Genomic DNA, 57,671 nt, shown 5'->3' with positions numbered 1-57,671 from the left:
TGACCGAATTACAAGAAAAAGAATTACCCGCAGGCGTCAAAATTCGTCCTTTATATGACCGTAGTTTTTTGATTGATAGCTCATTGCATACAGTAGGTAAAACACTTTTTGAAGGAATTAGCATTGTAATTGTAATTTTGATTTTCTTCCTTGGTAATTTCAGAAGTGCCTTGGTGGTAGCCGTTACGATTCCATTTTCTTTGCTGTTTGCCTTTATCATTATGCGATTGACTGGCATTCCTGCCAACCTCTTATCGTTAGGAGCGATTGACTTTGGGATTATTGTAGATGGGGCCGTTGTAATGGTAGAACACCTCATACGGAATTACCAAAAGGCAAGTCATGAAGAAAAGAAAAAAGGTATTATCGCCTTGACCATTCAGTCTGCTAATGAGGTTTCAAAAGAGATTTTCTTCTCAGTAAGTATCATCATTTTTGCTTATATGCCAATTTTGATGATGACACGTGTTGAAGGCAAACTGTTTAGCCCAATGGCTTTGACCTTGTCGTTTGCTGTAATTGGTTCGATGGTATTTGCCTTGACAGTGATTCCTGTGTTGACTTCCTTTATTTTCCAGAAAGTCATTAATGAAAATCATGAAATCAAAGAACATCACAATTTTGTATTGACCTTCTTTGATAAAGTATATGCAAAACTCCTTCATGGCATCGCTCGTTTTTATAAACAAACTGTGGTGGCTGGTTTTGTAGTTGTTATTGCTTTGATTGGTTTGGGTGGTTTTCTAGGCTCTGAGTTTTTGCCAGAATTAGATGAAGGTTCGATTTTCCTAAGAGGCAATTTCCCTGCGGGAATTACCATTCAAGAGAATGCTAAATATGCACCAACGATTCGTTCAATTATTTCCAAATACCCACAAATCTCATTTGTGATTACCCAAACAGGTCGCAATGACGATGGTACAGACCCATTCCCAGCCAACCGTAATGAGATTTTGGTAGGCTTAAAAGATTACAAACTTTGGACGGATACAGTTTCTAAAAAGGAATTAGTTCAGTTGGTGACAGCCGATTTGGAAAGAGCCTTGCCAAGTGTAAAATTCACTTCTGGTCAGCCAATCATTGACCAAGTAATGGAAATCGTGACAGGTTCGGCAGCCGATTTGGCAGTATCTGTTGTTGGTGACGATTTATCGTTAATGCGAGGAAAGTCAGAGCAAATTGCTGAGATTGTCAAAAATATGAAAGGTAGCAAAGGCGTAAATATTGAACAAGAAGGCTCACAGGAGCAACTAGCCATCAATATCAATCGAGAGCAAACTGCCCGTTATGGCATCAATGTATCTGACGTCCAAAATATGATTGAGGCCGCAATCGGTGGAAAATATGTTTCGGTACTTTATGATGGAACTAAGCGATATGACATTTTGGTACGCTATCTGCCACAATACCGCAATAACATCGACGAAATCAAGAAGTTGTTAGTGAGTTCATCGTCAGGAGCTTTGATTCCTATGAGTGAGTTGGCAGATATTCGTTTTGTCGCTGGTCAGACCAATATTTACCGCTATAACAACAAACGAATGATTACAGTTAGAACCAACATCCGTGGACGTGACCAAGGTGGTTTTGTAAAAGAATTAAAAGATAAAATCGAAAAAGGAGTAAACGTACCAAAAGGATATGAGGTAATATATGGTGGTCAGTACGAAAACCTTGAGCGAGCAGGTAAACAATTAGCTTTTACGATTCCACTGACGATAGTCTTGGTATTTGGATTGTTGTTTATGCTGTATCACAATTTACAAGATACCTTATTGACGATGTCATGTATTTTGTTTGCCTTAGCAGGTGGTATTTCAGCGCTGTTATTACGAGGCTATTACTTCAATGTATCGGGTGGTGTGGGTTTTGTGTCTATTTTCGGTATCTCGGTAATGGCAGGGGTCATATTAGTCTCAGCGCTCAACCGAGCCATACACGCCCTAGAGGTAAGTCAAGATACGATTAATAATGTTGCTAAAGAGCAATTGAGAGCCATACTTTCCATCCTTGTTTTAGCCATCTTGGGTCTAATTCCTGCGGCAGTATCCACGGGAATTGGCTCGGATGTACAACGCCCATTGGCAACAGTAATTATTGGAGGGCTAATCAGTACGCTTATTTTTACCCCAATTCTGATTCCTCCGTTGTTTTATTGGGTAAAACAAAAAAAGGCTGATTCTTCTAACTAATTATTAATGTGATTTCTCAATAAAGCCATTGAAAACTTAAAATAAATCTCTTTCAACTATATTTTAATTTCCATTTAAAACCTCAGATGGCGTTTTTTATCGTCATTTGAGGTTTTTTTGTCTACATCTTAGATTTAATTGAACCATTGCAATATTATTTAGATTTATTCTAAATAATATTGCAATTCGTTTTTATTTTAGTCAAATTTGAGCTGTTATTTATAATTAGACTTAATAAAAATGAAAAATCGCTACTCTTTACTACTCATCTTATTCCTGTTTTCACAACATGTATTTTCACAAAAAATAACAGGTCTGGTTCACAACTCCCATAACGAACCTATTGCAGACGTATCTGTTTCTATTCTCAAAACCACTAAAGGGGTATCAACTGACCCAGAAGGAAGGTTTCAAATAGAGGGAGTCTCAACGGGACGTTATACCCTCAAATTCACTTTCGTGGGTTTTGAGCCTCTTTTCAAGGATATCACTGTAGACAATCAAAATTCCCCTAGTTTGGATATTGAGCTTACAGAGACCTCAGAGCAATTACAAACGATTGAAGTAGTGGGTCGTAAGGAAACAGAATATAAAAACTCGGTTTCCTTTGTCGGTACCAAAACAGCAACGGCCTTGAAGGATGTTCCGCAAAGTATCAGCTATGTCACGAAGGAACTGATTCTAGATCAAGGAGCTTTTCGATTGAATGATGTCGTAAAAAATATGAGCGGAGTAACGCAATTTTCGTTTTATAATGACCTCACCGTAAGGGGTCACAGAATTCAAGGGGGGCAAAACTCGTCGATTTTGGTCAATGGGCAACGTGCTTTTACCAGTTTTTGGAAACAACAATTAATACCACATATAGAAAGGGTAGAGGTAATCAAAGGGCCTGCCTCGGCCTTGTTTGGAAACGCCTCCGCTGGTGGTACGATCAATAGAGTTACCAAAAAACCATTAGACGAAAAAGCTCAATCTATTTCCACAACCTTTGGAAGTTTTAATACGATGAGAGCCCTAGCTGATTTTACAGGACCTTTGACACAAGATAAAACGGTATTGTATAGAATCAATTTAGGCTACGAGAATTCAGGTTCTTTTAGAAATATGCAGTATGACAAAAACCTAATTATTGCGCCAAGTCTATCGTTTTTACCAAGTAAAAATACCCGAATCAATGCTGATTTAGTCATCCAAACCTCAGAAGGTAGACTCGACCGAGGACAATCAGCTTTAGGCAATGGGGATTTGTATTCGACCTCAATAAAGACTTCCCTAAATAGTGTAAACGATTATTTGAAAGAAGAGACGTATAATTTCACTTTAGGTTTTTCTCAAAAGATTACCCATAAATTAGTGTTCAATGCTTCTTATATGCACAGTAATTACAATGAAGATTTGCTTGAACACCGTTCTGCCAATACCTATGCAAAAGACGGCAAAGGTGCTGTAATTCCTTCCCAAGTTGAAATGCAGGTATTTATCCGTAAAAGAACCTACAATGCGGATAACTTCACAGGCTACTTTAATTATGATTTAGAAACAGGGCGTTTGAAACATAAGCTGTTATTAGGATATGATTATGCACAGCAAGAGCTAATGCCTGGAGGTTCTCAATTACAAGCAAGAGGTTACAGAAATGCTACCAACACTGGCGCAATTAATACTTATAACCCTGCACAGTCAAGCAGGTATCTATTGGATGCTAGTGGTAATCCTGTGCCGAATGTACCTCATTTTGATTTGACGGCGAGCAACCCGTATGTCTTTAGAGATATGTCAAAGTATTTTTATACGGTTGTAAATTACGATCCTGAATTTTTAAGAACGCAAGGGGTTTATTTGCAAGACCAGATTCAAATGGGGAAATTTCAGGCCTTATTAGGTTTACGTCAGGATTATTTTACCGATATAGTAGGTTATAATACTTCAAATGCGACAGAGGTAACACAACACGCTTTTTTACCAAGACTAGGTTTAGTGTACAGCGCCAATCAGCATATTAATGTGTATGGAACTTATGTAAATGGTTATCAACCACAAACGGCATCGGTAATTAGTAATCCACTCGCTGGTGGGCCATTTGACCCATTGATTAGTCGACTTTATGAAGTTGGTGCCAAATCCGAATGGCTTGATAAGCGCTTGGTCGTTTCAACTGCCATCTATCACCTATTGGTGAAAGGGCAATTATACAATGCTGGAGAAGCAGGAAACCCAGATAAAATGATTCAAATGGGAGAGGAAATTTCGAAGGGTGTTGAACTCGACGTGGTGGGCTACATCGCTCCTTACTGGACCATCACTGCAAATTATGCATTCAATGATGCTAAAATCACCAGTAGTACTACCGAATCAGATATTGGTCGACAAAAGCCAAATGCACCAAGACATCAAGGAAATGTGTGGACAAAATATACCATTCACAAAGGAAGTTTATCTGGTTTGGGCTTAGGTTTGGGTACAAACTACGTGGCAGATCGCTATGGGTCAATTTTTGATGCAGGAACTCAGCCACAGGTATTTCCAGCTTATCAGTTGTGGAATGCTGGTATTTATTACAACCTTAAAAAAGTAAGACTTCAATTGAATTTGAATAACCTCACGAATAAAACCCATTGGGTTGGAGGATATGATTATTTGAGAGCTTTTCCGGGCGCACCAAGAAACTTTTTGATGACAGTAACTTACAACCTTTAATAAATTGCAAGTCGTCCATAATTTAGTGAATTGAGATTGAGTGAGTGATTATTTTTAAATCTACATTCCATAAGTAAAGCATGCAATGCTTTGCCTCTGCGGATATATGATTATAGAATATAGTATCAAAAAAGGTGTTCGAAAAACTCATTTCGAACACCTTTTTGATTAATAGTAAAGAAATGCCTAATGTTTGAGTGCCTTTTTCCCAATAAGGACAAATGAGAGGTCTCTATTTTCAATCATGCATTCCAAAATTATGGATGACTCATGTTTTTGTTAAATATTTGTTAAAGGCCAAAATAAAACTTGTGCCTAAAACTTTATATTTAATATTTACGCAACCAAAATACTCTACCTATGAAACGTACCTATTTTCTACTAATTCTCCTCATGTTGTCTGTTTGCTTTACTCATAAAGCACAAAGTCAAGAACTAGATTATGCTAAATCTCGTGAGTATTGGGTTGTTGACGAAAATCAAAACCCTGTAGTTTCAAAGGTATTTGCATTGCCTTCAAGTACGACAAGATCAGACGTTTACGAAGTAGTCATGACGTTTGTTGCACTAAATTATGCGGCGACAAACTTTAAACTCTTGTATGCTGATAGTACCAAGGGAAAATTTATTATAAATGCGAATTATCCGCTTGTATACTCAACAATGAGTGTTTGGCATTCATTAATTGTTGAAACCCGTGGGAATAAAATAAAGGTTTCATTTACCTTAAATTCTTTGGAGAAACCCTACTTTTTTAGACCAGATAACTTTCCAATGACTGAATTTCTTTCGATAGCAAATGAGTACCCAATAAATCAAGATAAGCCTAAAAGAAAACCACAGGAACAAACTTTTCTTGCCGCAGTTCAGAAGTCATTAGATTTGTTGGGTAATTTTGAACGAACACTAGCGAAAGTAGTGACCGCTAAAAATGCCGATTGGTAGTAGTTCGACAAAACTAATTAAAATTTAATTTTATTTATTCTGTTACTGAAGAATACAGTGTTTATTTGCAGGAAAATGAAGGTTATCATCTATTTAAAACACAAAATCAACTATCAAAACCTATGAAAAAAGCGATTATTATCTCTGCACTTTTGCTATGTTCCACATTAGCAGCAATGAGTCAAAATGTCGATGAGAAGCTCTCAAGTATCCAAGGGAAATGGGTGCTAGACGACAAAAAAAATGTAACCATCCAACGGATAATCGAAGCTCCTTCTCTCAGTAAAGAAGAAATCTATAATCGTGCGCTGAACTTCTTTGCCTACCATTACATTGAGGAAAATATCAAAATAATCAACGTGGACAAATCTCAAGGACTAGTCGTTGCCAGAGGTGTATTTGATAACTTGCATAACAATTCCAAAGGCTGGCATGCCATCAGAATTGATGTGAAAGATGGGAAAGCTAGGATTTTAGTAACACTGACAGAATATCAATACCCAAAAAATATCTCTACAGATGGAGTCTTTAATACTTGGGCTCATTCCAGAGTAAGTGACGAAGTTCCTATCAATGCAAAGGGCGGTAAGTATGTTTATTGGGGTAATACTTTTTACAGTTTCTTTACAAAAGCCACTAGCTTAGTAGATAGTTTTGAGATAGCCATAAAAGAAGGAAATACCTCTAAAGAGATTGAAAGTAGTGCTTGGTAATGTTTTTTAACTAATATATCTCATCTTGGTTTATAACTAGTAGTTTAAATAAGTTAAAATACTAAAGTAAGTGAGCAAAATTAAATTATTTTGCCTGCTTTAGGCAGCCGTAGACTAAAGGTTAAAACGTATTTCTCATAAAAAGGGAAGATTTTACTTTATGCCTATAACTAATAACCTAAAGCCTATTAATTCAATTTTATTTTGCACGATTACTAAATTAGCTTTTAGGAAATCTGCTAAAGTAATAATGCATATTGTACCTAAATTATAAAGAAGCCTTTTTAGAGTAACTACCCAATGAGACTCTAAAAAGGCTTTCTGTCGAAGAATTCTTGTTTTTGTATTAAAAAACTACCTCATGAAAATTAACCTAAGCTTTGATTTTCCCATGTAACCATTTTCTCACTGGCTCATCATATAGTTTTAAGCTTATAATTGCCAAAACAATAGCTCCTCCAAAGGTTAGTAAAGCCGTTGGCCAAGCTTCTACAAGGGTTATACTTTTATGATTACTAATCCATGCCACATAAAAATAGACTAGCACATAGTGCGTCATGTATAAAGGATAGGAAATGTCTCCTAGAAATTTACAAATTTTATCTTCGTTTGGATGCAATACTCCACTGGCGCCGATATAGACAATCAGCGGAAAAATTACGATGATACAAAATGCTTCAAACAGTCCATTTAACCATAAATTTGATGCTCCGCCGATTCTTGGCATCAATAAAACTGCTACCACCAGAAGGCTACACCACAAAAAGGCATTTTTAATTTTAGTCGGTTGAGTGACTCTGGATAAAAGCAAGCCAGCAAAAAATGGGAAAAGAGTTCTTGTAATCCCAACCCGCATGTGTTCATAGTTGAGTGTCCATCCCCCAGTGACATCACCGTTTGGATTGGTGACTGCAAAATGTATTAACAGCAAAGCTGACAGCGATACAAATATGGCGAGTGATTTATTGGATAACTTTCGAATACCAAGAGCATACATCATATTGGCGATGTATTCGAAGAAAAGTGACCAACCAACACTATTGAGCGGGTGCATTTCTTGCCAACCTCGAATATCCATCGAAAGTGGTATCGGTAAAATGGTGTACCCAATTAGCATTACAATGATGAGTTTCCAAAGTGGAACTGTATGAATCATTGGCCAAATTGTAGAGTCTGTAAAGTAAAAGGTGATTCCTCCAAGCGTCATACCCAAAATTACAAGAGGTTGAAGCCTGATTAACCTCCGACGAAGAAAGCTTTTAAAAGTTAGCGTCTTCCATCTATCATCATAGGCATATCCGATGACAAAACCAGAAAGGAGAAAGAAAAAATCAACTGCTAAATAACCGTGGTTTACAACGTTGTCAAGGTGACTACTAGCGAGTGGTTCTGCAAGGTGAAAGAATACAACGAGCACAGCGGCTACTCCACGAAGCCCATCCAAAATTTGAAAATGGGGCTTCGAACTTAAATTTTCTTGATTCATTTAGATTAAGTGTTTGTTTATCAGTTTTTTATAGAATTTGGGTTTGTTTTAAAGAATAGGGCGTTTTTCTATTTACTGTAATAAATGAGTATAGTTTTGGGTAGTTTTTCTATTTTTTAATATTCGAATGTGCCAATGCACAAACCAAAACCATGGACGCAGTTTCGGTTTCATCTATTACTATCGTGACTCTTTCACCAACTTTTAGTGCTGAGGCTGCAATGGGACCTGATGAAGTTTTGACTATCGTTTGGTTTGTTAGTCGAATTTGTTGTATAACACCATCATTTCTTTTGATGGTAAATCTATTTACACCTGTTTTGATAATCTCGCCGGTACCGCCAGTTCCCCCACATAAATCTTCGTTTTGAGCTAGCTTTTTAGGTTGTAATTGACTTGAAGCATTTCCTTTTGGAAAAAAGGCATAAAAACCTCCAAACGAAATAATTAAGACTAATAAACTAGCCACAATCATGAGGGTATATTGCTTCTTTTGCCACCAAAAGAGATAGATTGTATAAGTCCAATAGCCGATCATGACACCCAAAGCATTTAGGATAATATCGTCTATGTCAAAGATTCCTACCTGTAATATTACCTGCATGACTTCGATGGATAGACCTGAGCAAAAACCCAAAAGCAAAGATTTTTGTGCAGAAAAATCTTTAAACACCAAAGGAGCTAATATCCCTATTGGAATCAATAACCCAATATTTCCAAGTAAGTTAATACTGGCGATAATAAGTCCTTTGTGACCGAGAAGATACGGGTAAATGGTGGTGAAGGGAATAAAGTTTGGGGCATGTCCAGGGTTTGTTCCTGAAAAATTTAACATCAAACCTCCAACATTTATCGTTGGCAAGTCTTTGAATACCATGATTTTGATTAATAAAGCACAGTATAGCAAAAGAAGAGTTACGGGTAAAATTTTAATTTTCACAGTAATTTAGAGTGTTTAGTATAGCGTATGAGGTATTTGCCAAATATACATTATAAAGAAGTATGGTTTTATGTTGTGCTGTGTTGGTTGAATGAATAAGTTTAAATTTTGCCAGTAAACCAATCGTACCCGACTATCCTAAGGTATTCTTTTGGGACTTTATTAATGACCTTGAGAATGTTCTGATTAGTTTCTGATTTTCTGCTTCGAAGAATAAGGAATTTCCCAGTTCTCTCTCCATTAGGTCTTTTTTGATAGGCGATGAATTCCAAAGTATCAATTTGTCGTCCTCGCCATTTATACTTGTATATTTCGGTATCGCCTGCTTGTCCGTAACAGATTCCACGAATGATTTTTTCTTTTGGTGAAAAAGTGGGATTCATAAACTTGTAGGGATTTGCCACAAAACTACCTTGTGTTTTTTGTAAATAGACCTTGCTAACAGCTCTTAGACAGCAACCACAACAACTATATGTTTGGATGACATAATCTTTAAATCCATCACCATCAATATCTTGTATGGTGTCTGAGACATATTCTAAGACGTCTTCTTGTAAAGAAAGAGCCTTTTTGAAATCGTTACCTGCTTTTACAAAAACATCGATTAAAATCTCCTGTTGATTAACTCTTCGGATATTAAGATGTGATTCGTTTTTTGAAAAATAATAATCTCTACTAATATGAATTTGGTACTCAATATTTGGTTTGGAGTACTTGATTCTTTTTAGGAACTTATTTTTAGCAATGTGCTTTTGTGCAAAATTTAAGGCAAATTGAAGAGAAGAATCTACTGGTTCTTTTAACTGGGGACTTTTTGGTAGTTTTTTAGAGTCAGCTTCAGGTATATGAGTTGAGTTGATAGGCAAAGGTGTCAAAACGGTTACTTCGACCTTATTAGGCGACTTTTGAGCACCAATAGTACTCAAAAAAAACCATATCGATAAAGATAGCATTGAAAATGAAACGGTTAGGTAATTTAGCATGGATTCATATTTGATATATCAGCATGTGCTATTCTTTTAACATCCAATTATGGTATGTTTACCAACTAGCATCAACAGTTCATTATTGGTCGCAGGTTTAGATAAATAAAGGGTAGTTCTTTCACTATTATAGTGGTTGGAGGTATCCAAAAGTAAATCCAAAATTCCATCTCCATCCATATCACCGACGAAAAGGATACTGACCATCGTATCATCAAATTCTTCAACACTCACCAAAAGCGTTTTTCTGATTTTACCGTGAACCCTTGTAGTAATGAAGAGTTTATAATTTTTTACCTCATATATATCGGGCTGATCAGAAAGCTTTATCTTTTGGCCTGTAGCATAAATCTGATAGTTGTTGCCCATGTAATTGAGCTTTAGGGTATCTTGAGGATATACATTAGATTTTGGTACCTCAATTTTTTGGATTTTTCTCGGAGTCAAATAATTCATAGTTTTTATTAAAACCAATGAGGTGTCTTTACTAGCAGTTTTTACTTGCCACCCACTTAGATTATCTTCCTCCGAAATTCGATCGTTTACTTGTGTAAGCTCCAATTTAGTTTTTGAAAGGTAATAACCTTGTTGATTTTGGAAAAGCCCAAATCACTCCTCATTTGCAGCCTTTGGCCATACCTCATCGTTATGAAATACTCCCTCAGTTAAAAGCCGAGTGGGTAAAAGACTATCAGCCATTTCTGTTGATTCAGAATCGGAAGAATCTTTGAATTCGTAAGACAGGATGGAAGAGGCGGTGTCTTTGCTTGTGAATTTCACTTCTCCTTCAGGATTTCTATTTTGATTATGGCATCCAATAAATGCCACTGATAATAGCAGAATGAAGATTTTAAACTTTTTCATAAATAGATTTAGGTCGTGAAGTAAATGGCTTATTTGCTTAGTCCAAAAAGCTTAGTAATATTTTTTTCATAATGTCCGTTCACTTCTATTTTGGTTATTTCCTCAACAGAGATTAGCAAGAATTTTCTGTCAAGTGTTGAAGTTGTACCAAATTCATGAAACAGTAAGGTGTTGTTATCGATTTCTTCAACCTGTCCAACAAAGCAAATATCTTTAGCCAAATGTTGAGTGTAAATGGTAAGGACACTAAATTCTTTTGCCAAATCCACTATGAGTGAATTAATGTTTTCAAGATTTATCGAAGATTTCCACGAAGTTTTATGTTCTAAATCTATCAATTTACTGATACTTTGAAGGTCATTGCCTGCCCATCGTAATCGTGTAATATCATTCCGATAAAGAATGCAAATCCCATCAAATTTGAAATTGGTATCAACCTTTTCAAAAATCAAAAACTCATCTGTAAAGTCCAATACATACCCGTCGTAGGATTCATTGAAATGGTCAGTATATAAGCAAGTTAAGGTATTTTCTTCTATTAGTTTTTGTAAATATTTGGTGTGAATTTCCATTTCCTTCATTTTTAAAAAAGCCTAATTAATAATTTCTCCCTTATTGTTATCTAGTTTTTCTTTAAATTTTTGTATTTCCTCAGGGCTACGGTGTGCCCATTCTTTTATTTCTCCAACGATTTTCAATGGTGCTTCCGAACGATAAGAACGGGTTGGGTTTCCTGGGAATTTTTTATCTGTGAGATTGGGGTCATTTTCATAACTTCCTGTCGGCTCAACCACATAGACTCTTTCAGTACCTTCTCCATTTGCTAGTGCTGCTGCTAAACCTGCACCATCCACCAAGGCAGTAAAATAGATATGGTTCATTTTGAGATTGTTCTGATAATTTGATTTTCCACCCGCTACTAAGAAATCGCCAATTGATAAATCTGCTTTTGTTCCATGATAGAAAGGACCGTTATCAGAAGGGCTGTATCGATGAGCCTCCGACTGAGCAAAGAGTTCCTCTGCTTTTTCAAATTCACCTAATGATTTGTAACATTCGGAGATAGTGAGATATATAGTAGGCAAGGCTGTATTGACAGCGGGACTATTTGATTTTAAGGCAAAGGATAAGGTTGACTCTAACCAAAATATCTTTTGCTGAGTGTCATCTTGGAGTTTGGCGATATAGTAGGAGGTAAGATACTTTTCAAAATCGTTATTTGCCTCATTCCATCCTTCTAAATAGATTTGTAATGCTTTTTCACGATTATTTTGGGCTTCTAATTCCATGCCTTGTAAGCATAATTTTACAATTGGATTGAAGGGAGAAAATTCCATAAGTAAAAGGTTTATGATAGTTGAGTATTATTGATGCTTTTGCCAGGTATGTAGAGCAGTGTATTGTTTCTAGCGAAGAGTAATTTATGTGTTCCATCGACGATTTTCTTAACTCTACAACTACAAATGGTACCATGGATTTCATTTATTCACATTAAACAAAAACTCTCTTTTAGATTGTAATTCTGTGCGGGAGATATAGTAAGAATGAGGCATATTGTCATCTTCATACAGGTCAATTTTAATATCGAATGATCGTGATAAATTGACTCTTATGATACCATTCTGATTTGGCAGAACTTTATATAATTTTTGTACTTCTCTCAATCCGAAGAGTGGGTGTCGGAGATAGCTAATTTCCACAGTGTCATCACTTTGCTTAATGTCCCTGTAGTTGTTAAACCTAATTTCAGTGAAAACTGAATTTCTTTTTTCTGGCAAACTTGGAAAAGAATTTGATAGAAAAGCTGGGGTAATTAGGAATATGCCAGATAAAGCAATATTCGTTGTTGAACTATAAAGACGAATTTTCTTGCTTATCATTAGAAACCAAAGTACGCTTACTGTAACATAAAACACAATAAATCCATATATAGGGTTTATAAAAACACCTAAGTACCAACAAAGGTATTCCAGATTTAAGCTTAGACAAGATATTAATAGTCCAATAAATGCAGCTTTAGAGGGTTGAATTTTAGGAATGACTCTCGTTAATAGTGAAATAAGGACGAAATTTCCCAACAGAAAGATATAGTCACCTCTAGCTATAAATAACAAGGACATGTGTACAACTGGAAGTATGATGATAAAATTTGCAATCATCAAAAAAATAAAAAATTGTAATACGTGTTTCAGAACCATTATTGCTTGGATTTGAGAAAAGGTGATGCTAATAAAAGTTTAGTGCTTTGGAGCTGGAAATGGAGTCATTTAAGGTCAATCAAACTTTAACCTGTTTTACATTTTCTTTGCATTAAATAGTTGTTTTAAAAAATAAATGAAGTGACTTGACTAACAGTTTTTACTTTCCACAAAGTTTGATCATGTTCCTCCATAATTGGATTGTTTACTCACGCTATCTCCAATTTCGATTTGCAAGATAATATCCATGTTGATATATGAAAAGTCCAAGCAAAGCCTATGACAATAGCTCACCGTTATGAGAAAATCTTTCAGTTCTTAACTGAGTAGATATAACACCACCTGATTCAGAAGAGCTAAGGTACTTTTCAAATCCATTATTCACCTCATTCCATGCCTTGTAAGCATAATTTTACAATTGGATTGAAGGGAGAAAATTCCAAAAGTAAAAGGTTTTATAACTGTTGAATATTATTGATGCTTTTGCCAGATGAGTAATGTTGAGTCTTGCTTCGAGCGAAGAGTTACATCGTACTTATGTATTCCGTAGACGATTTTTATTATTCCATTTCCACAAATAGGAAAATTGTAGTTTTGTCTACCATGTCCATTTATTTTTGCCTGTGGCAAACCCAGTGGTATGCTATCTTGAACAGAAATGCTTTCGTAATTATTTAGCGTCAAGGAATCTGAATTTGCCAAGTGAAAGTACTGACCCTCAAATTCAAGAGAATCGAGAGCATATCCAGTTTTATTAAAAATCATAATTTGAAGCTTATTCTGATCGCTCTCCAAAACGTACAGTAATAGAGCGATCAAAATTGCTAAAAAAGATGAAGAAATAATTCTATGTATATATACCAACTTAATACCCATAACTCTCTTTTAGTTTTCGCATAATAAGTCTTACCCCTTGTTGTGTATTGTTGTTGAATGAATTGGTGAAAATGATATAGGCTCGAAGTTTTATACGATCGATATGCACTAGACTAAAGTAAGTAAAAGCGCCAGTACCAGAATGAACAGATAACTCTTTATTGTTTTCATAAATATTAAACCAGCCGAGCGAATAATTTTTGATTCCTTTATGAATCAGGTTGTAAGTTTTAGCTGTCAGATAGTTATTATGCCCTTCAAGTCCGTCAAGGTTCATTTGAATGAATTTTATATAGTCTGTTAACTTTATGTTGAGGTCTCCTGAGGGTTCGGTGAAATCCAGATGAAAATCATTTTTTGATGGAACGGGCGTAAGTACGTCATTTTCGGTGAGGTGCCCCCATGTATCTTTATTGGTTTGATTTTCAGGCCATGAGAGTTTTACATTGAGTTTTAAATCCCGATTAAAGACCTGATCCACTAACTGCTCCCAACTTTTACCCGTAACCTTTTCTACCATAAGTGTTGCAAGGGTATAACCTGCATTTGAATAAACAAAAGGATGCTCAATATCTATTTTTACAGGTGAAAATGTAAGAACGAATTGGGCAAACTGTTTTCTTTTTTGGATATTATTTCCCTTAAAGTCAGGGATTTGCGGATCATCCTCTCCTTGAAATGGTAAAATCCCAACCCTGTGTGACAGTAAATCCTGAAGGGTCATTTTGGCATATTCAGGTTTGCTCTTAGATTTCCAGCTCGGGAACAAGTCAAAAAATTTGGTGTTCCAATTGAGTTTCCCTTTTTCTACATATTTGGCAATAATGAATGCTGTCATAGCTTTTGTATTTGAGCCAATATGGAAACGGTCGTTCAAGCTGGCCGTATCGGTAAGTTGAATCGAGTGTTTTCCTAATGCTGCTATCTCCAAAACAGTTTTAGCATCCACGACTGCATAACACAACTCAGGTATGCGGTAGTGTTTTCGAATGGAGTCTGCGTAGGCAACGTTGTTTTGTCCTTTGCAAATACAGGCAGTGAGTAAGCAAACAAGGAGAAGGATATTTTTCATGGTGATTAATTAGGTTTTGCTAACGGTCATATTGGTATCTATCTTGAAATGGCAAAATAGGGATGCTAGAAAATTGTATGAATGCAAGATTTGAATGGTTTTGCCTTCATAAAATATTGTGATGTTTGTATAAGGATGGAAAATCCTATATTTCTGTTGTAAAAAAATAAAGCTAGATTTCAATAAAAACGATAAAATCGAGAATTAGTCTGTCCAGAGTGTTCCAACAGAGTAAGTTCTAGCCTTTCCACTGATAATTACTCTATCTCCAAGGTTTTCACAATACAACTTACCGTTCCTATCTGAAATTTGTGAGGCTTCAAGTACATTTTTTCCTAATCTTTCTGCCCAAAAAGGAATCAATGAACAGTGAGCTGAGCCTGTGACGGGATCTTCGAGTATAGAAGCTTGAGGAGTAAAAAATCTAGAGACAAAATCATCTTTTAACCCTCTGGCAGTGACAATTACCCCACCTGGGTCGAGGTTTATTTGGTCAAATATTTGCCTATTAATCTGTATATCCTTAATGTCCAGTTCACTTTCATAAACTAACATATAGTCTCTTGATTTGAAAATCTCCTTAGGTTGAATACTCAAGGATTGGGAGATAATCTCAGGTAATGCTGCCTTTGTTGGCATTCTTGAAGGAAAATCCATTCGATATACATCACCGTCGACTATCACTTTCAACTCACCACTGAGTGTTTCAAATCGAATAATATCAGAAGAATAGCCAAGTATAGTTTTAAGACAATGGGCCGTTGCCAAGGTCGCATGACCGCATAAGTCCATTTCGATTTCGGGGGTAAACCATCTTAAATGAATATAGTCTTTGTGTTGGACAAAAAAGGCAGTTTCGGCGACAGCATTTTCTTGGGTTATTTTCATTAATAAATCGTCAGGTAACCAATTTTCGAGAGGTACTACACACGCAGGGTTGCCGCCAAAGACACTGTCTGTAAAGGCATCTATTTGATATAAATCTAGCTTCATGTTGATGATCAATATTATTCACTACTTTATTTTAGTAAGCACAATTCTTTTCACTCCATTTATAAAGTCCATGTAAGTGTGATAGACTTGCCAATTTCAAGATTTCTCCAGTGATTTTGAATGGTTGCTATTTCTTCGAGGCAATTGTCTAAGCTGAGGTCGGATATTTCAAAATTCAGATGATTGATGAATTGAGAAAATTGCTGTTTTGGCAAATGCCCAGCATATACAGATTGTATAGGTCCGACGATCTGCTCAATAAATCGAAGTTCAGGAGTCAAAGGGTTTTCTTTTCCGAAAAGCTCTTGAAGCGAATGCCCGATTGAAAGCATTCCCCAGAAGCCTTTATTGAACTGAAGTTGCTTTTCGATCACATAGTGACAAATATCATGTAAAAAATAAGTCTTTGTCTCAAGCGTAAAATGCTCTTGAGTTGTATCATCTCTGGTAATGCTGTATTCACAAGCATACTGAGTCTTTTTACAAATTTCTATTAACATAAATATATTTTCCTACTTTGATTAGAAAGAGGTAAACAGGTAAAATAATTTGCTTTAATCAACTCGGCAAAAGTTAAGTGTTTAAGTTATATACGCTTATCGAAATTTATCAGTGGGTTTTATTACTATATTGGTAATGTCCTATGATTTTGAAACTAAAGAGACAATCTTCCAATACTTGCCCACTGCCAATGTTATGAACAATCAAATATCGCTGCTGCCCGATGGTTTTCTTTGATGAAACAAGTCCAATATGGGTAAGTCTATCTGAAAGTTGCCAGCACACAATATCTCCTGGCGTATAATCTTGAGCGTTTTTCGTGATAGGTTTAACGATGCCAAATCTAGAAAAATAGGTCATCAAATTAGGAACCCTTCTGTGGTCTATATTTTTGTCAGGGCTTTTAAGACCCCATTTTTGGGGATATTTTTTGAAATGAGATTTCATATCTTCATGAACCTCTTTTTGCAAATCAACTCCCATTTTTCTATAAGCTCGGATGATTACATCCGTACAGACGCCTCTCTGTGGTGAGACATCACCATTGGGGTACGGTATAACGGTATAAGTTGGATCGTAAATAACCTTTTGATGTGTGAGAGACAATGCCGCTTCAGCTAATTTTTGATAAAATGTAGGCTGAATAAAGCCAGTAAAAATCAAAATGCTAAGGAAAATAACGGTAATTGAATAATTTCTTTTCATAGCAAGAGTTAGTAAAATGACCTTGTTTAGCAAATTTTATCTCAAGAGGAAAACCTAATGATTTGATGTCTCCGTACGACAATTTATTTTATCCTAGGCAATAATGCAAAATAAGATTGTATTATTGTGCTTTAGGCTGTAAGCAAAAATGTTTCCATTTTTCATGAGAAAATCGTCTAGGGTTTTAGCTTACAGTGTACAGCCTAATACCTACTTCTAACAAAGTTGATTTAATCTTATTGTCCGTAATGATGTTTTACCTAACAGTTTTTCAAGCCTCTGATCCATTATAAATTTAGAAAATGGCATTGATAAGTTTTTTAATAAAGCCACCTATGCTTTTGATAATGAACTCAACAATACTCTCGCTGGGATTATTTTGAGAAATATTTACCGAGGCAGTATGTTTCTTCGAAGGTGTCTGGTTTGCTCCTTTAGTAGCTTCTGGACTTATTATAAGCATTAATTCGGCCGCATCTGGCTCCTTCATGTTTTGATTATTCTTATACATGAACAAATTGATCATAGTTCCATCTGAACTTGTAATACTCTTGGTAGAACCACTATTTAAAATGGTTATCTGTGTGCCATTTCCACCAGTGATAATACTTCTGTCGCCATTTTCCATTATTGTAGAAACGGAACCGTCTGGGTTAACCATGGTTGCTAGATAACCTTGTTTGACAAGCGTTGTGACATTTCCGTTTGAATGGGTGATTATTTTATGGGTTGGTGTACTATCAAATACAGTGCTTATTTTCCCATTCGGGTGGATAATAGTTTTAGATTGTCCATTTTGGTGAATAATGGTTTGCACACCGTCTGGGTGCACAAGGGTGATAGAGCCTTGTACGAAATGATTAGTGTCATTTTCGGAAGGAAAACCCGCTGCGAAATAGGACACAAAAGGTGTTGAGGAAGTCAATAGGAGGAGAGACAAAATAGTATTTTTCATGTGTTGAATAAGTGTCTAATTCTTTGATTTTCTGGAAAAATATTCGTTCAAATATACAGTTGGATCTAAAAAAGTCATTTTTCTCCATCCCTGCCGACTTTTATCAATTCTCCATAAATATGGAATAATAGTTTCAATAGAGTAGTGTAAATGTGGGCTTTTCCCAGATGCATTTCCAGAATCTCCAACTGTCCCTATCATGGTTTGATGGTTTACAAAATTTAAAATATGAACAGTAGTTTTTTCTAAATGTGCATAATAGTGAAGTCTCCATTTGGGGCCGAGTATAAAAATGATTTTTCCTCCGATTGGAATTTCACCCTGAAATAACACAATACCCTTAGTCGCAGAAAAAACCTTTGTGCCTTTTTTCGCGAAAATATCAACTCCTTTATGAGTAACTGATTTTCCCCAAGGGTAATACCAAAATGATTGTTGGTTATAGCTACTTTTTGCAGCTCCTTCGACAGGCATCCTCAGGTTCTGTGGAATACAAAACCCTATGACAATAATAGTTGCGATATATAGAAATGATTTAGAGAGTTTTATTTTTTTCATGGCTAAAAGGTGGGAAGGAAGACCTCAGTTTATCTTTTCTGTTTATGTATCAAAGTCTGATTTTGTGTTTTGTATTCATCATTTGATTTTTCATCATGAGATTTAAAGAGTAAATTTTTTTAATTCTAGTTTATCATCTGGAAGAATAAATTTATACTTGTAATGTGCTTGTTGTGAGATTGTTAGATTTTGTGGTATATAAGAAGATTCTTGCTTCTTGAGCGATGTGCCTATTGTTATTTAGGCATATTATTCTCTTCTAAAAGCCTTTGCAATTGATTTGGATAAAGTTTTATGGTAATTTGGTTTGATTCTATTGACTGATTATTGTAAGTCATCATAAATTTATACTTCAAAGAGATTGTACCATTTTCCTGATTGACAGGTGAAATATTATAGCAACTAACAGTATTGGGTAGAAAATGAATTTTTGGGAGTGGTTTACGACAGAGCCATCCTGCTTTTCTCCTTAGAACTATCCATTTGTTTTCTGCAAAAATATACTCGATTAGGCTTTGTGGAGCTGTACCGATGCTAGGGACTGCGACCTGCTTATTCGAAAAATTAAAGATATACAGCTTTAAACCATCCGAAGATTTTTCTAGCAGATTTTTCTGATTGTCTGAGATTAGCAGATGTAGCACTGTTTTTTTCAGTCGAGGAAGAGTATCTATTTGCTTATCATTCACTTGGTTTGCCACCCTTTGCATAAGATTGAGAGGAGAAATATACCCTGTCTCTTTTACAAAAAACTGCCAAGTTTGTTGATCTTGTCTGGAAACATTCGTTTCCCTAAACAATAGATTTCCTAAACTATCCTCTTTGCTGATCCAGTTGGTTTGAGATTGTGCTTGTTTGCAAACACAGAGAAGAGTGATTAAAAAAAGTAAATATTTCATTTGCCGTGGTGTAAAAAGAGGTTGTTTTAAAGAATTGCTTAGAGATATCCTATCAAATCAAGCTTTAGGAAGTGCGTCTGAAAAGTAATCATTGAATGTGGTTTACCACTTCCAATTAAGATTTGTGGTATAATCAATTTCAAATCTTTGTGCGATTTGCTTTAATTCTGACTGCAAATCTTGGATGTTTTCAACTGGATTTTTTGGAATGATAAATGTATCTCCAATTTTTAATTTCAAGTAAAAATATTCGCCGACCTCAACAATTTCTCCGATTTGTCGAAGTTTTAGTTGTGTCTCACCATCCTCAGAAATCGACCTTAAATAATCTTCAGTAAGTACTATTGTAAATTCAATGTCGAACTTATTACTTACATAATCTCTTAGCTGGGTTCTCAATCTTTCTTTATATGATTGCTTATAATAAGTTGGATAAGCGATAAGTGTTATCAATCCAATTATTATCATGGTATATCCTAAGAAGTCCTTTTTAAAGTAAAAAGAAAAACTAACTGTAATAATGTACAAAACGGTAATTGTTATCATACTTATTTGTCTGAACTTTTGAAAAGTTCCTTTGCTCTTTATAATGAATAACTGACTATTGAGAAAGTCATCTTCAGATAAGCTATATGTTAAAGTCATAGTAAGTAATAATGTTTATCGGTTAATTTATTTTTGACTATGAAGCTGTTTAAACTTTTCAAAAACAGTTATATTGATTTATTCTTCGCCTTACTTTTTAACTAGGCGTTCCCGCCTTGATACAAAAAGTAACCGCAGCGGCGGCCGCAAAAAAATCAAGAATTTATAATCGGAGTGGCGTCCCACCTCGCTTCGCTCAAACAGTATAAATTCATTGCTGACGCAAGTAATTTTACGAAAGTTTAAACAGCTTCTATCTCATTATTCAGTTTTTTACATAAACCTCAAACAGTTTATATCCATCGCTGGTCTTAAGAAATTCAAATCTTTCCTGATAATCAAGTTCAAAATTGATATCAAATTCAGATGGTTTCCAATTTGCATCTACCTGAGGAAAACTCTTTAGAATAAGTGGTTCTTTTCTTTTTACATAGTAGTTTATGGCAATTAAGAAAGCAGGAAACTTCTCTTTTTGGTGGCGCCCACAAGCGTCTAGATATTTTTTATAAACAGGTTTTTCTATGTCGACGAACATTAAATCTCCATTCATAATATTGATTTCTTTTAGGGAATTGGATTGAAATCGTTCAGGTGTAACTATTTTGCGAATAAAAGTATTGAAATTTTTTTGATAGGAATTACTCGTAACTAATTTCTCTGATTTAATTTGTAAACCTGAAAAAAACAGCCTTTTCAAATTCTCCTGATTGTTAGATTTTAGAGCGGACAAAAATTTCGTCTCGAACCAATGTTTGAACTCTTTTTGATAGTCTATAAATGAATAGGTATTCCCATTTTTCCCCTTAATAGTAAACCAAATACTTGTGTCTAAGTCAGCTTGATTTGTTTTTAATGAATACCAATTAATATTATCTGGAAGGTTGTGAAGACTATCAGCCAAAATCTCATTTTGATCGTTAACTAAAACTTGGATTCCTCCTTTCCAAGCTAGATGTTCACAGTTTAGTGTATCCTCCTTTTCATCCCAGCATGCACGTTTTGCATTTATAAGTGCTCTGGACACACCATTATAAAACGGAGTGGCATAATTATAAATGGCAGGAATGACGGCTTTCCCATTTTTATCTAAAAAACCAATTCTGTCATTTTTCCTGTTTTGGAATCGGATTTTCCCTTCACTTTCACAATCAACAGTATAGTCTAAAATATATAAGCTGTCTAAACCAACTTTTTTTCCATTTTTTAAGAGATAATAGGTCTTGTAATTATGCAGATTTTCTTCTTTTACAGAGATGATATTGTAAAATGAGTCAGCTTGGGTAAAAAATTTTTCGAACTTGGCAGAAATTTTAATTTTACCTTTTAAATCTTTGTAGCCATATAAATTCTTGGCTTTATCATGGTAGCGTATCCAAACGTCGTTTTTTTGTCCTAATGCTAATCCATGATATAGCATAACGATATTGAAGACTAGGATAAATTTTACCACTTTGAAATCAAGGTTTAGCATAATTATGTTGGATTAGAAGAATCGATATTTATTGGCATGGAAAGATAGAACTATTTACGAATATTTGAAATAGTTGACCCAAAAGCATATTTTCTTCGTATAAGTAAAATTATCTGATGAAAATATGCCAATTAATCTATCGGTTATTAAGAAGAATAAAGCTTATTTTTAGCTGAAATCACTACCAAAGTTCAGCCATTTGTTCATCCGTATCAAGAAATAAAATCCACTTTCTGTTCTTACGGATATAGGTATTGGTCGATAATTCTACCTGATCTAATATAGAGGCTTCGTAGAATTTTTTTGAAATTGGACGCATCGTTCTGAAGCTTTCCATCACTTTCATATCGGAGAAGAAAATAATATTTTTCGCTGGGATTGTTACCGCGATGGTATCAATATCAATAATTTCTTTAATACTCGACTCCCAAAATTCATCCAAAAGCATTATGGAAGGATTCAGATTACTATCAAATTCCAAACGATAAAAAGGCTTGATGGCAGGATTGCTCGAGGAATAATCCATAATCGAAATTTTACAATCTTCATTTACTCGGTTGATGAGATTTCGTCTGCCTGCGTCACGTATATCATCAAAGGTTAGTCCAAAGCTCAAGAGATGCCTTGTGGTTATAAACTCAAAATTTTCGCCCATATCTATTACGTAGCAAACTACTATTTCTTCTGCGATGGGGTCTTTAAGAATTTCTCCTGCAGAAATCGAATTGATACTAATCTTTGGGTCATCAGCTCTTTTAATGACAGGGAAAATACTTTGTCCAAGGTTTATAGTGCCTTCTCTAGCCTTTTGTAGTTCAGAAATAGGTATGTCGAAGGCGGATGGTTCTTGATTGCTTTCGGTGTTTTGGTTTTTTTTGAAAAATTGATCGAAAATTCCCATGGTTTGGTGTGAAAAGGTTTTATATTATTTATTTGAATACTTTATTAAAAATACGAGATAATCAGGTGTTAAATTGGACTGTTGGCGCTACCGAGGTTCTCTCAAAATATCTTCTAACGAAATTTTACCATCTTTAAAAAGTCTTGATTTGTACTCGATACCTAGTTTATCTAATAAGCGAGCCATATTGAAACCAGTGGCGTAAAAGTAGGTAGTTTTGTCAGTCAAGTACAACCACTTATCCTTTTGAAGATTATAGTTCTTGAATTTTGCAAATGATTTAAAAGAGCTATCAGATTTTAGCAAACTTTCATCGGGTTTTCTTATAGCAAAATCCTTGTATAACGAAAATTCAACATATCTGGCAGTGCCTTCCATGGTTTCATAACACTTTTCAAATTTGTCAAGGCTAAATTTATGTTTCTGTTGAAATTGCCATCTTCTTTGTTTTCGTTTTCCCCAAAAAGTCTGAATAATCTTCTTTGTTTGGATACTATCTTTTTCGGCAATCGCATCGATTAGTAACTGGTTTTCGGCATCGATTGATTGTTTAAACCAAGGAAGTTTTTTGTAGAAAGTCGTCAAACTATCTGGTTGGATCTGTACGATTTCGTTCTCATAATAATCCATATAAGGTTTGTGCTTATACTGAAAACCGTGAAAATATTCGTGAATAATCATAGTAGTCCATTCATCCATAGAGCCAACATCTGGAATGGTTTTGACGGTTTCTTCAAAACTACTACACATCATGAAAGGTGAATGGTAATTAAAATCAGGGGTAGGGTCGCCCAAAGTCATGCCTGTCTCCATGTGAAAAGGAGAGTCATCCACTCTTTTTTGAGTTTTGTAAATTTTGATAGTGCCATCCTCTAATACGAGTTCAGATTTGAAAGTTTTGAGGAATTTTTCGGTAGGATTTGCCACATAAGAACTCGAATCAGTAAAATAAATTAATGGCACATCGTATTGAGGATCGTCGAATGTCATCCATGTATTTGCTTCTACGGATTGTTTTAAGTGATACACAAATAGGATTCTGTCAAATATCTTTTGTTCGGGACGCTGTTTGTCTTTCTGGCAACCCAATAGACAAAAAAGGAGTAAAAGGATTGGTGCTTTATTCATAAATGATTTGATGGAAGATTTTGGCGTAAGAGGTTGATGATATCTTCAGAATTAAATATCTAGTTAAAGACTTAGTCTTTAACTTATTTTTTAGCAGTTTTAAAACTGAAATAGACTTATAATTGGTACTTTGTTTTTTATGTTAGGTTATAAATTATCATTTTGTGATAGCACATTTATCCTTGGCTGAATGACCCAAATTCCAACAAAGAAAAACCATATCAGGAAAAAATCTCCCAAACAATCACCAAAACTTACCTTTTCTTGACTTTCTACAGTTTTTATAACTTTTGCAACAAAATATATGCAGTAGAACACACAAAACATTGAAAATAAGTGAAGAGGAAATATCATGAACAGAATCATGGAATTGGGCTCAACCGACTGACTCATGTTAAAAATAAAAAAGCATATAAGTCCAATATAAACGACTGGGAAAACCAAAAAGGTTTTGAAGAGCGTTAGATTCATTTTTACAGAGGAAGGTAATTTTTGGTGCAAATTAGAGCCAACAGCATAAAACCAACCAAAATACGTACCCATGAATACAAGCGTCAAAAGCGGGAAGAGATAAGAAATAAAAAAAAAGTTAGCTGGGGTTTTACTTGCAAATATTGATACTAATGCAACAATTTGAAAAATGATTGGTAGCCCGAAGGAGATTCCGAATAGTTGCCAATGTTTAAGTGTAAGAAATATTTTCATTTGAGTTACGGTTAAGAGTCAACCTTTATTTGCTAGAAGTATTAATTTCTGCACTAATTTAGAAAAAGTAGCTTATGAAGTTATAATTGAATCGGCAAAATAATTATATCAATACCAATCGGATAGAATCCTAAGAAATGGTCGGTGTTGGATAGGAATCCAGCACCAGCTGGTGAGGGGAATAATTTAAACTTGGTTAAATATAGAAAAAATCATCCAATTAATTTTGCCAAGGTCCATTACGCTTTACCTGATAAAATCTTGTTTTATCAAAATTATATAATCCTTGACCAGTACCCCACCATACATGACCTGATTGATCTTGGAACATACTTTGTACACAACAAGTAAATCCATCCGCAGAAGTGAATACACTAAATGCCTTAGGGTTCGGTAATGGAATGGATGGATTGAATCTAGTGGTGCTACCTCTGGCGGTAATCCAGATTATCCCAGATTTCTCTATTAATATGCCCCAAAACTCAGTTCCTCCTAAGCCATCTTTAGCGGTATATTCTGTAAATGTTTTACCATCATATTTACAGATTCCATTTTTGAACACAAACCACATATTGCCTGCTGGGTCTTGTGCAATTCCTCCTGCGTAGTTTTCTCCTAATTGGGCTTTTTCATTAAAATTTGTGATTGCTTTTCCATCATATTTAAAAACTCCTTGATTGGAGGAAGCGAACCAAATATTTCCAGTTTTATCTTCAAATATATCGGCTGTGTTGATTTCTGGTAGTAATGAAAATAAGCTAAAACTTGGCTTCCCTTGCTGGTCTGCCTCGGCATTATATTGATACACGCCTCGATGAGTGCCTACCCAAATTTTACCAGATTTGTCTACAAGGATACTTCTACGACTGATATCTAAATGCTCGAGTCCGTCTTTTTGATTAAAGTTTCGAAAGGTTTTACCATCGTATCGATAGACTCCTTGGTCTGTTCCAATCCATATATTTCCTTGATGGTCTTCATTTATGGCAAAAACGCTATTTGAAATAAATCCTTCTGAGTTTGAAAAATATTGTAAGTTTTTTTTGTCATAACGTACCACGCCATCACCAATGGTGCCAAACCACAAATTCCCTTTTGAATCTTGAAAGATACTCCTGATGTATTGACTTACTAAAGTGGTATCAAAATCTGGCGCTAACCCAGTTGTTTTAAAAGATTTTACCACTGTAGGAGCTGAGTTATTTTCTTGTGTTTTCCATTGTCCAAAACAAGAAGATAACAGTGTAAAAAGGCTAAAAGTGATAGTTGTTTTGAAAGAGATCATCTGGATTTTGAAGGTTAGAGGTTCATGATGGACAACTTTCTACAATTTAACGAAGTAATTTTTTCTTTTCAAAGAAAGCTCAATATTGTTGGAAACGATACAAGCTATAAAAACAAAATTGGGTCAAAGAGAAATCCACTATCTCATTGACCCAAAGAATACAAAGTATCTAAAAAGGGATAAAGTTATAAGAAGCTTTTGAGAAAAGGCTTGCCTTGTAAAGCTTGAATAAGAGTACTTAAAGCAAGAAGACCATATACAAGAGCGAGTCCAAAGGTAAGTTTGGTATCTTTTAAGAAATAAAAGGAAACGATTGGCAGTATTTGTAAAGCATGCATTCCAATAAAGTGTGCAACTCGCAAATCTCCAACCGTTTTACTCCATGCAATAATCCATAAATTTGAGTTATCGTTAAGCGCTCCTACACTATGATTGAGTCGTGAGCCCATGGCAAAACCTTCAAGAGAGAAAATTACAAAGAGAATAATTCCAAATCGTATGGCCCATAGGTAATAGGTTGGTAGTAATGGGAAGTCATCATTGAAAAATAAGAATCCAACATAAGCAGTGTAAAGCGTGACTACAGTTGCCGCAATTGCCATTAAACCATACAATATTGTATAAAGAGGAGTCGATAAATTATAGTGTGAAAGCTGTCCCTTACTTGCTTGAAAGGCAATATAAATGAGTTCAAAACTCCATAAAACTACTACTGTCCAGTTGAATAAGATTAAATTAAAATTGGGTAAATAATGACAATACCATGCCATCGTCCATGAATATACACCCAGTGATACGGCAAATTTAAAAGGTTTGTACCACGCGCTTATGCCATAGATTTTCAAAGGAGAAATTTTTGAGAGCATCAAAAATACAATCCCTGCCCAAAGGCATATTTGACCAAAATAGAATAAGGTTTCGTTTCGATTTTTTAATTCTTGGATAAATTCCATCATCTTTTATGACTTATTAAGTTCTTTTTATCTTCATCATGCTATTTAATGGTAGGTTTTTCGCCCTTGCTTACTAAATACAATTGCTCAGACATTCCGTACAGATTTGTCCCATTGGTATTATTCAAAACTAAAATACATCTTTGGTCTTCAAGCGAATGTATCCAGTTTGAGCTTGCACCTAAAATCCCGCCAGTACGATAAATAAAAGGGTTGCTAAATGTTCCATATCCATCGGCATACCATACACCAAAGGCAACATTGCCTAGTTTGGGATTGGGTTTGAGTAAGAGTTTGGTCGTAGCGGGTTTGAGTAACTTCTCTTGAAAAATCCCTTGATCAAATTTGAATAAGTCTTCAGCTGTTGAATACATCGCACCTGCGCCGAAGTAATTTTCGGCAAAGTAAGGTTTATCTTTCGTAATAACCTTGGTGCTGTCATCAACAGAATAGGAAGTCGCAAGTCCCTTTGGATAATGTTGAGTATGAATCATTCCCGAATGAGTCATTTTTAACGGTATCAGAATTTGCTCTTGGAGAACTCTTTCGTATGGTTTTTTTGTAATGTTCTCAATTATTTTGGTTAGAATAATGTATTCAACATTGCTGTAGATGCTTTTGTCTCCTGGTTTATCGACAACATTTTCACTACAATACAGATTGATAAAATCATCAAGTTTCAATTGTTTCTCGTAGGGTTTCATGTCTAACTTAGCCCCCTTGTCGGGAATACCTGAGCTGTAGGTTAACAAGTTTTCGATGGTTGCTACATTTTTCGCATTGCCTTTATAGGAAGGAAAATATTTACCGAATGGAACATTCAACTCTAATTTGCCTTTTTCATAGAGTTGTAAAATCAGTACAGCTGTAAATGCTTTGGTAATGGATGCTATTCTAAAAGTTGAGTTATTGGTAATCTTCGCTTTAGTATCTCGATTGGCAAGCCCAGTTCCACCCAGAAATTCTATTTTCCCTTCCTTTGCTACCAATACTGTCCCATTAAAATTTTGATGAGTTTGATAATAATTTAACACTTCAGTATATGGGCTATTTTGGCTGAAAGCCAATGGGGCAATAACGATGAAGAGGCAAATAGAAAAATACTTCATGAGGAGGAATGGTTTTATGAGGATTTAATAGTTAAGGTTCATACTTTAAACTCAAAATAACGGGAATCTATATAAGCTGTAACAATGAATTATTTAGGGCTTTTCTTGAGATGTTCAAGATATTGAATAGCTTGATGCTGGTTATAGTCCTTTCCATCTAGCTGCTCTTTTACTAGATAAGTACCGTAATTTTGTAACCTAATATTTTTGCCAGTCGGAATTAAATTTAGCTCTAAACAAGTGACACATTCCGCCACCAACCAGTCTGTTTGTGCGGTATGGTCATCTATGTCTTTGATAATGAACTCAATCATACTACTACATTTAGTACATACTTGTTCAATTATTTCCACTTTTTTTTGAGATTCAAACATTTCTTGTAAGTATGAAATGGTGTCAAGGGTGGATCCATAGAGCCAGTTGTTCAAATCTTCACTAATTTCTACTTCTACCAACGAGGCTAATTCATATAATAAATCACAGACGAATTCATTTTCTTCTGTATCAAAATCATCCTTTTCCAAAGTGGCTAACTGTGAATTAAAGGTCTTTTGGAGTGTTTTAGATGCGCAATTTTTTTCAATATTTTTTATGAGTTTTTGAGCAGTAGTGTTAAAAAAAGCATTCAATTCTTGACTCATTTCATCACTTGATGGAAGAAGCCCTCGTTGATTCCATGCTTCTTCGGAGAATTTATCTCTTTTTATAAACTCTTCTAATTTCTCGATTTTTTGTTCTTTTGATAGCATAGGTAGGTTGGGTTTTTATTTGGAATTATATCTATAATTTGAAGACAGTTCAAGGACGAATAATTAAAAAGTACTGCATAGGAATCCAGCACCAGCGACTGAAATAGTAGGAAGAAAAATGAAAGTAGTCAAATTGTCACTTGTTGAGAATTTAAAAATTGATCTGTAATTTTAATAGCAGGTAAAAACTAACCAAACAAAAGGGCGTATCCAAGTCCGATGGTTATAATTAAGAAAAGAATTGTTATGAATACATCAGATGAGTTGTCTAATAGATATAAGAATATATGCTGTTGTTGAACTTTTATTTTGCCTTCACTCTGTCTCAACCTACGAAAGGTTTGGTTTAACTCCTGAAAGTCCATTTCACCAATACTGTAAAGCTTAACTACTTTGCCATTTTTGAGCAGTATTGTAGTTGTTATATGATAAAAACTACAGCCTGATTTCGAAAATATACCCTCGTTGACAATAACCTTTTCTTTCGTTTGAAGTAGACTCCTTACTTCTTCAAATTTGAATTCCTCCCTCATTGGTAGATTCAAATGATAAACACAAAGTGTTTTTTCGCTAAGCTTAATGCCTCGCATGGTAAGGAAATAATACAGTGCGGTTAACGATAGCGTTTCAAAAAATATAATAAATGATATAGATAAAACGCTGAATTGCGTGTTTACACTTTTGATTATTAAAATACTTAAAAGCTGAAAACAGGCAAAACTACAAAGGGTTATACTCAAAAGAATAAGCCTCGGTCGAGTTTTGTAGATGATTATTTCCCTTTCTGTCATTGATTCTGAATATACACTAGTAAGATTACTAGTAGAATGACTAGCTTTTGCTTCATGTATTTTACCGGTAATTAATAGATAAAACTCTTTCCTAAAAGGTTCTCCTTACTGACATTAATGGATAAAAGTAGAAAAAAATATAGTATCGTTTGGGATAAAATCCCAAGAAATAAAGAGTGCTGGATAGGAATCCAGCACCAGCGACGATTTGACCTTCTCGAAAATTATCCAGAATACTGGGTGAGTGAAAGAAAGGATAGTCAGCCGGACTAGCAATATAGGTTTCTTGTACACAAGAACTAATGAGTATAGCCAATAGGTAGGGGAGAGTCTTCATGTAGATGATTTTTATTTGAGGTGTGCTTAAGGATTTTTTAGGAGTAAATAAGGTTTGTACTAATCTAATAAAATGAAAATAGGAATATTCTAAAAATAACGCAAGTATTAGGTTTTGTTGAAAATTAATCAAAAAGGCGATTGAAAAACTAATTTCAACCGCCTTTTTTGATACTATATGTCAGAAATTTTCCTATCTATGAAAAGCACAGTAGCGCTGTTGACAAAACCAAGAATTAAAGAATATCCACTCAATTCGGGATGTCTCACGTAGGTTATTCTCGAATCAGCTAGTCGATTACAATACTATCAATCCCTTTTTGCAAAGCATTTTCTTGAAGCACTGGTACGTGAAGACCTTCAGCTCTAAATACACTCATATCTGTCATGCCAAGAAAACCTAAAAAAGAACGCAAATATGGCGCTACAAAATCATGTGCTTGTCCTTGCTCATCGGTATATACTCCACCTGAACTCATCGCTACATAAACCTTTTTGTCTTTTACAAAACCTTTCGGTAATCCATCTTCTCCATAACCAAAGGTAATTCCACGTCGTGTGATATGGTCTATCCAAGCTTTCAAGGAGCTGTGAATGGTTCGATTGACCAATGGTGCTCCAATGACAAGTATGTCAGCATCAAATAGTTGGTCAACTAATTGATTGGATAAAATAAGATTTTGTTTGGTGTCGTCTGTTTGATACTCTGTAGGGGTAAACATTGCTTTAAGCGTTTCTGGACTAAGATGAGGGATACCCGTTTCTACCAAATCCAACTGCTCAACGATACTATTTGGATATTTTTCGAGGATTTTGTTGACAATCGCATTACCAAGTTTTCTACTGAATGACTGCTCACCCATGATACTAGAATTAAGCTGTAATATTTTCTTTGAACTCATTATTTTATTGTTTAAAATTTGTGGTTCAAAGGTAGATAAAGTAAGTATTTGAAAGATAGCAGTTTCCCAAAGGAAAGCGGTTACCTTGAGGAAAGCTATTATGTTTGTATCATGAAAACAAATTTGACAAAAGCGGAGTGCTCAAGCAATCTCAAAAATGTGATTGATGCCTTGTATGTATTGAATGGCAAATGGAAATTGCCTATTGTTTTGAGTTTAGTGAACTCTCCCAAGCGCTTTAATGAGCTCATGAAGGATGTAGAAGGTATTTCCCCAAAAATATTAGCTCAAGAGCTTAAACACTTAGAACAAAATGAGTTGGTAGTGCGAAAGGTATTTGCTACAACTCCAGTAAGTATCGTGTACGAAGCATCAGAATACAGTGAGACTCTAAAAGACGTATTGAGAACCCTAAGCGATTGGGGCGCTGGTCATAAAAAGAAGATTTTAGGGAGATAAGCTATCTCTGTTTGGAATAATCAATTATTGAATCGACTTTATGTTATGGGGTATTCTAAGAAATTGCAAATTTCCCTAAATCGCCTTAGGCCGTTTTCTACTTTTTGAACTCCGTAGCTGCGACAGAAAGCTGACTATCTTGAATGCTGTCGCAACTACGGAGCTGATGGAATGACTGATTTCTAGAAAAATCCTATTAAACAGACATATTTATGTTGTATAATTGATAAAGCTTATTTCCCGTAAGTGTTTGATTATATTTTCTTTAGAAAGAAATTCTTTTTTTCCAAAATGAAGAATCTGGCCATCTCTGTTCTTTTCTATAATAAAAACCTTTAGTCTCATTATAGTTGCCCAAGATATTTTGTATGCTGTCTTCGTAGGCTTTTAAAGCATTTGGGTTGCTGGAATGATCTGCTATTGCCTTGGCCGCAAAACTCCCAGAACTCATTGCGAAGCCTATTCCCATCGACGAAATAGGATCAAATGAAGCAACAGCATCGCCAACCGCCAAAAAGTGATTTTGACCATCCATTCTAACAAAATGTGAAAATGCATTTCTCGTCCATATCTTATGGATTGTTACAGATGATGGAAGTTTCTTTTGGATATGTTTGGTCTTTAGAATCTCTTTAACCCAATTCTCAGCTTTGTGAAGTTGTTTTTCTTTTACAATATCAGCATCAGAAAATAAGGACACAACAACTTTGTTGTCGGGTAATGTGGCAAAATACCACCAACCATCTTCCACAGTTTCAACAAATATTTCTTGCGTCAAGGCTATATTTTTGTCAAAATGTAAAAAAGTGCCTACCGCCACCAGCTCATCATGTTGTTCAAAGTCAAGCCCCACTTTCCTAGCCACATAGCTTTGTCGACCACTTGCATCTACAATGTATTTAGCTTTTATTTTGAATGAGCCTTTAATTTGATGCTCCAATAAAACCTCCCAAAATCCATTCTCAAAAGAAAATTCAAGCGCTTTTGTTCGCGGTAGGACAGTTGCGCCACTTTCAGATACTTTTTTTAGTAACAGTAAATCAAAATTTTCTCTATCAAGCTGATAACTATCATGTTGAGTGTTAAATATTGAATGCCTCGAAGAAATATTGGAGTTGCCCCATGCAGCAAGACTGTCAAATGCAGGTAGGAATGTTTCGTTGTCAAAATCATTTTTAGTAATACCCATGTATTCAAGAATATCAAAAATGCTGGCATTTACTTGCTCACCCACTCTCATTGTATTGAGATTACTTTGCTCTAAGACTACCACCTTGAAATTGGTGTATCTTAATAAACTTAAAGCGGTGGAAGACCCTGCGGGTCCTCCACCAACGATAAGCACATCTGTTTCAAATGTACCAGTCATAATGTTATCGTCTAGATCTTGTACCTGAACGAGGGAAACCAAGTCCATCGCTGTGCACCTCAATTTCCTTAAATCCAATACCCTCAAAATGCTCTAGCAATGAGAGTGCTCTAGCATTTTGCGTTTTGGACATTGAAGATTTAGTTTCGATATAAAATACTGGAACAGTCGTAGCGTCATCCTCTGGGTTTCCACTTATTTTCCCAACAGGGACCTCCTCTGAGGTAAATAGCTCATTATTTCTTTCTGTTTCGAGCAAATATGGGAATCCAATATTTCCTGCATTTTTATCTCGGATAAAGCCGAGTGCGTACCAGTATTGCACCATTTGAGTAAAGCTGTTTATACCCCTTGCGTAGTTCATTTGTTGTCCAGCAGGGATATTTCCATTAGCAGCTTGTCCTTCTTGAGTCAATTCTCCCACCAATACATCCCACGGGCTTTGAGGTGGCCACCAGTATGAGTAATACGTAGGAGGGAGTGGAATAGTTGAACCATCTGAAAGAGTTTCCTTATTGACAGCAGGATTTGTAAAATTGATATATTGTATCGTACACTGAAAGAAATCTGCTTGCCATGGACAGGCCATTCGTTTGGTTAAATCACCAGGCTCACAACCGCCACCAGCACATTCGTCTCTCGAAGGCGTAAGTCCGTTGTCGAAATACCAAGCTTCATTTTGGTACTGGAGGATTTGGTACGGTGCTTTATAAACGGTGGGATTTTGCATACTCCACGTTACCTCGATGCCCGGACACATAGGTAATCCAACGCAGTTTCCAACACTAGCGGCATCTAATGGATTGACAGGATAAGGCTGAAAGTTCGAATTATTTTCAAAATTTCCGTTTGCCCATTGCTCCATCAAGAATAGTTGAGTGTCGTTCAATGCGAGAAATTTCATAATATTGATATTACTCACAGAGTTACTTCCTGAATTGAGCGGCATCATGGGAAAAATATTTTCACCATCTATTTTAAATAGCTCTTCTTGCGGTAAATATGGGGGTTGAGGAGGTTGCGAATCATTCTGTCTAAAATAGGAGAGATAGTTTTGTCTGTTTTGAAGATTATCCGCACTGGCGTCAGAATAATCGAATTGATAACTGGCAAAAGCCATCATTGGCTGGACGTTTGCTACCCATTGATATCTGCTAATTCTATTAATGATGGGTAGTATGTCCCTTTTAAAGTTTGCAGTGAAACTTGGGTTATATTGTCCGTTTGAATACAATTCTGGAACCAAATTAAAACACCTTACCCCAACGTCGAACATCGTATCACTTAGATTTGAGATATTGACAATCTCTGGGGCAAAATCAGGTGAACCAACAATACACCAAGCTGATAGCGAGATGGGAGCAGTTCCATCGTTGAAGCTTATTAAACAATACACAGGGCCATCCGAGATATCATCATGCCATGTGCTTGATCCTCCGTAGGAAATCAAAGGAAGGTCGCCTCCTGCATTTCCAAAACCGCCTAAAACGACTAGTCTACCTTGATCATCCGTGACTAAATTCCCAAGCGTTGTAATTCCTACGCCATATTTTGGATTGGTATTAGGATATTGAGCAGGGTAGCCTTCAGGTACATTGGATACGTCAAATCCTATGGATTGTTGTCTGCCGAATATTGATCTTGGACCTGGGTCGATAAATAAATTCTGTCGATCGGTGGTGTTTTCTGGATTCCTTTTGGGAATGTTTTGATTTTCGTAGCTGTTTTCCTCTCCATAAAGAAGATTACCTTGTAGCTCGCTGTATTGATACCATTCGGCTTTTTTATTAGCCAAATGCACCGTCCACGTAATCGATGCAACATTGGGAGAATCAAGATTGAGCTCTTCGCCATCGTCCGTTAAGATTTTGAAAGGTTGTCCTTGTCTTTTGACCCGTCCTATGGAGTCTTTAAAACTTGTAATAGGATCAATTTTGTTTCCGAAATTGTCGGAATCATAAGGTAGACCTCCAATACTGTCAGGAGAAAGGCAAATTTCTGTAGGACTGTTGCCTAAGCGGGCAATGCCAATTGAGGGGTGAATGTTTAGATTCATAGTAAAAATTGGTAAAGGTGTTAATAACTCGTAGAATTGGGGTTTTGCAGTAGAGGTTTAAGCAAAAAGTATTAGAATAGGCTTGTTTTGGGGGTAATACTAAGATAATAAGCAATAATAACTCTTTTTTCTCCGACGTAAAACCTTGACCAAAGCTAGGTTTAAGCGCAATAAAATGCAATTTATTCGTGGAATAATTATTGTACGGTAAATTTTTAGTCGATTTTACAATTTTGATATTGGGGTAATTATTTCCTCAATTCGAGTATTATAGGTTTTTACAGGGACAGGTATATTTGGCACTCAAATAAATAGGAAAGCATCTTTGAGTTGAGATGATAGAGGATTATTATGTAAAATTCTGGGGTTTCGTAATTTAACAGTGCTGAGTAAAATGTTGAAGAAATGTATTAGAAACTCATTTGGTTTGGTATTGAGATTTCTGTCATTTCATAATGGCCTTAATAACTCCAAATACAAATATTAAAAAGCTAATTAGAAGTGCTGAAAGGGCGCCAAGAAATGAATATCCAGAATATACGTAGAAGTCAAGATTTTTGTAGGGATTTTCTAAATTGGCTGATATTACCAAAAGAACTAATCCAATGTTAAAAAGACCAAAATGCCAATATCCTGTACTATTATTAATAAACTTTCCAATTTTTTGAAGCCCGAGATAAAAAATGGTTATTAATACACAGAAAAAGCCAAATATTAGGTAAATGGGGAGAAAACCTACAACGAACAAAGAGGTATGGAACTGAATATTCATAGTTTGGTTTTCGGAAAAGATACCCAACACTAATGAAAGCACAGAGGTAATGGCAAATAAATATGGAGGTGTAAATTTCGTGTATTGCATAGTGTCTAAGAATTGAAGATAACTATTGAAATTAATAATTATTTATGAGATAGAGAATAGTAAGTGTCTGATAGTGAATAAATTAATAATTAAGTGATTTTTTGTTAACAAATCCGACTTCAATGGAACCTCAAACAGCAGTTCTGAAGTATTACACAACATACTGCAATATTTCAAAATCGTTGACTTTTCAATGAGTTGATAACCTGACAATAATTGACTGTAATTTTTATAGAATCCCAAGAAAAAAAGAGTGCTGGATTACCATCCAGCACTGATGACTATTGTCTTAAAAGCTATTCCTATTTTGATCGGACAATTATTTTTACGGTAGCATTTGAATGATCCCCGTTCATTGTTGACACCTTTGATACTCTAAATTCAGTATTCTCATTAATTGACTTTGTTAATTTAGATGCCTCTGATTGACGGTCTAATTCAGTCCAACTAAATTCATCATCAGGCTTACAACTGAAGAACTCATAAGGATACTCTTGTTTATTTACTGCTATGTCCAACTTCGCAGGAAGTAAGCTACCGTAATGCATATTACAATCAGGGACTCGCCCATCATTCACACTTGTAAGCGTGAATACATAAATGCTATTATTGAATTCAATTTTGGTCTCTTTTCCAGATTGAACTTCAATAATTTTTTCACTCTCTTTAGTCGGAACTATATCACTTTTACATCCTGAATAGATTGATAACAAAAAGAAGCTTGCTATTAAAGAACTATTGATTGCTTTCATCGTAATTATTAAGGTTAAAGATGCGAATATTTTGTATTGAAAAATCGGATGGATGGATATCCCACATGAAAATTAGCCACTCCTTTTATTTCATCACTTCTGGAGAAACCACGATAAAATCATACTTGTCAATAATCTGATAAGTAGCTTCACTCAAAGTTTTATCGTATTTATATCTGATTCTTAATGGTCGTAGATCCACCACTATCCAAAGATCTTTGTTGTATAATTTCAAAAACTCTTTGGGATACTCTCCGTCTGGGTCTGTTAAATCATCTATGAGTTCTCCTTTTTCAGTAAGATAATATCGGTTTAGGAAAAATACATTGGCAAAACCTGTTTGATTGCGTTGTGAAAGTTCGTACACAGAATTACCGATGTCATATAAACGAGTCGAAAGATTTAGTCCTTTGGCTAAATGATTTGCCCCAATTTTGAAGAATACTTTTTCGTTTTTAGACTTTGTATGGTCATAATACTGGTAAAAATTCTTTTTCATCAGAGCCGCTCTCATGAAGTTATCGTCTTCATAATAGATAGTTCTGGAAATTTTAATATCCTCTAAAGCTGCCTTTAATTCTGGTTGGGAAATCCCCTTTTTTAAGCTATCAAGTAATTTAACTTTTGGCATCCACCATTTAGCAATCAAACTGTCGTGTACCGCCTGATATTTTGCCTTAAGTTTGGGAGGTTGCGCATTAAAGGCCTTATTGATGACATAACTAAATGCCATTTGATATTCTTGATCGATACCCCAAATGTTATAATTGTATTTATGGGCGGTTACCAGCATTTCGGCATCCTCTTTAGTTCGAAAGAAGGGAAAGGTGCCATATTTTCCTTTATCTTTTGACAACGTGAGTATGGTATCCACTGGATTTTTTGTACCTGAAATTCTTGTTAACTCATTTGCCACAAACGGACTAGTTTCGACGCACCAATTTTTGAATCCAAATTTAGACGCTGCTTCAAGCGCATAATTAGATAATTGTGAAAGTTGCGTTGAATTGTGGTATTCTCCCCAAGCGACAAATTGGTTATCTGAAAATTGTTTTTCCAAAACTTCCCAGCCTTTTCCGATAGGCTTTTTTCCATCAAATTGAAAAGAGTTGGTGTTTTCTAAGACTAGTTTATTAAATCTCGTAGAATCAACTTTAGTTTTTGAAGTTTGTCCAAAACAGAGATTTGCAGTAAGAATGGTAGCTACCAGTAGAATTGTTTTTATTTTTTTGTTAATGAGCATAGTCAGAGGTTTGGTTGTTGGTGTGACGTAAGAGAAAATCTAATTTGGAGAGTTTTACAACTCTCCAAATATATCAAAATAGCCTTTAGGATTATAACAATGAGAAAAGAAAATCACGGTTTATTAAGCCTTTATTATTTATGCTGAAATTTTGAGATTAATATAACCATGATCTAAAACTAAGTATAATTTATCTGGAACTTCTACCTTGTATTCTATTTAGTACTTTCTTTCAAAAGAATGTCCATTGAATCGATATACACCACTCGGACTGGCTCCCCCAAACCATAATTCTCCATGTTTGCTTTGATATATACGCCAAATGTGGTTGCTTTCAAGCCCGTCTTTTTCAGTGAAATTTTTGACAGATTTACCATCGTATCGCCATACGCCAGAGCCTACCGTCCCAAACCAAATATTTCCTGAAGTATCCTCGCCAATGGAAAATACACGTTCCAGTGAATTACCGTTGGTGTCCTCCGTTTTCAATTTATGAATTTCTGTAAAATTGATGATTTTTTTGCCATCATATTTCAAGATACCAATGCCATTATTGCCAATCCAAAGATTTCCCTTGCTGTCTTCCATGATACTACGAATATGCAAACTAGTCCCTGCCATTTTTTGGTCTATAATGGTGAAATACATACCGTTATATCCAATTACAGAGCCATACGTTCCTAGCCAAAGCCTTCCATTTTTCCCTTTTACAAACTCTGTTGAAACAGCGTACGTAAACCTAATCTCATCGTTGGATTTTTGTGTAATAGGAAATGTCCGATAAAAAAGTTTATTACCATCATACTGGTACACCCCCGGGTTTTTTTCTAGGTTGTTGTAACCCTCTATCTCATCTCCTTTAAACCAAAGATCATTTTTAGCTAGTTTCCATTGCTGGGTAAAATCATAATTTCTGTCTCTATAAACCGTTAATTTTTGTCCATCATAAAAACTTAGGCCTTTACCACATTCAAACCAGATGTATCCATTTTTATCTTCATAAATATTCCTGACCTGATTGTTACTTAATCCATTTGCGGTAGTAAAATATTGTAGCTTCCCATCATGAAGCAAACATGCACCTTCGTTGTAACTTCCAAACCAAATATTCCCTTTACTATCCTCTAGAATAGCACGAATACCTGTGGTGTACTTTAACCTTATAGTACCACCTCCATTTTTGGATAGCTGAATGTTGCTTTTAGCTTGTGCTTCTTTATTTTCCTTACTGGATTGACTCTGACTGCTATAAGAGATAGTTGCAGCAATCCATAATGAGCAGCTAAGGATAAATACATATTGCCATCGTAATTTTATATTCATTTTGAGCGTGTTTTGAGGATATTCTAAGGTTTATTGATTTAGGGTAATTTTAAGGAAAAATCTGTTACTTCATTATTCATTAAAAGTAATCGCTTGATGGAGAATTTTGGATATAATCCTTAGAAAAAATAAGTGCTGGATAGGAATCCAGCACTAGCAATGAAATATTATTTGTTCAACCTTTCAATGAGTTGCTCTATCCCTTGTCTCCAAAAAGGGTAATCTTCTTCATTCTCTCGCCAGAGTTCATTGAGTTCAGAATCCTCTCCCAATAATTTCTCTAAGGCAATCACTGCCCTCTCTTTTAGGTCAGACAAATCTATGTTTGGATTTCTTTCTGGAAAAGAGTCAACGTCTAATATTTCACCAGTATCGCCTTCAGAGAACCTTGTGCCATTTGTCTGACGGTCAATATAAGTTGAAGAAACAATAACCGCATTTCCCTCTGTGGTGTCAATAAAGTCAGATTCCAAGGCAGTATCCAAGGCATCTTCAATCAATTCTTTTGGACTTTCTGATTCTTCGATTTCGTCCATAAAATCGTAAGCGTCATCATCTTCATAATACTTGAATCCCCAAGCTCCCATAAATTTTTAAGTTAAAATGTTAAAGGTTATCTATTGTTTTAATGTTTGGCTAAAGAATGCTTTTATGATTAGAGTATATCGAAGTCTATGTTTAGAAAGGATTCAACACACTTAATTTTTTTATTTATACTTTTCTAACTCGATAGCTTCTTGAAAAAAGGCTTTAAACTTTTCGGACAGGATGGGGTCAGTGAACTTAACGATAGTGTAAGAACTGTCCCAAGCAATTATTTCAATCTTTGAGTGCTCCACTTGTAGATTACCATTTTCCCATATTTGACCATTTCCGTCGGCAAAAGGTAAATCAATTTGTGAAGGCTCAATTTCTTGAGTTTCTAGAATACCAACAAATACACCCCAGATTATTTGAATTTCTGTTTTACGAAGAACTTTCATTTCTTCCGCAGAGATTAAAAACCAGTCTTTATCATGATTAATGGGTAGATATTTTAGTTGGTCAGTGTTCATCTCTAAATCCGAGATTAGCCACTTTAGATTACTAATTTCATCCTGAATAGGCTCCAACAAAACTTTTAAATTTGTATGAAATTTGAGTTTACTGGTATTTCTGATTATCCAATTCACAGTTTTATATTTAGGTTTAAAGATGTAAAAATGATGACTAATTTCAAGAAAAATATGGAATAAAAACATATAAATAATAGTATTTATTCAAAAAACTCAATCATCTAATTCAAATGTGTCAGATTTTTTATGCAGGTGCTTTCTAATTATTTGGTCTGTTTTTTTATAATTTTTGATATATGGCGACTCGATTTCTATTTAGGATAAAATCCTTAGAAAAAATAAGTGCTGGATAGGAATCCAGCACTAGCGAGGAGTACTACATGAATGGATCGATTTTGTTTTTATTGACTTCCTCAAGAAATAAATTGTAAGTTTGATTCAATAAAGTTTGAAGAGTTTCTTCAGCTTTTAACAAGTTGATAAGTCTATATCTGTCAATTAATACCACGTCAGTTATGTCTAATGGATTATACCAATTAAGAGACTCATCCCTAAAACTTCTCGGAATAAAATGATAGGTTAAATATCCATTTGAAAATTGTATATAATTTTTCCATGTAGAAAGGTGAGCATCAAATTGTTTTTCAATCCAATCTGTGCCACATGCACACTGCCCAAAGAAAGTTGGTTGAGAAAATTGATTGTCTGGAAAATTGAAAACACCAACCCAGTCCAAACCACCATCTCCAACATTATTTCTTCCTGCATTTTCTTCTGTGAAATTCATACTAGGCTTTACATGAAGTAAATCACATAGGTAAATCACTTTGTCATAAAATTTCCCATTTATTGAGTGTTGCAAAGTCTCTGCAGATCCTGAACCAAAAAAAATATTTTGTGTGTCGCTGGGAGTTAGCTTTTTAAATACTGGACCACACAATTCTTCAAAATGATGTCCAAGTTTATTGAGGCCACTTTTGGTAGCAAGTCTTAATAGAGAAGAACAGAGCAAAATTACATAAAGCGTTTGAGTTGTCGTTAGATTTTCCTTTACGGTAATATTTTTTCTCGTAACAAGAAAAGGGTAGTCTTCTCCAAAATTTGATTGTCTTGATTCTAGTAGCTTGAAATACGTTTTTATCTTAGATGAAATTTTATCTCTAAATGCTGAGTTATTGTTTGTTTCATCAATAATTTCATCTTCAATCAAACCTTCAGGCGAGAATAATGATTCGCTTAGCTCATACACTTCGTCTTCCTCCACAATATTTTTAATTGCACATGAGGGGTCATTAGAATTCTCATCTAGTAACCTATCAATTACTTGCTCGATACTGGTTTTACCATCTTGTGAAATAAAACAGAAAAATTCGATATGATCAGCCCAATGGTTAGGTTCAGAGTTTTGCTTGGGCAAGCTAAGGTCTGAATATTTAAGGTATGCCATTGCAATTAAAAGATTTCTCTCTCTCTAATTTTTTTTGAAATATATCTACTAATAATGTCCGCAGAATCAATAATTTCGTCTGCAACCTTTTTGTCATTTTTGTCGGGACTTGTACTTCTGTGGACTATTTTTTGGGCTTCTAAAATATTTTGTAATGACCGTGTTAAATACATTCTAATATTTTCATCCGCTAAATCAGTCAGTTCTGCTGCTTCTTTTAAATTTTTCTCTCCACTAATAAATAAATCTCTTGCCGAGTTGTTTTGAATTACTTTGTTTAACACTCTTAAATTTCTATTTTCTCCAACTCTAGTTTTTCCATTTGAAAGCTTTTGATATAGCCATTCTGTTACTTCTTTTAATTTTGCTAAGTTTATATTTTCAAAAGGAGCCTCTGATTCCATATCGATTCCCATAAATTCAGCAATTGCTGAGTGCATAGTAATAGCATCAGTAATCAAAGAAATGTCAAAACTTTCCTCATCAAGGTCGGGGATATTAAAGTATTTTCTACTTTGGATAATTTCAAATGCTTTGTATCCTATTAAAAGTCTTCTTACGTATGGAGCTTTACTCCCAATTTCCTTAGCTAAGGCTTTGTAAATGGATTCGGTTTTATTAGGCTTTTGTTGATATAGATAATTTAAATACCTTGCTTTGGATATAACGTGCCACTGTTTTACTCCTGTAACATGTCTAAATGCTAAATAATTCTCTACTTCATTTCTTTCTTTTACTAAATAAACCCATATTTTTTTAGGAATATTTCTTTTTTCTTTCGCCTCGATAGATAGATATTCAACGGCCTTTGGGCTGATTATAGCTAAACCTGGATTGGCCAGTAGTTTTATAGCTGCCAATCTACGATTACCCTCAATCACAGTGTAATTATCGTTGTTAGAAATAACAATTATAGGTTCTCCAGAAAAAAAACCATTTTCAGAAATTGATGCCATTAAATCAATTAATGTTGCATCAGAAAGCATCCAATTTAAAACTTCCTTATCTGTTGCTCCTTTTAATCGTTCGGGTAGTCTCGGGTTGATATCATCTAACTGCAAACTCTGAATATCAACTTCGATAAATTTTGCTTCTGCTTTCATCTGATTTTATTAAAAAATTTCTACACAAATATATTTGAAAATAGCATTAATTAAAATTTATTGCAGCAGACATCTCCTTAATTAAATACAAACCAATTTAAAATTTGACCTTTAAGTGAAAATTAGTTCTGATACGAGTATCTTATGAATAAGACGATCTAAACATCTAAGAAATAGCTTAAAATATAGTGTTTCCCACCCTCCTAAACTCACTAGGTGTAACACCTTTCACTTTCTTAAATTGATTCGATAGATGCTGGACGCTGCTATAGCCTAGTTGGTTGGCTATTTCGCTGATATTGAGTTGGTTGTAGGAGAGAAGTTCGCTTGCTTTTTGGATTTTTTGCTCTATCAGATACTGCTCAATGGTCTGATGCTCAGATTCTGAAAATAGCTGACTTAGCACTTTGTAGTCTTTTCCGATGCTGTCTGCCAATAATACTGAGAATTTTAAGGTGGTATCTATCGGTTCTTCACTTTGTAGATATTCTGTTATGTATCCCTTGATTTGACTCACGGTTTGTTCTTGTTTATTGGCCAATATTTCAAACCCAAAGGCTTCGAGCTTACTGAAAATTATCTGTTGTTCTTGGGTGTTTAAATCGTTTGGGGTTTCTACTAGTCCTAATTCTACCGTTTGTGGGAATACGTTGGCTTGTTCGAACACTTGTCGAACTACATATTTGCAACGGTCGCATACCATATTTTTTATATATACCTTTGTCATATTTCGCTGTACTGTTTTTCCTTTTCGGAAGATTTTATCACTAAATTAATGCCTATTCTAACATAATGGATACTTCGGATGGAAAACAAAAATTTTGATTTTATTGCTCCCTATTATGATAAATTAGTTAAACTGGTGTTCGGCAATAGACTTCGAGTGGCACAAGTACAATTGTTGACGCTATTACCCAAAAACCAACGCATCTTACTGATTGGAGGAGGAACAGGCTGGATATTACCAGAATTGATACGTATTTGTCAGCCTTCGGAAATCGTATATCTCGAAAAATCGGCACAAATGTTGTCATTAAGTCAGAAGCAAGTACCTAAGGATTGCCCTATTGTTTGGGTTTGTGGGGGAGAAGAGAAATTGCTCGATTTGGGACAGTTTGACCTGATTTTTACCCCTTTTGTACTAGATTTATTTCCCGAACCAGCGCTTGAGTTACATATTATTCAACCTTTGCATTCTGTTCTGAAACCCGTTGGAATGTGGTTGTTGGTAGACTTTTTTCCAACAAATCACTTTTATTTTTCCTTCCTTACTAAAATCATGTTTACGTTTTTTAGATATGTTAGTGGTGTAACCAATGCTCAGTTGGCAGACTACCCCAAACTTTTGTCTAGGAACAACTTTACACTGAAACATTCCAAAGAATGGATGAAGGGATATGTCAAAGCGCAACTCTGGCAAAAATCAGATTAACCTTATCTTGACACACTATAAAAAATCATGTCGGATATTATAAGGCGTTGGGCGAAATAAAACTCAATTTCGTATAAAAGCGGTCAGCAAGTTTCCTGAAATTTAGTAAGTTGGACAGATTTATTAATAAGTGTGGAGTTTGAAGTGTGGGGTTTTGAGTTTTTAAATTGACAAAATAGGTAGTGTAAATAAGACGAAGAAGTAAAAAAGAAACTTTACAATGATCGTATGCCATGGGTTGAGTTTATTATTTACTATACTAAATTCAAAACTCATCATTCATCATTCAAAACTTATATAATAGACCCTCAAATTAAAAGACCAAATAAATAGTTACAATCAAATATGAAAACACATTTCTCTCCACTAACACCGAAGGTTGCGGTAGCATTATGCTTCCTGATGGCTGGTTGTCATAGCAAGAAAAAAGAGGAATCAGGCAAAAAAGAAGATAAGCCTGTAATCGTAGATGTCGTAGTGGCCTATCCTGAGTCCGTTTCCAATGTAATTGAGGCAAATGGGTCGGTTGTAGCGAATGAGTACGTAGAACTACACCCAGAAATCAGTGGGCGATTGACTTTCTTGAATGTGCCTGAAGGTACTACCGTTGCCAAAGGTACGGTGATTGCCAAAATTTATGATGGCGACTTACAAGCTCAATTGCTAAAACAAAAGGTTCAGTTAGAATTGGCAGAGAAAACAGAACAACGTTTGTCGAAATTATTGGCTGTAAATGGTATCAACCAAGCTGACTATGATGCAGCCTTGAATACGGTAAATTCTTTAAAAGCCGATATGGTATATACGCAGGCTCTTTTGGAGAAAACGGTATTAAAAGCACCTTTTGCAGGTATCGTCGGCTTAAGAAAAGTTAGTAATGGAGCTTATATTACTCCAACGACGATTATTGCGACCATTCAACAGACTTCAGTTTTGAAGGTAGATTTTACACTTCCTGAAGAATATTCCTCTTCAATTAAAAAAGGATCTGTGGTTGATGTAGAAATCGATGCGGGAGGCAAAACTCGTTGCAAGGCTAATGTGATTGCTATTGAGCCTCAAATTAATTTGACAACGCGCAATATTCAAGTACGTGCGATTCTTCAAAAATGTAATGCTAATCCGGGTACATTTGCAAAAGTATATATCAATAGCGCCGTTGATAAAAACAGCATTATGATTCCTACCAATGCGATTATTCCTGATGATAAAAACAAAAAACTCGTGTTAGTGAAAAACGGCAAAGCTGTATTTACGAATGTGACTACGGGTGTACGTACGGAAGAATTCGTAGAAATTAAAAGTGGTGTAAGTATTGGCGATACTGTAGTCGTTGGAGGTGTATTGTTTGCTCGTGACGGAAAAGACGTAAAAGTGAGAAAGGTAGAGCGTTCGGATAAATAGTTTTCTTCTAAGAAAAAGAAAAATCCATTTATCCATTCAATCAACAGCGTCATTTGTTTACTAAAGCATTAGATTAATTTTATGAATATTTCTGAATTATCACTAAAGAGACCCATATTCGCTACCGTGATGAATATCTTGATTGTACTTTTTGGTGCAGTTGGGTTTTCATTTTTGTCGGTAAGGGATTATCCTGCGATTGACCCTCCGATTGTTACGGTGTCTACTTCCTATACAGGTGCTAACCCTGATATTGTCGAAAACCAAATTACCGAACCTCTCGAAAAAGAAATCAACGGTATTCCTGGGATTCGTTCTATTACTTCATCAAGTACTTTGGGTAGAAGTACGATTACAGTTGAGTTCAACCTTGGCTCTGACTTAGAGGCTGCTGCCAGTGATGTTCGTGACAAAGCCGCTCAAGCGTCTCGTAACTTACCACAGGATATTGATGCACCACCTGTAGTGTCCAAAGCCGATGCCAACTCCGACTTCATTTTGTTGCTAGCGATTCAAAGTAAGTCAAAAAGTCTTTTGGAGTTGAGTGATTATGCTGAAAACGTTTTACAACAACGTTTTCAAACTATCAACGACGTAAGTGGTATCAACATTTTGGGTCAGAAGCGCTATGCCATGCGTTTGTGGTTGAAACCCGACTTGATGAACTCGCACAATATTTCTTTTACAGATTTACAAAATTCGCTTTCTCGTGAAAACGTAGAAATTCCAGCAGGGAAAATTTACGGAGCAAATACGGAGATGACTATACGTGCGATGGGTCGTTTGACTACAGAGCAACAGTTCCGTGATTTGATTATTCGTCAAGATGCTGATGGGATTGTTCGTTTGGGCGATATTGCAGAAATCGAATTAGGACCTGAAAGTTTAGAAACTTCTTGGAAATACAATGGGGTAAGTGCGGTAGGTATGGCGCTTGTGCCTCAACCTGGCGCGAATTATATCGATATTGCCGATGAGTTTTATAAGCGTTTGGAAGAAATTAAAAAGGAGAATAAATCGGATATCGAATTCAAGCTTTTGATTGACAATACCAAAAACGTTCGCAACTCTTTGAAAGAAGTAGAAGAAACCCTGATTATCTCTTTAGGATTGGTAATCATCGTAATTTTCTTGTTCTTCCGTGACTGGCTTATTGCCATCCGTCCCTTGGTCGATATTCCTATTTCATTGATTGCGACTTTCTTTGTGATGTATTGGGCTGGATTCTCCATCAACGTATTGACTTTGTTGGGTATCGTGTTGGCGACAGGACTCGTGGTGGATGATGGTATTGTAGTTACTGAAAATATTTTCCGAAAATTAGAGGAAGGTATGCCAATTCGCAAGGCAGCATTGGAAGGTAGTAAGGAAATTTTCTTTGCTGTAATTTCTACTTCCTTGACCTTGGCGGTTGTATTCTTACCAGTAATTTTCTTGCAAGGTTTTGTGGGTAGCTTGTTCCGTGAGTTTGGTATTGTAGTAGCAGGTGCCGTACTGATTTCTGCCTTTGTCTCACTGACCATAACACCAGTACTCAATGTGGTAATGAGTCGCAAGAAACACTCTTATGGTTGGTTCTATCTCAAAACAGAACCTTTCTTCGTAGGCATGGAAAGTGGCTACAAACGAATGCTCAATGGTTTCATGAATATCCGTTGGATGGCATGGGTTATTGTTGTCGTTTGTGCTGGTATTATCTGGTTTGTAGGAAAAGATATTCAATCAGAAATTGCTCCAATGGAAGATAAAAGCTCGGTTCGTTTTACGATTACAGCGCCAGAAGGTTCAAGTTTTGATTTTACTAAAAATGTAGCCGAAGAACTCACCACTTATTTGAATGACTCTGTTCCAGAAATGGACTTTGTGTTTAATGCTGTACCAGGGTTTGGAGGTAGCGGAGGAACCAACTCGTCTATTGCTCGTGTAGGTTTGGTTGCGCCGACCGAACGTAAGCGTAGTCAGCAAAAAATTGCTAAAGACCTCAATGAGAAACTTTCGCAGTTTAACAATGCACGTATTTTTGCTGTACAAGAACAAACTATCTCTGTAGGTTCTGGTTCGAGAAGCTCATTGCCTGTACAGTTCGTTATTCAAAACGTTGACTTGAACAAAATCAAAACGGTATTGCCAAAGTTCTTGGAAGAAGCTCGTAATGAAAAAACCTTCCAGAACGTTGACGTAAACTTGAAGTTTAACAAACCTGAACTCTTAATGACTTTTGACCGTATCAAAATCAAAGATTTGGGCTTGTCGACACAAGACGTAGTAAGTGCAGTTCAAGGCGCTTTCTCAGGTCGTCGTTTGGCTTATTTTACCATGAATGGTCGTCAGTATCAAGTAATTGGTCAGGTAGAAAGAACAGATCGTAAGCAACCTTTGGATATTACCAATGTATATGTGACGAACTCAAGAGCAGAAAGAATTCCTTTGAGTGCTGTTGTGAAGTTAGAAGAAAGTAGTAACCCTTCTACAATCTATCACTTCAACCGTCTGAAATCTGCGATTATCTCAGCGTCTTTGGCTGAAGGTAAAACGATTGGAGATGGGGTAAAAGCCATGCAAAAAATTGCAGGTAAAACCTTAGATAATACTTTCCAAACAGCTTTGAATGGTCCATCTCGTGACTATGCCGAAAGTTCATCAAATACAAGTTTCGCTTTTGGTTTGGCATTGGTGTTGATTTATTTGCTATTAGCGGCTCAGTTTGAAAGCTTCAAAGACCCATTAACAATCATGTTGACAGTACCTTTGGCTTTGGCAGGGGCTTTGTTGAGTTTGTGGATTTTTAATCAAACTTTGAATATCTTCTCACAAATTGGGATGATTATGTTGATTGGCTTGGTAACCAAAAACGGTATCTTGATTGTAGAGTTTGCTAACCACAAACGTGCCGAAGGTTTACCAATCTTTGAAGCAGTAGTAGAGGCTTCAGCACAACGTTTACGCCCTATTTTGATGACCAGTTTGGCAACCTCGTTGGGCGCTTTACCTATTGCGATGTCCTTGGGTGCAGCAGCTACCAGCCGTATTCCTTTGGGGATTGTAGTGGTAGGAGGTATTTTGTTCTCTTTAATTTTGACATTATTGGTGATTCCAGCGGTTTATACGTTTATCTCTGGAAAGAAAGACCACCAACCAGAGTCAGAAGAGGAGGCAGAACTTCAAGCATAATCAAGGGTAGTTTATGTAAATAAGCTGCTCAACCTTAATTTTCAGGCAATTGAAAATGCAAATAGCAATGAAAAAAAGACTTTCTTATATACTCTTGGCTACGTGTTTGCCCTCTTGGCTGATGGCACAAGACCGTGTTACTCTGTCGGATGCGGTAAATACAGCGCTCAAGAATAGCTTGGACATCCAAATCGCAAAAAACGCACTGAATGTCGCAAGTATCAACAATAATAGAGGTGTAGCTGGAGCTTTGCCAACCGTTAACGGTAGTGCCACCAATACCCAACAAATTACCACCTTGAATCAGGAGTTGAGTAACGGAACTTCAACAAATCGTTCAAACGTAGGAGCAAACAATACCAACGTCAATGTTACGGGTACAATGGTGTTGTACAATGGTAACAGAATTATGACTACCAGAAAACGTTTGGATGAACTACAAAAACTGAGTCAAACACAGTTGAATAGTGTCGTTCAAGGAATTTTGGCAGACGTAATGTTGAAATATTATGCGGTAGTTCAGCAACAAAATTTTTCGACCACTCTTGAAAAGTCCTTAGAAGTATCCAAACAACGTTTGTCTATTATTGAATCAAGACGTTCGGTAGGAATGTCAAATGATGCAGATTTGATTCAAGCAAAATTGGATGTTAACGCACAACTTCAGTCTATTCAGTCTCAAAAGCTTGTAATCGAACAAGCCAAAACGGATTTGCTTCGTGCGATGACGCAACAAACGGAATCTTCTATTGCGATTCAGGATACTATTTTGATTGATAATAAATTGGATTGGGAGGCACTAAAAACGAGTATTAATTCTCATCCTGATATTGTAGCGGCTGACCAACAAATTACGATTAATCAATTTTTGGAAAAAGAGACGAAAGCTCGTATGTCTCCAACACTCAATCTAAATGCTGGAGTGAGTTATATCCGAAGCCAAAGTGCAGCAGGTTTGACATTATTGAACCAAACGTATGGTCCATCACTTGGGCTCAATTTAACAGTTCCAATTTATACAGGTTCAGTAAACTCTCGACAGGTACAAATTGCAGGTATCAATACGCAAACAGCTAGAATCCAAAAAGAAACGCTAATTCAAAATTATCAGGCAAATGCGACAAAAGCGTGGCAATCATACACAAATGCCTTAAAATTGTTGGAAACTGAAAAGCAAAACTATGAGCTAGCAAATAACCTACTCAAAGTGGTTATGAATCAATTTAAGCTCGGTCAAGCAACTATCGTGGATGTGAAATTAGCACAGCAAAGTTTTGAAAACTCTGGTTATCGTTTGAATAATTTGAGCTATTCGGCAAAACTCGCTGAAATTAATTTAAAGCAACTCGCATACAAACTTGAATTATAATTCTTTCTAAGTGATAAAAGAAAAGCCCTTCTTGATGGAGGGCTTTTTTGTTTTCTATTTCTTACAAGTAGATATTCCCAAAAGGGTATAAAGTGGACAAAAGCTGATAAGACTTGTTAAAACAAATACGCCAGCAATAACCACAGAGATGATTCCAACAGTACCTGTGAGTGTTCCCGTGAAATACAACACCGCAACGATGATCGCAATGATTATACGAATTAATTTGTCGGTACTTCCCATGTTCTTTTTCATAGTATGAATTGTTTGGTTGGATATAAATGGGTTTTAAATGATGTCATAAATATCCCTTTTATTCAAATGCCATACTGTGATAATTGTTACATAAAAATCTGATTTTGAGAAGTTTGTTTAATTTTAAAACCGCTCTATTTTACCAGACTTCCACTCGTAAGGAATATTTTCAACGACAAATCCACTGGCTAACCGAAATTGACTATTGGTCAATTGATTGATATAATCACTTGAAAATTTAAGAATTTGAATGGGTTTAGGTTGCCAAAATTCTCTTTTACCCTCCACAATGACTACCTCTTTTCTCATGTTGTTTACTGAAAAAGTAAATGGTAACGGTCCCGCAAAGCGTCGAGCTTCTTTCCAATCTGTAAAAGGAGAGCTGGTGGGTAACCCAATGTCCGAATCAAGAGTTGTTTTAAAACGCATTTGAAATCCTCCAGATTTTGACTGAAATAGTATACTGTCAGACTGGGCAGTTTTTTGAATATCAATGGTTTTGTATTGGTAGTTAGTGAAAATATTCCCTAGAAATTCCATTTTTCTCTTATCTGTTTCAGATTTAAGAATATATAAACCTCTGAGATTTTTACCTTTGGAATTGGTATATCTTACAAAAATCCGATAGCCAATGAGTGTAAAATCATTTCCTAAAAAAGCTGGAAATCCTTTCGGACGCAGTTTTTGAGTTTCTACCAAAGCCATAGCCACAAATCCCCAATGATTTTGAAAAGTATCAAGTGTTAAAAGAGCTGGAATTAACTTTTCAAGAATACTTTTTTCAACTGCACAAGTTACAACAACCGACTGTTTGAAGAATGCTTCTACAGGAAAGGGATGTGATTGTAGTTTTTGGAAAATACTCATGCTTGTTTGGGAGTAGGTTTGAACACAAAAGCGTGTAGATAGATCATTAGGCAAAAAAGTGTTGCAAAAACTAGGTTCCAGGCACCCCATAAGAGCCATTTTTGAGCTAATTGAAACTCCAGAAGGTTCATGGACAAAATAATCACAATTTGAAAAATAGCTATTAATTTTGGTTGAATGTTGAGATAAATCACAATTCCCAAACATATCTCCAGCACTCCAATTAGCATAGTTAGTTCATGGCTATAGGTAGCTCCCAAAATTGTTTCAACAATCTGCGCATGTCTCGGGACTTGCCCCAAAACCTTACAATAAAGCCCATTCAGTAGCCAAACGGTAGCGATAAAATGCCTGAAGTAGTCATGTAGAGATTGAGTCATGGCGTCTTTTCTTTTGATGGGTGGCAAGAAGACTAATTTTAATGCAAATAGAATTTGACTTCGGACAGGGTAACTAGTACGTATCCTGACAAATTTAGAAGTAATTTAGCCTATTTACAGCGATTCAGAAAGAAATTTATCAAACGATTTTCTGCATTAAACGTTATTTTGACTCCTTAAACCATTGAATGAGTAAATGAATGTTGAGAAATAATTATGAATTTTACTAGTAGAGACGCAATGCTTTGCGTCTAAAGAGGTATCATTCTGAATTATAATATCGAAGCTGTTTAAACTTTTCAAAAGACATATTTTATTGATTAATTCTTCGTCTTACTTTTTAACTAGGCGTTCCCGCCTTGATACAAAAAGTAACCGCAGCGGCGGCCGCAAAAAAATCAAGAATTTATAATCGGAGTGGCGTCCCACCTCGCTTCGCTCAAACAGTATAAATTCATTGCTTACGCCAGCAATTTTACAAAAGTTTAAACAGCTTCATCAAAACGACGGTCGAAAAATATTTTTCGACCGCCGTTTTGATATTATACTCTTAAAAATAATCACTCAATCTCAATTCACTCAATGAAGGAGATAAAATGTAGTTTTTTACTTAAAATCCTAAATCTTACAATACCCTAAAATGATATTCCTGTATCAATGCTGGTGTTTCTGGCGAAAGTGTCAAACTAATTTCGCATTTGCCTTTTTCTCCTTCAACTACGAAACTACCTCTCAATTTGTTTTGAGGTTTAATAGGATGAATTTTCACCACTTTACCTACTTTCTCTTGGAAATTCTTGGTGTCCTTTCCTAAAATTGACATCGGGTAATCATCAAAAAAGTTCACCGCAAATATTTTCATACTCTTAGCATTTTCCCAATTCTGAACGGCATCTACTAATTGTACATATCGCTCTTCCAATACTTTGGCTGGTTGAATAGGGTAGCGTTCAAGTTTGGTGGTAGCCAAAAGAGTATCCAAAATTTGAATATTGATATAGCTCATCGGTGAATAGGTATTATTGGCAAAAGAAATCACACCTAAGCCATAATCTTGTAAGATATTCCAATGGCTTCCGAAGCCTGGCAGACCACCACTATGTCCGACCATACGACGACCTTCGCAATCCACAGAAGTACGTAAGCCGTATCCATAAGCACTTACCATTGCACATTTTTTACCTGATTGGTATTGGTAGTTGGCATTGAGGTTATTGAATTGCCAAGGCTTTTGCATCTCACGTACCGAACTCCTTTTGATTGGACCAGAATCTGGAGCATCACTCGTTGGCCAAGCTGCTTGATGAAATGCAACATATTTGCCATAGTCTTCCATCGTCGTAATGAGTCCTCCCATCGCGCCATATACACCATCGTGCTCCAAAGGCTGAGGAATCCACTTGCCATCCAACCATCGGTAACCTAAGGCTAGTTCTTTTTGGGGAACTTTCGTGTACTCCCAATAGGTGTGATTCATCCCTAATGGCTTTAAAATCTGTTGATTGATGTATTCCTGATACGCCATCCCAGATACTTTTTTGATGATAGCGCCCAATAACGCAAAGCCCAAATTACTGTATTCATATTCCGTATCTACAGCCGTGGAGAAGCTTATGCCTTTTTTCAAGAAATCGGTAAATTCTTTTTCTGAAATACCTAATTGTCTATCGCCCCAAGGATTGTCTTCAGGAAAACCAGCCGAATGAGTAAGTAAATTTCTGACCGTAATCGTAGGTGAATCTTTGGTAGCGTATTTCTGATTTCTCATTTCAGGTACATATTTCCAAACTGGATCGTCCATTTGGAGTTTTCCTTCATCTCGGAGCTTGACGATTGCCATTGCGGTCAAACTTTTGGTCATACTCGCAATTCTAAAAGCAGATAGGGGTGTGGCAGGAATGTTTTGTTCAAGATTTGCCATGCCAACTCCCTTGGCGTGTATTAGTTTTCCATCCAAAACAATTCCGTAACTCATGCCAGGGAAATGATTTTTCTCGGAATATTCCTTAAATAATTGATCGACTAATGGCAGGGCTTGAGAAACTTGTTGTTTTCTTTCTTCAAAAGATTGTGCTTGAGTTTGGAAAAATAATCCCAGACCAAAGGCTATTCCTAAAATTCGTTGATGAGGTAAGTTGCGCATATTTTAGTATTGAGTTTTTCTCTAAAATAGCTTTTTAGACGCTGAAAAACAAATCTATTTCGCCCAGTCAAAAACAAAGCCCTTCTCGGAGGAGAAGGGCTTGTCAACTGAATTATATAGCAAAAAGTGGAAAAATTCTGTTCGATTTGGGATTTCGGATATTGGATTTCGGAAGTATAGGCTATTTTTTCAATCCTATTTTGAAAAAAACCGAAATCTCCAATCCTACATCCGCAATACTTTCTGATTCTTAGTAAAGTATTTGAACGTGTCCCAACAAGCCAGAAGGTTCTGCTTCCCACGTTGATGGCTCTAAGGCTTTGTATTGAATATCTACGATGTTGATATCCTTGAATTTCTTCCAATTATGAGATTGTTTGTCGATATATCTCATTCTGTTGGCTGAAAGGTTTTTTACCTCAATTTCTAAATGATTTTTTTCTTTTAACAGCTTGACAGGAATAGCTACTTGGAAAGGTAAGCTCCAGAGTGTTCCGAGACTTTGACCATTTAAAGTCACTTTTGCCGATTCACGAACATTGCCAAGATTTAAGTAAATTACATTTTCTTTTACAGATTTCCAGTCAAAGTCTATCGAATATTTAGCCGTTCCAGTAAAATATTGGTTAGTAGAATCTCCAACGCTCGTCCAAGAGCCTAGGCTCGTAGTTTGGTAAGATTTAGGTAAAAATGGTTGTCCTTCCAAAAAATCAACTTTCCATGTGCCATTGATTTCGACTTTGTGGGTCAGTTGAGCAGTCGTATTTTGAGCAATTGCCTGAGCTGGCTTTTTGTCAAAAAACTGTATAAAACGACTTTCTCCTGCTAAAAGGGCTAATTTGATTTCAGTGTAAGCTCCTTTTTTACTAAATGGGATATACTGCTTGGTTTGATGAAGTGGGTCATAGATTTCCACAGCTTCCCCTTTGGCGCCTAATAAAACTTTCCCTTCTTGAAATTGTTGGGAGAAATTACTGATAAAATATAAAGTACCTTTGGCGTTTTGTTTTTTGATGAAAGATATTCCCTTGTTCGCCATCTCTTCGGAGGTTATTCCAAGTTTTGCTAAGGCATTTGGAAGCACTGAAATTTCCGTAGCTTTTAGATTTTTATTGAAATTAGCTAAAAACGCTTCATTCGATTCCCAATTCTTAAAGCCAGCAGTATTGGCAGGCAATTGGTCTACAAACAAAATTGGAGCACCTTGTTTTTGAAGTGCTTGTAAGGCTTTGAGGGTTTCTGTTGGTAAATACTGTGTTTTAGGAATTACGATCGTTTTGTACGTCAAACCTCCATGACTTTGTAGTTTTCCATTTACATATTTTAATTGAGTCAATTGTAAATCAGATACATAGTCGAAGTTGAAGCCTTTTGATTGTAAAAGCTTCGCAACTTGTCCAAACGAATTGTTGAATAAAAGCTCCTGAGCATTGGCATGCACCGATAACAAATGTACGTGATCTTTTCCCCCAGCATCGTGCCAAATATCATGGATAGGGAAGTAGAGCAATACATCATTTTGTGCCTTCGACTCTTGCAAACGTGCTTGACAACGAGCGATGTACTCATTCAAAAAGTGTAGTTCATTCCAGAAATGACTCTGTTGGTTAAAATTAGTAGAAGCATAAAATAACCAACCTGGATACGCTTCCTGCGGAGGTGAATAAGGCACACCATGGTAAAAAATATGGTTGATTCCCGAAGTCAAAGATTCATCGATGATAGGTTTGACTTGAGAAAGTGACACCTTGAAATGGTCGGCTAGCCAAGTCGCAGTTTCTGAGCCAACAAATTTTTTGTTTTCAGTGTTAGCGGCTGAACTCGCAAATTTGATTACCAAAGGATCTGGTACCCCATATCTAGCTTCCTCAAATTTGGGATCTCTTCTAAAATAAGGAATGTCAAAATATTTTGTCCCAAAATACTCGGTTTCTGGCACATCCGAAAGTGCATATAAATCGAGCATATTCCCAGGCGAGCCATGAGCTTCGTTTCGGGAGATTTTACCCATTTTTTTTACTCCGTCTGCCCAAGTTTTGGTAAAAGCCTCTCTGCACAAATCAGCAATGGTAGCATTGTAATCACCAAAGATTCTTTTTTCAAGAAGGTCTTTAGTTTCTGTTTTTGCCAAAACATTTAAGTAGGGCGTTAAATCATACCCACGTCGTTTTTGAAATTCTTCTAAAAAATTGTCTGTCCAGTTGGCTCCATATACCTCGTATGAATCATTATATAGCGCACGTACCCCATATTCAGATGATTGGAATAAGGTTTGAAATGGCTTCATGTAATGGTCTAATGCCTCCTTGCTGAAGTGGTCAAGAACAAATCCTTCACCTCCTGGCGCAGCACGCTTAACTTTTTGCTTGGTAGGTAATACTTTGACGCTATTTTTTCCATTTTCCGAAACAATCTCAAAGGTTTTAGCAGCATCTTTTTCACTTACCTGTTTTCCGCCAAACGGCCAACCTGTGCCCATCGTCATATCTATTCCCAGCCCTAGGTTTTTAGCTTCTTTTACCGTGAAAGCCAACATTTGATTCCATTTTGGACTCAAAAAATCGATGTTGTTGGCATCGTTGCCTTTTACTCCATAAATCGGGATGATATGTAAGCCGCCAAAACCAGCTTGGGCATAATCTTGTAAGTTTTTACGAATACCTGCTTCGTCTACCGCACTGCCCATCCACCACCAATAAGCCCAAGGCTTGTGTGTATCATATTTTTGTGCATTTGTCGTGAACATTCCAACCAGAAAAAAAGTTATCAGCAAGCATACTTCTTTAAAGTTGCCGAATCTTTGATTTCCTGATTTTGCAAAGAATATAATTTTCATTTTTGATATGATTATTTTGATTTTTTCAAGATACATAGATAGAAAATAAAAAAAACATCTGCATCCTGTAGCATACTGGAAGTAGGTTTTAAAATACGCCATTTGACAACTTCTCAAATAATGCCCTCAATGATTGTGGAATAAGGAAATACATAGGATAGTGGGCAAAATTAAATTCATTTTACCAGCTTTAAACTCTAGGCTTTATGCTGTAAGCTAAATTTAAATAGTATTTCTGATGAAATAAGTGTTTTTCTTTGCCGAACGCCTTCGGCTTACAGCTTAGCACATAATAATGCAATTTATTTTGCATTATAACTAAAGACCGATTACATATTTAGCGGAATATTTACGCTAGAAATTTTATTTATAAAATTGTTTTTTCTACTTTTATTGTACATATTTAGCACACAAAGAAAAAATATAGCTATTGCCATTGCAAATTACCCATAAAACTTACAAATATATCCTTAAGATTATCCTATGTTTGATGACTCAACTGTAAATGTAGGCATCCTCAAAGAGCGTGCTTACAACTTACGCTGGGCGACAGTTCCTGAAGGCGTGATACCGTTAACCGCGGCGGATCCTGACTTCCCGAGTGCACCACAAATAGCAGAAGCCCTAACCAAATTTATTAAAGACCGCTATTTATGCTATGGTCCACCCGAAGGACTTCCTCAGTTTAAAGAAAGTGTAGCCCAATTTTTTCACAACAAACGAAACGTTCCAGCCAAACCTGAATTTACATTTCCTGTAGACAGCGCAGCTTTTGGAATTTATGTCATTTGTAAAGCCTTTCTTGAAAAAGGAGATGAGGCGATTATTTTTAACCCTGTTGATTTTCTGTTTAAATACTCTATTGAAACTGTTGGTGCCGTTGCCGTTCCTTATGGTATTCCTCCAGGTCAAGAGTTTGTAGATTTTTGGGAATTAGAGACCTTGATTACTCCCAAAACAAAAATGATTTGCCTTTGTAATCCCTTGAATCCAACAGGAAAAGTATTTACGCCTGCTGAATTGAAGATTCTAGGAGAGATTGCAATCAAACATAATCTTATTATTTTATCAGATGAAATCTGGAGTGATATTGTGTACCAACCATACACTTATACCAGTATTGCCAGTCTCGATGAAAGTATCCGACAACGAACCATTATTGTTACAGGATATAGCAAATCGTATGGATTAGCAGGACTTCGTATTGGTTCAGTCGTTGCGTTCAATCAAACACATGCAGATTTAATTTTTAAAGCATCCTTACATCAATCGACTGTTCACGGAGCAAACGTTTTAGGGCAGATTGCTGCAACCACTGCCTTAAATGAATGTGGACCATGGCTAGAAGGCTTTATTCAACATCTCCAACAGATGCGTGATTTGTGTGTATCTGAACTCAATGCAAGTAAAGGCGTATCGTGCATAGCACCTCAAGGTTGCTATGTTGCATTTGCAGATATCACAGGTACAGGAAAAACCAGTGCCGAAATACAAACGTATCTGCTTGAAACAGCCAAAGTAGCAGTAGTGCCAGGCTTACCACAATGGTTTGGAACAGGTGCCGATGGTTATATAAGGCTAAGCTTTGCC

General features: G+C 35.8%; 50 protein-coding genes (2 of these 50 cut by a window edge). 10 read left to right on the top strand and 40 right to left on the bottom strand.

All coding sequences use genetic code 11. From position 1 onward, the window contains the following. The 4 genes from QM481_RS05770 to QM481_RS05755 all read left to right on the top strand — a co-directional run. A protein-coding gene (locus QM481_RS05770; RefSeq protein WP_283381021.1) for an efflux RND transporter permease subunit crosses the window boundary here: on the top strand, positions 1-2,192 show its 3' portion. Its footprint begins 928 nt before the window's first position; only the last 2,192 of its 3,120 coding nucleotides appear in the window; its start codon lies beyond the left edge, outside the window; the stop codon is at positions 2,190-2,192. A gap of 240 nt (positions 2,193-2,432) precedes the next feature. Further along, entirely contained in the window at positions 2,433-4,892 is a 2,460-nt protein-coding gene (locus QM481_RS05765; RefSeq protein ID WP_283381020.1) for a TonB-dependent receptor, read from the top strand. Positions 4,893-5,252: 360 nt separating this feature from the next. Further along, positions 5,253-5,837, top strand: a complete 585-nt coding sequence (locus QM481_RS05760; RefSeq protein ID WP_283381019.1) for a hypothetical protein — start codon at positions 5,253-5,255, stop codon at positions 5,835-5,837. Between the two features lie 122 nt (positions 5,838-5,959). Beyond that, a complete protein-coding gene (locus QM481_RS05755; protein WP_283381018.1) occupies positions 5,960-6,550 on the top strand; it encodes a DUF4468 domain-containing protein in 591 nt (196 codons plus the stop codon). A gap of 373 nt (positions 6,551-6,923) precedes the next feature. On the opposite strand, the gene QM481_RS05750 is transcribed toward QM481_RS05755, so the two are convergent. The 25 genes from QM481_RS05750 to QM481_RS05630 all read right to left on the bottom strand — a co-directional run bounded on the left by QM481_RS05750 (position 6,924) and on the right by QM481_RS05630 (position 30,555). Continuing rightward, complete coding sequence (locus tag QM481_RS05750) at positions 6,924-8,036, bottom strand: acyltransferase family protein (RefSeq protein WP_283381017.1); 1,113 nt, start codon at positions 8,034-8,036, stop codon at positions 6,924-6,926. Positions 8,037-8,145: 109 nt separating this feature from the next. Then, positions 8,146-8,976 carry a VanZ family protein gene (locus tag QM481_RS05745; RefSeq protein ID WP_283381016.1) on the bottom strand — a complete coding sequence of 277 codons (831 nt, stop codon included), beginning with the start codon at positions 8,974-8,976 and terminating at the stop codon, positions 8,146-8,148. A gap of 101 nt (positions 8,977-9,077) precedes the next feature. Next, positions 9,078-9,959: a hypothetical protein gene (locus QM481_RS05740; RefSeq protein ID WP_283381015.1), complete on the bottom strand. Its 882-nt coding sequence runs from the start codon at positions 9,957-9,959 to the stop codon at positions 9,078-9,080. A gap of 36 nt (positions 9,960-9,995) precedes the next feature. After that, positions 9,996-10,415, bottom strand: coding sequence for a hypothetical protein (locus QM481_RS05735; RefSeq protein WP_283381014.1), 420 nt, complete (start codon positions 10,413-10,415; stop codon positions 9,996-9,998). Positions 10,416-10,568: 153 nt separating this feature from the next. Continuing rightward, entirely contained in the window at positions 10,569-10,823 is a 255-nt protein-coding gene (locus QM481_RS05730; protein ID WP_283381013.1) for a hypothetical protein, read from the bottom strand. A gap of 29 nt (positions 10,824-10,852) precedes the next feature. Beyond that, positions 10,853-11,395 (bottom strand): hypothetical protein, encoded by a 543-nt coding sequence (locus QM481_RS05725; protein ID WP_283381012.1) that lies wholly within the window; start codon positions 11,393-11,395, stop codon positions 10,853-10,855. A gap of 21 nt (positions 11,396-11,416) precedes the next feature. Then, positions 11,417-11,887: an NAD(+)--rifampin ADP-ribosyltransferase gene (gene arr, locus QM481_RS24885; protein WP_445451972.1), complete on the bottom strand. Its 471-nt coding sequence runs from the start codon at positions 11,885-11,887 to the stop codon at positions 11,417-11,419. 1,605 nt (positions 11,888-13,492) lie between these two features. Further along, positions 13,493-13,897: a hypothetical protein gene (locus QM481_RS05715; protein WP_283381010.1), complete on the bottom strand. Its 405-nt coding sequence runs from the start codon at positions 13,895-13,897 to the stop codon at positions 13,493-13,495. Then, positions 13,887-14,969, bottom strand: coding sequence for a serine hydrolase domain-containing protein (locus QM481_RS05710; protein ID WP_283381009.1), 1,083 nt, complete (start codon positions 14,967-14,969; stop codon positions 13,887-13,889). The genes QM481_RS05715 and QM481_RS05710 overlap by 11 nt, the downstream gene beginning before the upstream one ends. A gap of 204 nt (positions 14,970-15,173) precedes the next feature. Beyond that, positions 15,174-15,962 (bottom strand): PhzF family protein, encoded by a 789-nt coding sequence (locus tag QM481_RS05705; RefSeq protein ID WP_283381008.1) that lies wholly within the window; start codon positions 15,960-15,962, stop codon positions 15,174-15,176. A gap of 59 nt (positions 15,963-16,021) precedes the next feature. Further along, positions 16,022-16,462, bottom strand: coding sequence for a hypothetical protein (locus QM481_RS05700; RefSeq protein WP_283381007.1), 441 nt, complete (start codon positions 16,460-16,462; stop codon positions 16,022-16,024). Between the two features lie 109 nt (positions 16,463-16,571). After that, positions 16,572-17,168: a DUF1287 domain-containing protein gene (locus QM481_RS05695; protein ID WP_283381006.1), complete on the bottom strand. Its 597-nt coding sequence runs from the start codon at positions 17,166-17,168 to the stop codon at positions 16,572-16,574. 295 nt (positions 17,169-17,463) lie between these two features. Then, entirely contained in the window at positions 17,464-18,123 is a 660-nt protein-coding gene (locus QM481_RS05690) for a hypothetical protein (protein ID WP_283381005.1), read from the bottom strand. Between the two features lie 15 nt (positions 18,124-18,138). After that, positions 18,139-18,681, bottom strand: a complete 543-nt coding sequence (locus QM481_RS05685) for a M23 family metallopeptidase (protein WP_283381004.1) — start codon at positions 18,679-18,681, stop codon at positions 18,139-18,141. A gap of 236 nt (positions 18,682-18,917) precedes the next feature. Next, positions 18,918-19,580, bottom strand: a complete 663-nt coding sequence (locus QM481_RS05680) for a hypothetical protein (protein ID WP_283381003.1) — start codon at positions 19,578-19,580, stop codon at positions 18,918-18,920. A gap of 102 nt (positions 19,581-19,682) precedes the next feature. Beyond that, positions 19,683-20,225: a YcxB family protein gene (locus QM481_RS05675; RefSeq protein ID WP_283381002.1), complete on the bottom strand. Its 543-nt coding sequence runs from the start codon at positions 20,223-20,225 to the stop codon at positions 19,683-19,685. A 265-nt stretch (positions 20,226-20,490) separates the two neighbouring features. Next, on the bottom strand, positions 20,491-21,675 hold the full coding sequence (locus tag QM481_RS05670) for a WG repeat-containing protein (protein ID WP_283381001.1): 1,185 nt from the start codon (positions 21,673-21,675) through the stop codon (positions 20,491-20,493). A gap of 202 nt (positions 21,676-21,877) precedes the next feature. Further along, entirely contained in the window at positions 21,878-22,597 is a 720-nt protein-coding gene (locus QM481_RS05665) for a DUF1444 family protein (protein ID WP_283381000.1), read from the bottom strand. Between the two features lie 87 nt (positions 22,598-22,684). Then, positions 22,685-23,725, bottom strand: coding sequence for a hypothetical protein (locus QM481_RS05660; protein WP_283380999.1), 1,041 nt, complete (start codon positions 23,723-23,725; stop codon positions 22,685-22,687). Between the two features lie 147 nt (positions 23,726-23,872). Beyond that, positions 23,873-24,430, bottom strand: coding sequence for a hypothetical protein (locus tag QM481_RS05655; protein ID WP_283380998.1), 558 nt, complete (start codon positions 24,428-24,430; stop codon positions 23,873-23,875). Positions 24,431-24,650: 220 nt separating this feature from the next. Beyond that, positions 24,651-25,715 (bottom strand): ligand-binding sensor domain-containing protein, encoded by a 1,065-nt coding sequence (locus tag QM481_RS05650; RefSeq protein ID WP_283380997.1) that lies wholly within the window; start codon positions 25,713-25,715, stop codon positions 24,651-24,653. A 185-nt stretch (positions 25,716-25,900) separates the two neighbouring features. Beyond that, a complete protein-coding gene (locus tag QM481_RS05645) occupies positions 25,901-26,671 on the bottom strand; it encodes a hypothetical protein (protein ID WP_283380996.1) in 771 nt (256 codons plus the stop codon). A gap of 38 nt (positions 26,672-26,709) precedes the next feature. Continuing rightward, positions 26,710-27,777: a serine hydrolase domain-containing protein gene (locus tag QM481_RS05640; RefSeq protein ID WP_283380995.1), complete on the bottom strand. Its 1,068-nt coding sequence runs from the start codon at positions 27,775-27,777 to the stop codon at positions 26,710-26,712. 89 nt (positions 27,778-27,866) lie between these two features. After that, positions 27,867-28,526: a DUF4844 domain-containing protein gene (locus QM481_RS05635; protein WP_283380994.1), complete on the bottom strand. Its 660-nt coding sequence runs from the start codon at positions 28,524-28,526 to the stop codon at positions 27,867-27,869. A 1,417-nt stretch (positions 28,527-29,943) separates the two neighbouring features. Beyond that, positions 29,944-30,555, bottom strand: a complete 612-nt coding sequence (locus QM481_RS05630) for an FMN-dependent NADH-azoreductase (RefSeq protein ID WP_283380993.1) — start codon at positions 30,553-30,555, stop codon at positions 29,944-29,946. 111 nt (positions 30,556-30,666) lie between these two features. Here QM481_RS05630 and QM481_RS05625 point away from each other — a divergent pair, with 111 nt between their 5' ends. Then, a complete protein-coding gene (locus tag QM481_RS05625; RefSeq protein ID WP_283380992.1) occupies positions 30,667-31,014 on the top strand; it encodes a winged helix-turn-helix transcriptional regulator in 348 nt (115 codons plus the stop codon). A 265-nt stretch (positions 31,015-31,279) separates the two neighbouring features. Here QM481_RS05625 and lodB read toward each other — a convergent pair whose 3' ends face one another. The 10 genes from lodB to QM481_RS05575 form a co-directional block, all read right to left on the bottom strand. Next, positions 31,280-32,383: a lysine-epsilon-oxidase maturase LodB gene (lodB, locus tag QM481_RS05620; protein ID WP_283380991.1), complete on the bottom strand. Its 1,104-nt coding sequence runs from the start codon at positions 32,381-32,383 to the stop codon at positions 31,280-31,282. 4 nt (positions 32,384-32,387) lie between these two features. Further along, complete coding sequence (gene lodA, locus QM481_RS05615) at positions 32,388-34,439, bottom strand: CTQ-dependent lysine 6-oxidase LodA (RefSeq protein WP_283380990.1); 2,052 nt, start codon at positions 34,437-34,439, stop codon at positions 32,388-32,390. A 1,164-nt stretch (positions 34,440-35,603) separates the two neighbouring features. After that, positions 35,604-36,053, bottom strand: a complete 450-nt coding sequence (locus QM481_RS05610) for a hypothetical protein (protein WP_283380989.1) — start codon at positions 36,051-36,053, stop codon at positions 35,604-35,606. An 85-nt stretch (positions 36,054-36,138) separates the two neighbouring features. Further along, positions 36,139-37,296, bottom strand: coding sequence for a hypothetical protein (locus QM481_RS05605; RefSeq protein ID WP_283380988.1), 1,158 nt, complete (start codon positions 37,294-37,296; stop codon positions 36,139-36,141). A gap of 219 nt (positions 37,297-37,515) precedes the next feature. After that, complete coding sequence (locus QM481_RS05600) at positions 37,516-38,619, bottom strand: ligand-binding sensor domain-containing protein (protein WP_283380987.1); 1,104 nt, start codon at positions 38,617-38,619, stop codon at positions 37,516-37,518. Between the two features lie 167 nt (positions 38,620-38,786). Continuing rightward, the gene (locus tag QM481_RS05595) at positions 38,787-39,206 is read right to left on the bottom strand and encodes a DUF4259 domain-containing protein (protein ID WP_283380986.1); all 420 of its coding nucleotides are present in this window, start codon (positions 39,204-39,206) and stop codon (positions 38,787-38,789) included. A 120-nt stretch (positions 39,207-39,326) separates the two neighbouring features. Further along, the gene (locus tag QM481_RS05590; RefSeq protein ID WP_283380985.1) at positions 39,327-39,791 is read right to left on the bottom strand and encodes a hypothetical protein; all 465 of its coding nucleotides are present in this window, start codon (positions 39,789-39,791) and stop codon (positions 39,327-39,329) included. A 259-nt stretch (positions 39,792-40,050) separates the two neighbouring features. Next, positions 40,051-41,121 (bottom strand): hypothetical protein, encoded by a 1,071-nt coding sequence (locus QM481_RS05585; RefSeq protein WP_283380984.1) that lies wholly within the window; start codon positions 41,119-41,121, stop codon positions 40,051-40,053. Positions 41,122-41,126: 5 nt separating this feature from the next. Then, entirely contained in the window at positions 41,127-42,224 is a 1,098-nt protein-coding gene (locus QM481_RS05580; protein WP_283380983.1) for a ParB N-terminal domain-containing protein, read from the bottom strand. 178 nt (positions 42,225-42,402) lie between these two features. Continuing rightward, positions 42,403-42,951 (bottom strand): helix-turn-helix domain-containing protein, encoded by a 549-nt coding sequence (locus tag QM481_RS05575; protein ID WP_283380982.1) that lies wholly within the window; start codon positions 42,949-42,951, stop codon positions 42,403-42,405. A 78-nt stretch (positions 42,952-43,029) separates the two neighbouring features. Here QM481_RS05575 and QM481_RS05570 point away from each other — a divergent pair, with 78 nt between their 5' ends. The 4 genes from QM481_RS05570 (at position 43,030) to QM481_RS05555 (ending at position 49,600) form a co-directional block, all read left to right on the top strand. Further along, positions 43,030-43,656: a class I SAM-dependent methyltransferase gene (locus QM481_RS05570; protein WP_283380981.1), complete on the top strand. Its 627-nt coding sequence runs from the start codon at positions 43,030-43,032 to the stop codon at positions 43,654-43,656. A gap of 345 nt (positions 43,657-44,001) precedes the next feature. Beyond that, positions 44,002-45,060 (top strand): efflux RND transporter periplasmic adaptor subunit, encoded by a 1,059-nt coding sequence (locus tag QM481_RS05565; RefSeq protein WP_283380980.1) that lies wholly within the window; start codon positions 44,002-44,004, stop codon positions 45,058-45,060. Between the two features lie 81 nt (positions 45,061-45,141). Next, complete coding sequence (locus QM481_RS05560; RefSeq protein ID WP_283380979.1) at positions 45,142-48,231, top strand: efflux RND transporter permease subunit; 3,090 nt, start codon at positions 45,142-45,144, stop codon at positions 48,229-48,231. A gap of 67 nt (positions 48,232-48,298) precedes the next feature. Beyond that, on the top strand, positions 48,299-49,600 hold the full coding sequence (locus QM481_RS05555; protein ID WP_166553824.1) for a TolC family protein: 1,302 nt from the start codon (positions 48,299-48,301) through the stop codon (positions 49,598-49,600). Positions 49,601-49,654: 54 nt separating this feature from the next. Here QM481_RS05555 and QM481_RS05550 read toward each other — a convergent pair whose 3' ends face one another. From QM481_RS05550 to QM481_RS05530, 5 genes are all read right to left on the bottom strand, one after another. Further along, entirely contained in the window at positions 49,655-49,855 is a 201-nt protein-coding gene (locus tag QM481_RS05550; RefSeq protein WP_283380978.1) for a YgaP family membrane protein, read from the bottom strand. A 123-nt stretch (positions 49,856-49,978) separates the two neighbouring features. Further along, positions 49,979-50,722, bottom strand: coding sequence for a DUF2071 domain-containing protein (locus QM481_RS05545; RefSeq protein WP_283380977.1), 744 nt, complete (start codon positions 50,720-50,722; stop codon positions 49,979-49,981). Beyond that, positions 50,719-51,102 carry a DoxX-like family protein gene (locus tag QM481_RS05540; protein WP_283380976.1) on the bottom strand — a complete coding sequence of 128 codons (384 nt, stop codon included), beginning with the start codon at positions 51,100-51,102 and terminating at the stop codon, positions 50,719-50,721. The genes QM481_RS05545 and QM481_RS05540 overlap by 4 nt, the downstream gene beginning before the upstream one ends. A gap of 625 nt (positions 51,103-51,727) precedes the next feature. Next, positions 51,728-53,245 (bottom strand): serine hydrolase domain-containing protein, encoded by a 1,518-nt coding sequence (locus QM481_RS05535; RefSeq protein WP_283380975.1) that lies wholly within the window; start codon positions 53,243-53,245, stop codon positions 51,728-51,730. Between the two features lie 250 nt (positions 53,246-53,495). Beyond that, positions 53,496-56,081: a glycosyl hydrolase gene (locus tag QM481_RS05530; RefSeq protein WP_283380974.1), complete on the bottom strand. Its 2,586-nt coding sequence runs from the start codon at positions 56,079-56,081 to the stop codon at positions 53,496-53,498. A gap of 483 nt (positions 56,082-56,564) precedes the next feature. Here QM481_RS05530 and QM481_RS05525 point away from each other — a divergent pair, with 483 nt between their 5' ends. Then, positions 56,565-57,671: the 5' portion of a pyridoxal phosphate-dependent aminotransferase gene (locus QM481_RS05525; RefSeq protein WP_283380973.1), read on the top strand. It continues 63 nt past the right edge of the window; only the first 1,107 of its 1,170 coding nucleotides appear in the window; the start codon lies at positions 56,565-56,567; its stop codon lies beyond the right edge, outside the window.

Origin of the sequence: Flectobacillus rivi (assembly GCF_030056655.1) — a bacterium.
Lineage (GTDB): Bacteria > Bacteroidota > Bacteroidia > Cytophagales > Spirosomataceae > Flectobacillus > Flectobacillus rivi.
Note: the sequence above shows the minus strand (reverse complement) of the source record. Positions and strands in the feature narration are given on the sequence as shown.

What these genes read in the sequence shown, in the direction of transcription:
- QM481_RS05675 (WP_283381002.1), bottom strand. Translation starts at nt 20,225, where the DNA reads ATGACTTTAACATATAGCTTATCTGAAGATGACTTTCTCAATAGTCAG.
- QM481_RS05760 (WP_283381019.1), top strand. Translation starts at nt 5,253, where the DNA reads ATGAAACGTACCTATTTTCTACTAATTCTCCTCATGTTGTCTGTTTGC.
- QM481_RS05640 (WP_283380995.1), bottom strand. Translation starts at nt 27,777, where the DNA reads ATGAAGTATTTTTCTATTTGCCTCTTCATCGTTATTGCCCCATTGGCT.
- QM481_RS05565 (WP_283380980.1), top strand. Translation starts at nt 44,002, where the DNA reads ATGAAAACACATTTCTCTCCACTAACACCGAAGGTTGCGGTAGCATTA.
- QM481_RS05585 (WP_283380984.1), bottom strand. Translation starts at nt 41,121, where the DNA reads ATGGCATACCTTAAATATTCAGACCTTAGCTTGCCCAAGCAAAACTCT.
- QM481_RS05550 (WP_283380978.1), bottom strand. Translation starts at nt 49,855, where the DNA reads ATGAAAAAGAACATGGGAAGTACCGACAAATTAATTCGTATAATCATT.
- QM481_RS05765 (WP_283381020.1), top strand. Translation starts at nt 2,433, where the DNA reads ATGAAAAATCGCTACTCTTTACTACTCATCTTATTCCTGTTTTCACAA.
- QM481_RS05610 (WP_283380989.1), bottom strand. Translation starts at nt 36,053, where the DNA reads ATGAAAGCAATCAATAGTTCTTTAATAGCAAGCTTCTTTTTGTTATCA.
- lodA (WP_283380990.1), bottom strand. Translation starts at nt 34,439, where the DNA reads ATGAATCTAAACATTCACCCCTCAATTGGCATTGCCCGCTTAGGCAAC.
- QM481_RS05635 (WP_283380994.1), bottom strand. Translation starts at nt 28,526, where the DNA reads ATGCTATCAAAAGAACAAAAAATCGAGAAATTAGAAGAGTTTATAAAA.
- QM481_RS05685 (WP_283381004.1), bottom strand. Translation starts at nt 18,681, where the DNA reads ATGAAAAAAATAAAACTCTCTAAATCATTTCTATATATCGCAACTATT.
- QM481_RS05680 (WP_283381003.1), bottom strand. Translation starts at nt 19,580, where the DNA reads ATGAAATATTTACTTTTTTTAATCACTCTTCTCTGTGTTTGCAAACAA.
- QM481_RS05580 (WP_283380983.1), bottom strand. Translation starts at nt 42,224, where the DNA reads ATGAAAGCAGAAGCAAAATTTATCGAAGTTGATATTCAGAGTTTGCAG.
- QM481_RS05545 (WP_283380977.1), bottom strand. Translation starts at nt 50,722, where the DNA reads ATGAGTATTTTCCAAAAACTACAATCACATCCCTTTCCTGTAGAAGCA.
- QM481_RS05575 (WP_283380982.1), bottom strand. Translation starts at nt 42,951, where the DNA reads ATGACAAAGGTATATATAAAAAATATGGTATGCGACCGTTGCAAATAT.
- QM481_RS05660 (WP_283380999.1), bottom strand. Translation starts at nt 23,725, where the DNA reads ATGAATAAAGCACCAATCCTTTTACTCCTTTTTTGTCTATTGGGTTGC.
- QM481_RS05730 (WP_283381013.1), bottom strand. Translation starts at nt 10,823, where the DNA reads ATGAAAAAGTTTAAAATCTTCATTCTGCTATTATCAGTGGCATTTATT.
- QM481_RS05600 (WP_283380987.1), bottom strand. Translation starts at nt 38,619, where the DNA reads ATGAATATAAAATTACGATGGCAATATGTATTTATCCTTAGCTGCTCA.
- QM481_RS05605 (WP_283380988.1), bottom strand. Translation starts at nt 37,296, where the DNA reads ATGCTCATTAACAAAAAAATAAAAACAATTCTACTGGTAGCTACCATT.
- QM481_RS05710 (WP_283381009.1), bottom strand. Translation starts at nt 14,969, where the DNA reads ATGAAAAATATCCTTCTCCTTGTTTGCTTACTCACTGCCTGTATTTGC.
- QM481_RS05725 (WP_283381012.1), bottom strand. Translation starts at nt 11,395, where the DNA reads ATGGAAATTCACACCAAATATTTACAAAAACTAATAGAAGAAAATACC.
- QM481_RS05655 (WP_283380998.1), bottom strand. Translation starts at nt 24,430, where the DNA reads ATGAAAATATTTCTTACACTTAAACATTGGCAACTATTCGGAATCTCC.
- QM481_RS05625 (WP_283380992.1), top strand. Translation starts at nt 30,667, where the DNA reads ATGAAAACAAATTTGACAAAAGCGGAGTGCTCAAGCAATCTCAAAAAT.
- QM481_RS05650 (WP_283380997.1), bottom strand. Translation starts at nt 25,715, where the DNA reads ATGATCTCTTTCAAAACAACTATCACTTTTAGCCTTTTTACACTGTTA.
- QM481_RS05695 (WP_283381006.1), bottom strand. Translation starts at nt 17,168, where the DNA reads ATGAAAAGAAATTATTCAATTACCGTTATTTTCCTTAGCATTTTGATT.
- QM481_RS05530 (WP_283380974.1), bottom strand. Translation starts at nt 56,081, where the DNA reads ATGAAAATTATATTCTTTGCAAAATCAGGAAATCAAAGATTCGGCAAC.
- QM481_RS05690 (WP_283381005.1), bottom strand. Translation starts at nt 18,123, where the DNA reads ATGAAAAATACTATTTTGTCTCTCCTCCTATTGACTTCCTCAACACCT.
- QM481_RS05555 (WP_166553824.1), top strand. Translation starts at nt 48,299, where the DNA reads ATGAAAAAAAGACTTTCTTATATACTCTTGGCTACGTGTTTGCCCTCT.
- lodB (WP_283380991.1), bottom strand. Translation starts at nt 32,383, where the DNA reads ATGACTGGTACATTTGAAACAGATGTGCTTATCGTTGGTGGAGGACCC.
- QM481_RS05750 (WP_283381017.1), bottom strand. Translation starts at nt 8,036, where the DNA reads ATGAATCAAGAAAATTTAAGTTCGAAGCCCCATTTTCAAATTTTGGAT.
- QM481_RS05630 (WP_283380993.1), bottom strand. Translation starts at nt 30,555, where the DNA reads ATGAGTTCAAAGAAAATATTACAGCTTAATTCTAGTATCATGGGTGAG.
- QM481_RS05700 (WP_283381007.1), bottom strand. Translation starts at nt 16,462, where the DNA reads ATGTTAATAGAAATTTGTAAAAAGACTCAGTATGCTTGTGAATACAGC.
- QM481_RS05735 (WP_283381014.1), bottom strand. Translation starts at nt 10,415, where the DNA reads ATGAATTATTTGACTCCGAGAAAAATCCAAAAAATTGAGGTACCAAAA.
- QM481_RS05595 (WP_283380986.1), bottom strand. Translation starts at nt 39,206, where the DNA reads ATGGGAGCTTGGGGATTCAAGTATTATGAAGATGATGACGCTTACGAT.
- QM481_RS05705 (WP_283381008.1), bottom strand. Translation starts at nt 15,962, where the DNA reads ATGAAGCTAGATTTATATCAAATAGATGCCTTTACAGACAGTGTCTTT.
- QM481_RS05740 (WP_283381015.1), bottom strand. Translation starts at nt 9,959, where the DNA reads ATGCTAAATTACCTAACCGTTTCATTTTCAATGCTATCTTTATCGATA.
- QM481_RS05665 (WP_283381000.1), bottom strand. Translation starts at nt 22,597, where the DNA reads ATGGGAATTTTCGATCAATTTTTCAAAAAAAACCAAAACACCGAAAGC.
- QM481_RS05540 (WP_283380976.1), bottom strand. Translation starts at nt 51,102, where the DNA reads ATGACTCAATCTCTACATGACTACTTCAGGCATTTTATCGCTACCGTT.
- QM481_RS05570 (WP_283380981.1), top strand. Translation starts at nt 43,030, where the DNA reads ATGGAAAACAAAAATTTTGATTTTATTGCTCCCTATTATGATAAATTA.
- QM481_RS05755 (WP_283381018.1), top strand. Translation starts at nt 5,960, where the DNA reads ATGAAAAAAGCGATTATTATCTCTGCACTTTTGCTATGTTCCACATTA.
- QM481_RS05560 (WP_283380979.1), top strand. Translation starts at nt 45,142, where the DNA reads ATGAATATTTCTGAATTATCACTAAAGAGACCCATATTCGCTACCGTG.
- QM481_RS05645 (WP_283380996.1), bottom strand. Translation starts at nt 26,671, where the DNA reads ATGATGGAATTTATCCAAGAATTAAAAAATCGAAACGAAACCTTATTC.
- QM481_RS05535 (WP_283380975.1), bottom strand. Translation starts at nt 53,245, where the DNA reads ATGCGCAACTTACCTCATCAACGAATTTTAGGAATAGCCTTTGGTCTG.
- QM481_RS05715 (WP_283381010.1), bottom strand. Translation starts at nt 13,897, where the DNA reads ATGGGTATTAAGTTGGTATATATACATAGAATTATTTCTTCATCTTTT.